At 63.3% G+C, this 56,132-nt stretch carries 47 protein-coding genes and 3 pseudogenes (1 of these 50 running past the window's edge); 21 read left to right on the top strand and 29 right to left on the bottom strand.

The window, feature by feature from the left end; translation table 11 throughout:
* Positions 1-1,005, bottom strand: the 5' portion of a protein-coding gene (locus ACSVIK_RS16155; protein ID WP_442445275.1) for a sodium-dependent transporter. 399 nt of this gene lie to the left of the window's left edge; only the first 1,005 of its 1,404 coding nucleotides appear in the window; the start codon lies at positions 1,003-1,005; its stop codon lies beyond the left edge, outside the window.
* 128 nt (positions 1,006-1,133) lie between these two features.
* On the opposite strand from ACSVIK_RS16155, the gene smpB reads away from it, so the two are divergent.
* Positions 1,134-1,616 carry an SsrA-binding protein SmpB gene (gene smpB, locus ACSVIK_RS16150; RefSeq protein ID WP_442445274.1) on the top strand — a complete coding sequence of 161 codons (483 nt, stop codon included), beginning with the start codon at positions 1,134-1,136 and terminating at the stop codon, positions 1,614-1,616.
* Between the two features lie 91 nt (positions 1,617-1,707).
* Here smpB and ACSVIK_RS16145 read toward each other — a convergent pair whose 3' ends face one another.
* Positions 1,708-2,475 carry an FCD domain-containing protein gene (locus tag ACSVIK_RS16145; protein WP_442445273.1) on the bottom strand — a complete coding sequence of 256 codons (768 nt, stop codon included), beginning with the start codon at positions 2,473-2,475 and terminating at the stop codon, positions 1,708-1,710.
* Between the two features lie 296 nt (positions 2,476-2,771).
* On the opposite strand from ACSVIK_RS16145, the gene ACSVIK_RS16140 reads away from it, so the two are divergent.
* The 3 genes from ACSVIK_RS16140 (at position 2,772) to dld (ending at position 7,409) form a co-directional block, all read left to right on the top strand.
* The gene (locus ACSVIK_RS16140) at positions 2,772-4,466 is read left to right on the top strand and encodes an L-lactate permease (protein WP_442445272.1); all 1,695 of its coding nucleotides are present in this window, start codon (positions 2,772-2,774) and stop codon (positions 4,464-4,466) included.
* 83 nt (positions 4,467-4,549) lie between these two features.
* Positions 4,550-5,689: an FMN-dependent L-lactate dehydrogenase LldD gene (gene lldD, locus ACSVIK_RS16135; protein WP_442445271.1), complete on the top strand. Its 1,140-nt coding sequence runs from the start codon at positions 4,550-4,552 to the stop codon at positions 5,687-5,689.
* A 4-nt stretch (positions 5,690-5,693) separates the two neighbouring features.
* Positions 5,694-7,409 (top strand): D-lactate dehydrogenase, encoded by a 1,716-nt coding sequence (gene dld, locus ACSVIK_RS16130; protein WP_442445270.1) that lies wholly within the window; start codon positions 5,694-5,696, stop codon positions 7,407-7,409.
* A 215-nt stretch (positions 7,410-7,624) separates the two neighbouring features.
* Here the strand turns inward: dld and clpB are convergent, their stop codons facing one another.
* The 3 genes from clpB to ACSVIK_RS16115 all read right to left on the bottom strand — a co-directional run bounded on the left by clpB (position 7,625) and on the right by ACSVIK_RS16115 (position 11,489).
* The gene (gene clpB / locus ACSVIK_RS16125) at positions 7,625-10,189 is read right to left on the bottom strand and encodes an ATP-dependent chaperone ClpB (RefSeq protein WP_442445269.1); all 2,565 of its coding nucleotides are present in this window, start codon (positions 10,187-10,189) and stop codon (positions 7,625-7,627) included.
* Positions 10,190-10,367: 178 nt separating this feature from the next.
* Positions 10,368-10,853, bottom strand: coding sequence for a glutathione peroxidase (locus ACSVIK_RS16120; protein ID WP_442445268.1), 486 nt, complete (start codon positions 10,851-10,853; stop codon positions 10,368-10,370).
* A 150-nt stretch (positions 10,854-11,003) separates the two neighbouring features.
* Complete coding sequence (locus ACSVIK_RS16115; protein ID WP_442445267.1) at positions 11,004-11,489, bottom strand: FKBP-type peptidyl-prolyl cis-trans isomerase; 486 nt, start codon at positions 11,487-11,489, stop codon at positions 11,004-11,006.
* Between the two features lie 86 nt (positions 11,490-11,575).
* Between ACSVIK_RS16115 and ACSVIK_RS16110 the strand changes: the two are divergent.
* The 4 genes and pseudogenes from ACSVIK_RS16110 to ACSVIK_RS16095 all read left to right on the top strand — a co-directional run.
* Positions 11,576-11,641: pseudogene (locus tag ACSVIK_RS16110) on the top strand (DUF3565 domain-containing protein); the annotation flags it as partial.
* Between the two features lie 132 nt (positions 11,642-11,773).
* On the top strand, positions 11,774-12,958 hold the full coding sequence (locus tag ACSVIK_RS16105) for an acetate kinase (RefSeq protein ID WP_442445302.1): 1,185 nt from the start codon (positions 11,774-11,776) through the stop codon (positions 12,956-12,958).
* 8 nt (positions 12,959-12,966) lie between these two features.
* Positions 12,967-15,060: a phosphate acetyltransferase gene (gene pta / locus ACSVIK_RS16100; protein WP_442445266.1), complete on the top strand. Its 2,094-nt coding sequence runs from the start codon at positions 12,967-12,969 to the stop codon at positions 15,058-15,060.
* A 225-nt stretch (positions 15,061-15,285) separates the two neighbouring features.
* Positions 15,286-16,185: an acyltransferase gene (locus ACSVIK_RS16095; protein ID WP_442445265.1), complete on the top strand. Its 900-nt coding sequence runs from the start codon at positions 15,286-15,288 to the stop codon at positions 16,183-16,185.
* Positions 16,186-16,210: 25 nt separating this feature from the next.
* Here ACSVIK_RS16095 and ACSVIK_RS16090 read toward each other — a convergent pair whose 3' ends face one another.
* The 6 genes and pseudogenes from ACSVIK_RS16090 to ACSVIK_RS16065 form a co-directional block, all read right to left on the bottom strand.
* Positions 16,211-18,328: a putative bifunctional diguanylate cyclase/phosphodiesterase gene (locus ACSVIK_RS16090; protein ID WP_442445264.1), complete on the bottom strand. Its 2,118-nt coding sequence runs from the start codon at positions 18,326-18,328 to the stop codon at positions 16,211-16,213.
* Positions 18,329-18,558: 230 nt separating this feature from the next.
* Positions 18,559-22,257, bottom strand: a complete 3,699-nt coding sequence (locus ACSVIK_RS16085; protein WP_442445263.1) for a CHASE domain-containing protein — start codon at positions 22,255-22,257, stop codon at positions 18,559-18,561.
* 177 nt (positions 22,258-22,434) lie between these two features.
* On the bottom strand, positions 22,435-23,091 hold the full coding sequence (locus ACSVIK_RS16080) for an OmpA family protein (RefSeq protein ID WP_268181555.1): 657 nt from the start codon (positions 23,089-23,091) through the stop codon (positions 22,435-22,437).
* 96 nt (positions 23,092-23,187) lie between these two features.
* Complete coding sequence (locus ACSVIK_RS16075) at positions 23,188-23,856, bottom strand: OmpA family protein (RefSeq protein ID WP_268181553.1); 669 nt, start codon at positions 23,854-23,856, stop codon at positions 23,188-23,190.
* Between the two features lie 64 nt (positions 23,857-23,920).
* Positions 23,921-24,564: pseudogene (locus tag ACSVIK_RS16070) on the bottom strand (MBL fold metallo-hydrolase).
* Positions 24,564-25,586: an AraC family transcriptional regulator gene (locus tag ACSVIK_RS16065; RefSeq protein WP_442445262.1), complete on the bottom strand. Its 1,023-nt coding sequence runs from the start codon at positions 25,584-25,586 to the stop codon at positions 24,564-24,566. The pseudogene ACSVIK_RS16070 and the gene ACSVIK_RS16065 overlap by 1 nt, the downstream one beginning before the upstream one ends.
* A 192-nt stretch (positions 25,587-25,778) precedes the next feature.
* On the opposite strand from ACSVIK_RS16065, the gene ACSVIK_RS16060 reads away from it, so the two are divergent.
* Positions 25,779-26,624, top strand: coding sequence for a metal-dependent hydrolase (locus tag ACSVIK_RS16060; RefSeq protein ID WP_442445261.1), 846 nt, complete (start codon positions 25,779-25,781; stop codon positions 26,622-26,624).
* Positions 26,625-27,622: 998 nt separating this feature from the next.
* Here ACSVIK_RS16060 and ACSVIK_RS16055 read toward each other — a convergent pair.
* Positions 27,623-28,564 carry an alpha/beta fold hydrolase gene (locus tag ACSVIK_RS16055; protein ID WP_442445260.1) on the bottom strand — a complete coding sequence of 314 codons (942 nt, stop codon included), beginning with the start codon at positions 28,562-28,564 and terminating at the stop codon, positions 27,623-27,625.
* A 70-nt stretch (positions 28,565-28,634) separates the two neighbouring features.
* Positions 28,635-29,288 (bottom strand): TetR/AcrR family transcriptional regulator, encoded by a 654-nt coding sequence (locus ACSVIK_RS16050; protein WP_442445259.1) that lies wholly within the window; start codon positions 29,286-29,288, stop codon positions 28,635-28,637.
* A gap of 72 nt (positions 29,289-29,360) precedes the next feature.
* Here ACSVIK_RS16050 and ACSVIK_RS16045 point away from each other — a divergent pair, with 72 nt between their 5' ends.
* Complete coding sequence (locus tag ACSVIK_RS16045; protein ID WP_442445258.1) at positions 29,361-30,227, top strand: hypothetical protein; 867 nt, start codon at positions 29,361-29,363, stop codon at positions 30,225-30,227.
* On the opposite strand, the gene ACSVIK_RS16040 is transcribed toward ACSVIK_RS16045, so the two are convergent.
* The 5 genes from ACSVIK_RS16040 to ACSVIK_RS16020 all read right to left on the bottom strand — a co-directional run bounded on the left by ACSVIK_RS16040 (position 30,216) and on the right by ACSVIK_RS16020 (position 39,126).
* Positions 30,216-32,942 carry a LuxR C-terminal-related transcriptional regulator gene (locus tag ACSVIK_RS16040; RefSeq protein WP_442445257.1) on the bottom strand — a complete coding sequence of 909 codons (2,727 nt, stop codon included), beginning with the start codon at positions 32,940-32,942 and terminating at the stop codon, positions 30,216-30,218. The two genes, ACSVIK_RS16045 and ACSVIK_RS16040, sit on opposite strands and share 12 nt — an antisense overlap.
* A 146-nt stretch (positions 32,943-33,088) precedes the next feature.
* Complete coding sequence (locus ACSVIK_RS16035; protein WP_442445256.1) at positions 33,089-34,456, bottom strand: DUF1329 domain-containing protein; 1,368 nt, start codon at positions 34,454-34,456, stop codon at positions 33,089-33,091.
* Positions 34,457-34,487: 31 nt separating this feature from the next.
* Positions 34,488-36,464, bottom strand: a complete 1,977-nt coding sequence (locus tag ACSVIK_RS16030; protein WP_442445255.1) for a DUF1302 domain-containing protein — start codon at positions 36,462-36,464, stop codon at positions 34,488-34,490.
* 217 nt (positions 36,465-36,681) lie between these two features.
* Entirely contained in the window at positions 36,682-38,364 is a 1,683-nt protein-coding gene (locus tag ACSVIK_RS16025) for a fatty acid--CoA ligase (RefSeq protein ID WP_442445254.1), read from the bottom strand.
* Positions 38,365-38,496: 132 nt separating this feature from the next.
* Entirely contained in the window at positions 38,497-39,126 is a 630-nt protein-coding gene (locus ACSVIK_RS16020) for a LysE family transporter (RefSeq protein WP_442445253.1), read from the bottom strand.
* Between the two features lie 79 nt (positions 39,127-39,205).
* Here ACSVIK_RS16020 and ACSVIK_RS16015 point away from each other — a divergent pair, with 79 nt between their 5' ends.
* The 4 genes from ACSVIK_RS16015 (at position 39,206) to ACSVIK_RS16000 (ending at position 42,582) form a co-directional block, all read left to right on the top strand.
* Positions 39,206-40,171, top strand: a complete 966-nt coding sequence (locus ACSVIK_RS16015) for a 2-hydroxyacid dehydrogenase (RefSeq protein ID WP_442445252.1) — start codon at positions 39,206-39,208, stop codon at positions 40,169-40,171.
* Positions 40,172-40,200: 29 nt separating this feature from the next.
* Positions 40,201-41,196: a methyltransferase gene (locus ACSVIK_RS16010; RefSeq protein WP_442445251.1), complete on the top strand. Its 996-nt coding sequence runs from the start codon at positions 40,201-40,203 to the stop codon at positions 41,194-41,196.
* Positions 41,197-41,447: 251 nt separating this feature from the next.
* Positions 41,448-42,029, top strand: coding sequence for a TMEM165/GDT1 family protein (locus ACSVIK_RS16005; protein WP_442445301.1), 582 nt, complete (start codon positions 41,448-41,450; stop codon positions 42,027-42,029).
* 109 nt (positions 42,030-42,138) lie between these two features.
* Entirely contained in the window at positions 42,139-42,582 is a 444-nt protein-coding gene (locus ACSVIK_RS16000) for a ketosteroid isomerase-related protein (protein ID WP_442445250.1), read from the top strand.
* 24 nt (positions 42,583-42,606) lie between these two features.
* Here the strand turns inward: ACSVIK_RS16000 and ACSVIK_RS15995 are convergent, their stop codons facing one another.
* A complete protein-coding gene (locus tag ACSVIK_RS15995) occupies positions 42,607-43,428 on the bottom strand; it encodes a M48 family metallopeptidase (protein WP_442445249.1) in 822 nt (273 codons plus the stop codon).
* Positions 43,429-43,620: 192 nt separating this feature from the next.
* Here ACSVIK_RS15995 and ACSVIK_RS15990 point away from each other — a divergent pair.
* Positions 43,621-44,913, top strand: a pseudogene (locus tag ACSVIK_RS15990) (HAMP domain-containing protein); the annotation flags it as partial.
* A gap of 15 nt (positions 44,914-44,928) precedes the next feature.
* Positions 44,929-45,771, top strand: coding sequence for a methyl-accepting chemotaxis protein (locus tag ACSVIK_RS15985; RefSeq protein WP_442445300.1), 843 nt, complete (start codon positions 44,929-44,931; stop codon positions 45,769-45,771).
* A gap of 12 nt (positions 45,772-45,783) precedes the next feature.
* Here ACSVIK_RS15985 and ACSVIK_RS15980 read toward each other — a convergent pair whose 3' ends face one another.
* The 3 genes from ACSVIK_RS15980 to ACSVIK_RS15970 are packed head-to-tail and all read right to left on the bottom strand — an operon-like array spanning position 45,784 to position 46,871.
* The gene (locus ACSVIK_RS15980; protein ID WP_442445248.1) at positions 45,784-46,401 is read right to left on the bottom strand and encodes an SOS response-associated peptidase; all 618 of its coding nucleotides are present in this window, start codon (positions 46,399-46,401) and stop codon (positions 45,784-45,786) included.
* Between the two features lie 27 nt (positions 46,402-46,428).
* On the bottom strand, positions 46,429-46,689 hold the full coding sequence (locus ACSVIK_RS15975; protein WP_442445247.1) for a putative signal transducing protein: 261 nt from the start codon (positions 46,687-46,689) through the stop codon (positions 46,429-46,431).
* Entirely contained in the window at positions 46,689-46,871 is a 183-nt protein-coding gene (locus ACSVIK_RS15970; protein WP_442445246.1) for a CPXCG motif-containing cysteine-rich protein, read from the bottom strand. The genes ACSVIK_RS15975 and ACSVIK_RS15970 overlap by 1 nt, the downstream gene beginning before the upstream one ends.
* A gap of 103 nt (positions 46,872-46,974) precedes the next feature.
* On the opposite strand from ACSVIK_RS15970, the gene ACSVIK_RS15965 reads away from it, so the two are divergent.
* Positions 46,975-48,138: a 1-acyl-sn-glycerol-3-phosphate acyltransferase gene (locus ACSVIK_RS15965; protein WP_442445245.1), complete on the top strand. Its 1,164-nt coding sequence runs from the start codon at positions 46,975-46,977 to the stop codon at positions 48,136-48,138.
* Between the two features lie 61 nt (positions 48,139-48,199).
* On the opposite strand, the gene ACSVIK_RS15960 is transcribed toward ACSVIK_RS15965, so the two are convergent.
* A complete protein-coding gene (locus ACSVIK_RS15960; protein ID WP_442445244.1) occupies positions 48,200-48,478 on the bottom strand; it encodes a hypothetical protein in 279 nt (92 codons plus the stop codon).
* A gap of 288 nt (positions 48,479-48,766) precedes the next feature.
* Here ACSVIK_RS15960 and ACSVIK_RS15955 point away from each other — a divergent pair, with 288 nt between their 5' ends.
* Positions 48,767-48,973, top strand: coding sequence for a hypothetical protein (locus tag ACSVIK_RS15955; protein WP_442445299.1), 207 nt, complete (start codon positions 48,767-48,769; stop codon positions 48,971-48,973).
* A 69-nt stretch (positions 48,974-49,042) separates the two neighbouring features.
* On the opposite strand, the gene ACSVIK_RS15950 is transcribed toward ACSVIK_RS15955, so the two are convergent.
* Positions 49,043-49,627, bottom strand: coding sequence for a YajG family lipoprotein (locus tag ACSVIK_RS15950; RefSeq protein ID WP_442445243.1), 585 nt, complete (start codon positions 49,625-49,627; stop codon positions 49,043-49,045).
* A 177-nt stretch (positions 49,628-49,804) separates the two neighbouring features.
* Between ACSVIK_RS15950 and ACSVIK_RS15945 the strand changes: the two genes are divergently transcribed.
* Together ACSVIK_RS15945 and mqo are read left to right on the top strand one after the other, a co-directional pair.
* On the top strand, positions 49,805-50,038 hold the full coding sequence (locus ACSVIK_RS15945) for a hypothetical protein (protein ID WP_442445242.1): 234 nt from the start codon (positions 49,805-49,807) through the stop codon (positions 50,036-50,038).
* A gap of 459 nt (positions 50,039-50,497) precedes the next feature.
* Entirely contained in the window at positions 50,498-51,997 is a 1,500-nt protein-coding gene (gene mqo, locus ACSVIK_RS15940; RefSeq protein WP_442445241.1) for a malate dehydrogenase (quinone), read from the top strand.
* A gap of 114 nt (positions 51,998-52,111) precedes the next feature.
* Here the strand turns inward: mqo and ACSVIK_RS15935 are convergent, their stop codons facing one another.
* The 5 genes from ACSVIK_RS15935 to rplU form a co-directional block, all read right to left on the bottom strand.
* On the bottom strand, positions 52,112-52,573 hold the full coding sequence (locus tag ACSVIK_RS15935; RefSeq protein WP_442445240.1) for a CreA family protein: 462 nt from the start codon (positions 52,571-52,573) through the stop codon (positions 52,112-52,114).
* A gap of 25 nt (positions 52,574-52,598) precedes the next feature.
* The gene (proB, locus tag ACSVIK_RS15930; protein WP_442445239.1) at positions 52,599-53,717 is read right to left on the bottom strand and encodes a glutamate 5-kinase; all 1,119 of its coding nucleotides are present in this window, start codon (positions 53,715-53,717) and stop codon (positions 52,599-52,601) included.
* An 81-nt stretch (positions 53,718-53,798) separates the two neighbouring features.
* Positions 53,799-55,019, bottom strand: a complete 1,221-nt coding sequence (gene cgtA, locus ACSVIK_RS15925; RefSeq protein WP_442445238.1) for an Obg family GTPase CgtA — start codon at positions 55,017-55,019, stop codon at positions 53,799-53,801.
* Positions 55,020-55,285: 266 nt separating this feature from the next.
* On the bottom strand, positions 55,286-55,543 hold the full coding sequence (gene rpmA, locus ACSVIK_RS15920; protein WP_268181504.1) for a 50S ribosomal protein L27: 258 nt from the start codon (positions 55,541-55,543) through the stop codon (positions 55,286-55,288).
* A 37-nt stretch (positions 55,544-55,580) separates the two neighbouring features.
* Positions 55,581-55,892: a 50S ribosomal protein L21 gene (gene rplU / locus ACSVIK_RS15915; RefSeq protein ID WP_159973539.1), complete on the bottom strand. Its 312-nt coding sequence runs from the start codon at positions 55,890-55,892 to the stop codon at positions 55,581-55,583.
* Positions 55,893-55,904: 12 nt separating this feature from the next.
* On the opposite strand from rplU, the gene ACSVIK_RS15910 reads away from it, so the two are divergent.
* Positions 55,905-56,132: hypothetical protein (locus tag ACSVIK_RS15910; RefSeq protein WP_442445237.1), on the top strand; the 228-nt coding region annotated here is incomplete at its 3' end.

Raw genomic sequence — 56,132 nt, 5'->3', positions numbered from 1 at the left:
CACCGCCGGTTCGAGCATGGAGATCGAGGAACTCCAGGCGGCGACCGCCACCAGCACGAAGAAGATCAGCCCCATCACCTGGCCGAAGGCGATATTGCCGAAGGCAATCGGCAGGGTGACGAACATCAGTCCCGGCCCGCCCCCTGGCTCCAGGCCGGCAGCGAAGACGATGGGAAACAGCGCCAGGCCGGCGGTCAGCGCCACCAGGGTGTCGAGCACGCCAACGGTCAGTACCGTGGCACCGATCGACGCCTTCTTCGGCATGTAGGAGCCGTAGACCATGATCGAGCCAACCCCCACGCTCAGGGTGAAGAAGGCGTGGCCCATGGCCGCAAGAATGCCGCCTTGCACCTTGCTCGCATCGAAATGGAAGAGAAAGTCGAAACCCTCGCGGAAATGCCCGGTGGTGAAGCTGTAACCCAGCAGCACCAGCAGCAGCACGAACAGCAACGGCATCATGATGCGCAGGCTGCGCTCCAGCCCGGCCACCACGCCCTTGGCGATGACGAAGGCGGTGATCAGCATGAACAGGCTGTGCCACAGGGTCAGTCGCCAGGGATCGGCGGTCAGCCCGCCGAATGCTGCACCCGCCCCATCGGCGCTGATACCTGCGAAATCGCCACGGCCCATGGCGAGGATATAGTCCAGCGACCAGCCGGCCACCACGCTGTAGAAAGACAGGATCAACAGCGCCGCGACCAGGCCCATCAGCGCCGCCAGCGACCAGTGTTTCGAGGCGCCGGCCTCGGCAGCCAGATGCTTCATCGAATTGACCGGGCTCTGCCGCCCGCGCCGCCCGATCAGGGTTTCCGCCAGCATGATCGGCAGCCCGACCAGGGCGATGCAGAACAGATACATGACGACGAAGGCTCCGCCACCGTACATCCCCGTCATGTAGGGAAACTTCCAGATATTGCCGAGCCCGACCGCCGAGCCCGTGGCGGCCAGGATGAACACCCAGCGACTGGCCCAGGCACCGTGGATCGAGACTTTGTCATTCGCCATTGAAGAGGCCACACCCATGCTGCGGGAAAAAAGATCGCGCATTGTCGAAGATTCACCGCATGGGCTCAAGCTTGCTTCGGTACGGCCCCATGGCGCAGGCGCGGGCGACTCCCTATAATGCGCGCCCTATGGCTAAGCAAAAGAAACATCCTCAAGGCACCATCGCGCTGAACAAGAAGGCGCTGCATGATTATTTCGTCGAACAGAAGTTCGAGGCGGGCCTGGCCCTGGCCGGCTGGGAAGTGAAAAGCCTGCGCGCCGGCAAGGGTCAGCTGGTCGACAGCTACGTGCTGCTCAAGGATGACGAAGCCTGGCTGATGGGGGCGCATATCGCCCCATTGAAAACCGCCAGCACTCACGTCATCGCCGACCCGACCCGCACCCGCAAGCTGCTGCTGAACAAGCGCGAGCTGGAGAAGCTGTTCGGCTCCGTGCAACAGAAAGGCTACACCGCCGTCGCGCTGTCGCTGTACTGGAAGCAGCACCTGGTCAAATGCGAAATCGCCCTGGCCAAGGGCAAGAAGGACTTCGACAAGCGCCACGTCGAGAAAGAACGCGACGCCGACCGCGAAGTCCAGCGCGCCATGCGCAGCAAGGGCAAGGAAGACTAAGCAGCAGCTTCAAGCTGCAAGCCACAAGCTTCAAGCCAAAAGCAACGCAGGCTCTTACTTGCAACTTGTGGCTTGCAGCTTGCCGCTCGCCTTACATCCCCAACCGCCTCTGCGCCCGCGCCACGCGCTGGGCTTCGAGCTGCACTTCCGAGAGCACTTCCTGCACGTAGTCGATATGTCGATTCGACAGCTCGCGTGCGTCCTCCGCGCGGCCTTCGAGGATGGCTTCGTAGAGCGCGCGGTGCTGGGCGATCAGCATGTCACGGGTTTCCTCGCGCTGGGCGTACATGCCGCCGATGTTGGTCACCACGTTGCGTTTGAGCAGGTCGAACAGGCCCCGAATGGTGTGCAGCAGCACGGCATTGTGACTGGCCTCGGCAATCGCCAGGTGAAAACGGGCATCGGCAGCCCCTTCTTCGGCGCGCGTCACCTTGCCCTTGCGGTTATAGCAATCCTGCAACGCCTCGAAGGCATCGCTCAGGCGCTGCCGGTCGAGGTCGGTGGCCCGCCTGGCAGCGTAATAGGCGCAAGAGCCTTCCAGAGTGTGGCGAAACTCCAGCAGGTCGCGCTGGGCATCTTCCTTGCTTTCCAGCAGTTGCAGCAGCGGGTCGCTGAAGGTCGCGCCGATGCTTTCCGCCACATAGTTGCCACCGCCCTGGCGGCTGACCAGCAACCCCTTGGCCACCAGCTTCTGGATCGCCTCGCGCAGCGACGGGCGAGATACGCCGAACTGCTCGGCCAGGGCACGCTCGGCCGGCAAGCGCTCGCCGGCACGCAGCGTGCCTTCGAGAATCATGGTTTCCAGTTGCGCGACGATGTCATCCGATAGACGCCGCTGGCGCACCTGCCCTACTTCCATCCCAAGCCTCTCCAATGGTTTGACCAGGCCCCAAGGCCCTGTCGCGCAAGCCTATAGCGCAGCTCTCCGGCGAACAAGTCAGCGTCCTACGACCAAAGTCTTAACTTCTCGATTTGACAGAAAATTGGCCAACTTTTAACCTGACCCCGCTACTTTGTAAATTGGTCTTACCAATTTAACCGACAAGAACAACAATCCATCGAGGTCACGCCATGACAGCCCAAGACGCTGCAAGCCTGTTCGATCACGCCTCATCCCTGCCGCGCCAGCCGCGCGCTCGTGCGGAGTAAAGCCCAATGTCCAATGGAATTCTCGCCCTGCTGGCGTTCTCGCCGATCCTGCTGGCCGCCATTCTGCTAATCGGTCTGCGTTGGCCGGCCAAGCGCGCCATGCCCCTGGTTTACCTGGTCACCGCAGCCGTCGGTCTGTTCGCCTGGGACATGACTCTCAACCGCGTTCTGGCCTCGACTCTGCAAGGCTTGCTGATTACCCTCGGCCTGCTGTGGATCATCTTCGGCGCCATTCTGCTGCTGAACACCCTCAAGCACTCCGGTGGCATCACCGCCATCCGCGCCGGCTTCACCACCATCAGCCCGGATCGCCGTATCCAGGCCATCATCATCGCCTGGCTGTTCGGCTGCTTCATCGAAGGCGCCTCGGGCTTCGGCACGCCGGCGGCCATCGCCGCACCGCTGCTGGTGGCCATCGGTTTCCCGGCCATGGCAGCGGTGCTGATGGGCATGCTGGTACAGAGCACGCCGGTGTCCTTCGGCGCCGTCGGCACACCGATCATCGTCGGCATCAATACCGGCCTGGACACCGCCACCATCGGCCAGCATCTGCTCGAGCAAGGTTCGTCCTGGGCGCAGTTCCTGCAACTGATCACCAGTGAAGTGGCGATCATCCACGCCACCGTCGGCGTGGTCATGCCGACCCTCATGGCGATGATGCTGACCCGTTTCTTCGGTCAGGAGAAAAGCTGGAAGGCCGGCCTGGAAGTGCTGCCGTTCGCGATTTTCGCTGGCCTGGCCTTCGTCGTGCCCTATGTGCTCACCGGCGTGTTCCTCGGCCCGGAGTTTCCCTCGCTGCTGGGCGGCCTGATCGGCCTGGCCATCGTCACCAGTGCCGCTCGTATCGGTTTTCTGGTGCCGAAGAAGACCTGGGACTTCGCCCCGGCCAACCAATGGCCGAGCGAGTGGTTGGGCAGCGTCGAGATGAAGCTGGACGAACTCACCGCCAAGCCGATGAGCGCCCTGCGCGCCTGGCTGCCCTACGTGCTGGTCGGCGCGCTGTTGGTGATCAGCCGTGTGTTCCCGGACGTGGGTAACGCGCTGAAGGCCGTGGTGGTGAACTTCCCCGACCTGCTGGGCGAAACCGGCGTCAGCGCCAACTTCCAACCGTTGTACCTGCCGGGCGGTATCCTGGTCGCCGTGGTGCTGGCCACCTTCTTCCTGCATGGCATGAAGGCGCGCGACCTGGGCAAGGCGGTGAAGGAGTCCTCGGGTGTATTGCTCAGCGCCGGTTTCGTGTTGCTGTTCACCGTGCCGATGGTGCGTATCCTGATCAACTCCGGGGTCAACGGCGCCGAGCTGGCCAGCATGCCGATCCTCATGGCGCGTTGGGTGGCCGACAGCGTCGGTGGCATCTACCCGCTGCTGGCCCCCAGTATCGGTGCCCTGGGCGCCTTCATCGCCGGTTCCAACACCGTCAGCAACATGATGTTCAGCCAGTTCCAGTTCGGCGTGGCCAGCAGCCTGGGGATTTCCAGCGCGCTGATCGTCGCGGTGCAGGCCGTGGGCGCTGCCGCTGGCAACATGGTGGCGATCCACAACGTGGTGGCGGCTTCGGCCACCGTTGGCCTGCTCGGTCGCGAAGGCAGCACGTTGCGCAAGACCATCTGGCCGACCCTCTACTATGTGCTGTTCACCGGCATCATCGCCATGATCGCGATCTATGTACTGGGTATCAGTGATCCGCTGATGGCCCGCTGATCGCCTGGTAATGCCCGCCCCGACTCCGTCGGGGCGTCTGTCGTCAGGCTAGGCTTTCTCTTTTCAAGCAACAGGATGACTCCATGATCATTTCTGCCTCCACCGACTACCGTGCCGCCGCCCAGCGCAAGCTGCCGCCGTTCCTGTTCCACTACGCCGACGGCGGCGCCTACGCCGAGCACACCCTGCGCCGCAACGTCGCCGACCTATCGAACATCGAGCTGCGCCAGCGGGTGCTGAAGAACATGTCCGAGCTGGATCTCTCTACCGAGCTGTTCGGCGAGAAGATGTCCATGCCCGTGGGCCTGGCCCCGGTGGGCCTGACCGGCATGTACGCGCGCCGTGGTGAGGTGCAGGCAGCCAAGGCCGCAACGGCCAAGGGCATCCCCTTCACCCTGTCCACCGTCTCGGTGTGCCCCATCGAGGAAGTGGCGCCGGCCATCGACCGGCCGATGTGGTTCCAGCTCTATGTGCTGAAAGATCGCGGCTTCATGAAAAACGCTCTGGAGCGCGCCAAGGCCGCCGGCTGCTCAACCCTGGTGTTCACCGTGGACATGCCGGTGCCCGGCGCGCGCTACCGCGATGCCCACTCCGGCATGAGCGGCCCGAACGGGCCGCTGCGTCGCGTGCTGCAGGCCATGACCCACCCGCAGTGGGCCTGGGACGTCGGCGTGATGGGCAAGCCGCATGATCTGGGCAACATCTCTGCCTATCGCGGTAACCCCACCGGCCTGGCCGATTACATCGGCTGGCTGGGCGAGAACTTCGACCCGTCGATTTCCTGGAAGGATCTCGAGTGGATCCGCGACTTCTGGGACGGCCCCATGGTGATCAAGGGCATCCTCGACCCGGAAGACGCCCGCGATGCGGTGAGCTTCGGCGCCGACGGCATCATCGTCTCCAACCATGGCGGCCGTCAGCTCGATGGCGTGCTGTCCAGCGCCCGTGCCCTGCCGGCCATCGCCGACGCGGTCAAGGGCGAGCTGAAGATTCTCGCCGACTCCGGCATCCGCACCGGCCTGGACGTGGTGCGCATGCTCGCCCTGGGCGCCGACACCGTGCTGCTCGGCCGTGCCTTCATCTACGCCCTGGCCACTGCCGGTGGTGCTGGCGTGAGCAACCTGCTGGATCTGATCGAGAAGGAAATGCGCGTGGCCATGGTGCTGACCGGCGCCAAGTCCATCGGCGAAATCACCTCGGATCTGCTGGTCAAGGAGCGTTGATCTCATGAATGCTGCAGCCACTCCCGTTAGCCGTGACGCCCTGCTGGCGCAGATGCGCCAGATCGTCGGCGCCAGCCATGTGCTGACCGACGAGCAAGCCACGCGGCGCTTTCGCAAGGGCCACCGCACGGGCGAAGGCAAGGTGTTGGCGGTGGTACGCCCCGGCTCGCTGCTGGAACAGTGGCGCATCCTGCAGGCAGCGGTAGCAGCCGACCGTATCGTCATCATGCAGGCGGCCAATACCGGCCTGACCGGCGGCTCGACGCCCGATGGCGAGGACTATGACCGCGAGATCGTGCTGATCAGCACCCTGCGCATCACCGGCGTGCAACTGATCAACGACGGCCAGCAGGTGGTGTGCCTGCCCGGCGCAACCCTGGATCGCCTGGAACAGGCGCTGGCCCCCTTGAACCGCGAGCCGCATTCGGTAATCGGCTCGTCCTGCATTGGCGCCTCGGTGCTCGGCGGCATCTGCAACAACTCCGGCGGCGCCCTGGTGCGCCGTGGCCCGGCCTATACCGAGCTGGCGCTGTACGCGCAGGTGAAGGACGACGGCTCGCTGCAGTTGGTCAATCACCTGGGGATAGACCTGGGTGACAGTCCGGAGGAAATCCTCACCCGCCTGCAGAAAGGCGATTACTCGCCACAACAGGTGCGTAACGAGGACAGCGCCAAGGCCTCCGACGCGCGTTACGGCGAGCACGTTCGCGACGTCGACGCCGACACCCCGGCGCGCTTCAATGCCGACCCATCGCGCCTGTTCGAGGCGTCCGGCTCGGCCGGCAAGCTGTGCCTGTTCGCCGTGCGTCTGGACACCTTCCCCAAGGAGCCGAGCACGGTGTTCTACATCGGCAGCAATGACCCGCACGACCTCACCGAAGTGCGCCGTCACCTGCTGGCCGAGCTGCCGCGCCTGCCGATTGCCGGGGAATACATCCACCGCACCGCCTTCGACATCGGCGAGAAGTACGGCAAGGACACCTTCCTGGTGATCGACAGGTTCGGCACGTCCAAGGTGCCGGCTGCCTTCGCCATGAAGAGCCGGGTCGACGGCTTCTTCGAGCGTTTCGGCCTGCGCGGGGTGACCGACAAGGTGATCCAGGCGCTGATGAACCTGTTGCCCAGCCACCTGCCAGCGCGCATGCGCGAGTACCGTGATCGCTTCGAGCATCATCTGCTGGTGCGGGTCTCCAACGACACCCTGGAGCAGACCCGTGCCTTCCTCACCGAGTATTTCACTGACAGCACCAGCGGCGCCTACTTCGAGTGCGACGCTGAGGAAGGGCGCAAGGCATTTCTGCATCGCTTCGCCGTGGCCGGCGCGGCGATCCGCTATCGCGAGGCGCACCGCAGCAGCGTCGAGGACATTCTCGCCCTGGACATCGCCCTGCGCCGCAACGACCGCGACTGGGTCGAGACGCTGCCGAACGAGATGGAAGAGCAGATCATCCACAAGCTCTACTACGGGCACTTCTTCTGCCATGTGTTCCACCAGGACTACATCGTCAAGAAGGGCAATGACCCCATCGCGATGGAGCACCGTATGTGGAAGCTGCTGGACGCGCGCCGCGCCGAGTACCCGGCCGAGCACAACGTCGGTCATCTCTATGTGGCCAAGCCGGCGCTGGCCGGTTTCTACCGCGAGCTGGATCCGACCAACAGCTTCAACCCCGGTATCGGCCATACCTCGAAGAAGAAGCACTGGGGTGGTTGCTGCTGAGGAGACTGGGGAGAGGGTCTATCCGCTAACGCCGAGTCGCCTGAACCACCCTCTCCCCAACCCTCTCCCATAAATGGGAGAGGGAGCAGGCCGTGCATATCCCTTAGCCCGGATGCAATCCGGGAAAACCTGACGCCGATGTCCCGGATTTCATCCGGGCTACAAAAGACAAGGCCCGCCGAATTGGCGGGCCTTGTCTTTGATGCAGCACGCGATCAGGCGAAGACGATCTCGTCGTCCGCCACCTTGGCCTTGACCTGCGCACCGGGCGCGAAGTCGCCGGCCAGGATGCGCTGCGCCAGCGGGTTCTCGATCCAGCGCTGGATCGCACGCTTGAGCGGGCGTGCGCCGTACACCGGGTCGTAACCCACGGCGATCAGCTTGTCGAGCGCCTCCGGGGTCAGCTCCAGGCTCAGCTCGCGCTCGGCCAGGCGGCCACGCAGGCGTTGCAGCTGGATCTCGGCGATGCCGGCAATCTGCTCGCGGCCCAGCGGCTCGAACACCACCACTTCGTCGATACGGTTGATGAACTCGGGGCGGAAGTGACTGCCCACTGCATCCATTACCGCCGCGCGCTGCGCTTCCTTGTCGCCGACCAATTCCTGAATCTGCGCCGAGCCGAGGTTGGACGTCATCACGATCACGGTGTTCTTGAAGTCCACGGTGCGGCCATGGCTGTCGGTCAGACGACCGTCTTCAAGCACCTGCAGCAAGACGTTGAACACGTCCGGATGTGCCTTCTCCACCTCGTCCATCAGCACCACCGAATACGGCTTGCGACGCACCGCCTCGGTCAGGTAGCCGCCTTCTTCATACCCCACATAGCCGGGCGGCGCACCGATCAGACGGGCGACGCTGTGCTTCTCCATGAACTCGGACATGTCGATGCGCACCAGCGCCTCTTCGGTGTCGAAGAGGAACTCGGCCAACGCCTTGCACAGCTCGGTCTTGCCCACCCCGGTGGGGCCGAGGAAGAGGAAGGAGCCGCTAGGCCGATTGGGGTCGGCCAGGCCGGCACGGGAACGGCGCACGGCGTTGGCAACGGCCACCACCGCTTCATCCTGGCCGATCACCCGCTGGTGCAGCAGACCTTCCATCTTCAACAGTTTTTCGCGCTCGCCTTCGAGCATCTTGCTCACCGGGATGCCCGTCCACTTGGAGACGACCTCGGCGATTTCCTCGTCGGTGACGCGGTTGCGCAGCAACTGGTTCTCGCTCTTGCCGTGCTGGTCGACCATCTGCAGGCTGCGCTCCAGATCCGGGATGATACCGTACTGCAACTCGGCCATGCGGTTGAGGTCGCCCTTGCGGCGCGCCGCCTCCAGCTCGGTCTTGGCCTGCTCGATGCGTTGCTGGATCTGCGCCGAACCCTGCACCTCGGCCTTCTCCGACTTCCAGATTTCGTCGAGGTCGGCGTATTCCTTCTCCAGCTTGGCGATGTCTTCTTCCAGCTTGACCAGGCGTTTCTTGGTCGCCTCGTCATCCTCCTTCTTCAGCGCCTCGCGCTCGATCTTCAGTTGGATCAGGCGGCGATCCAGGCGATCCAGCTCCTCCGGCTTGGAGTCGATCTCCATGCGGATGCGGCTGGCCGCCTCGTCGATCAGGTCGATGGCCTTGTCCGGCAACTGGCGATCGGTGATGTAGCGATGGCTGAGCTTGGCTGCGGCGATGATCGCGCCGTCGGTGATGGTCACGCCGTGGTGCACCTCGTAGCGCTCCTTCAGGCCACGCAGGATGGCGATGGTGTCTTCCTCGCTCGGCTCGTCCACCAGCACCTTCTGGAAGCGGCGCTCCAGCGCGGCGTCCTTCTCGATGAACTGGCGGTACTCGTCCAGCGTGGTGGCGCCGACGCAGTGCAGCTCGCCACGGGCCAGGGCCGGTTTGAGCATGTTGCCGGCGTCCATGGCGCCTTCGCCCTTGCCGGCGCCGACCATGGTGTGCAGCTCGTCGATGAACAGGATGATGCGCCCTTCCTGCTTGGACAGCTCGTTGAGCACGGCTTTCAGGCGCTCCTCGAACTCACCACGGAACTTGGCGCCGGCGATCAGCGAGCCCATGTCCAGCGACAGCAGACGCTTGTCTTTCAGGCCATCGGGCACTTCGCCGTTGACGATGCGCTGAGCCAGGCCTTCGGCGATGGCGGTCTTGCCGACACCGGGCTCGCCGATCAGCACCGGGTTGTTCTTGGTGCGGCGTTGCAGCACCTGGATGGTGCGGCGGATCTCGTCGTCACGGCCGATCACCGGGTCGAGCTTGCCGTCCTCGGCACGCTTGGTCAGGTCGACGGTGTACTTGTCCAGGGCCTGGCGTGACTCCTCGACGTTGGGGTCATTCACCGCCTGGCCACCACGCAGGTTGGCAATGGCGTTTTCCAGAGCCTTCTTCGACACGCCCTGGCCAAGCAGGAGCTTGCCCAGTTTGGTGTTCTCGTCCATGGCGGCGAGCAGCACCAGCTCGCTGGAAATGAACTGGTCGCCCTTCTGCTGCGCCAGGCGGTCGGCCTGGTTGAGCAGGCGCGCCAGATCCTGCGACAGGTTGATGTCACCAGTGGGGTTCTGCAGTTTGCCGAGCTGATCCAGCTCGCGGGTCAGGCCCTGGCGCAGGCTGTTGATGTCAAAGCCCACCTGCATCAGCAGCGGCTTGATCGAGCCACCCTGCTGTTCCAGCAGCGCCTGCATCAGGTGCAGCGGTTCGATGGCGGCGTGGTCCATGCCCACGGCCAGGGATTGGGCATCGGAAAGTGCAAGTTGCAACTTGCTGGTCAAACGGTCGATACGCATAAATGTCCTTCCTCCAGGAGAGCGAGCCGGGACAACTTCCCCGAAAAAAGATGCTCGCTGAGATGCAAACTAGATAAGGACGATTACGCCGTATTCAAGCTATGGCGATTTGATCCAGGTCAGTAACGCGCCTACCTGGTCAACCGCCCGGCCAACTGACCAAGCGGCTGACCCGCGTTCAGAGGCCGAGGGCTTTCTCGATGGCCTGGATCAGCGCCGGGTCGTCCGGCGTGGTGCGTGGCGAGAAGCGCGCCAGCACGCGACCGTCCTGGCCGACCAGGAACTTCTCGAAATTCCAGGTGATGTCACCCGGGAATTCGGCGCCTTCACCGGCCAGCAGGCGATACAGCGGATGACGCCCCGGGCCGTTGACTTCCAGCTTGCTGCCCAGGGGAAAAGTCACGCCGTAGTTGAGGCTGCAGAAGGAGCGGATCTCGTCCTCGCTGCCTGGCTCCTGACCCGCGAACTGGTTACAGGGCAGGCCCAGCACGGTAAAACCGTTGCCCTTGTACTGTTGATAGAGCTTCTCCAGCCCGGCGTACTGGGGGGTCAGGCCGCATTTGGAGGCGACATTGACCACCAGCACCACCTGGCCCTTGTATGGCGCCAGCGGCAGATCCTGGCCGTCCAGCGCACGCAGATTGAGATCGTGAAAGGCACTCATGACGAACGTCCTCGGCGAATCCAGTGCAACAGGGCAAACTACCCTACCAGTTGCGATGCATGAAAAAGGCGCCCTGAGGCGCCTTGATCGCATGATTGAGCTTAGCAGCGGTTTCCTCGCAAAGGACGACCGCAAGTCGCTTCGGCTCGATCAGTGGTGGTGACCACCTTCACCATGGATGTGGCCATGAGCCACTTCTTCCTCGCTGGCGTCACGTACATTGACGACCTTGACCTGGAAGTTCAGACGCTGGCCAGCGAGCGGGTGGTTGCCGTCGACGGTGACGTCGTCGCCATCGATGTCGCGGATGGTGACGATCTGCATGCTGCCGTCCGGGCCGGAGGCATGGAACTGCATGCCGACTTCCAGCTCGTCGACACCCTCGAACATGGCGCGGCTCAGGGTCGCGACCAGCTCGGCGCTGTATTCGCCGTAGGCTTCTTCGGGTTCGACGGAGACCTGCACTTCGTCACCGGCCTGTTTGCCGACCAGGGCCTTCTCCAGGCCGACGATGATGTTGCCGGCACCATGCAGGTAAACCAGCGGTGCGCCGCCAGCGGAGCTGTCGATCACCTCGCCGGCATCGTTGGTCAGGGTGTAATCGATGGAGACGGCCTTGTTGGCGGCGATCAGCATGGGGAGACCTTTTGCGAAAGATGAATGAATGATCAAGTCTAACCAAGGCCGGCCGTGATTGCGACCCGAGCCCTGACAAATGGACTGTGTGTATCGTTGATTTTCGTCAGGGCGAGCATGGCGGCTGGCTGGCAGTCTTATCTTGTGGCCATATTCAGTCTGTACGCCACCGACCACCCTGGCAGAATCGACCCTGGCTACGCATTCCCAGTTGCTCCATGCCCTCATTCGCCCATGGCCGATGCGCCAGGGATCGGTCGCACGAAGAATCCAAGGAAGCTTACATGTCGGCACGCAATATTCTGGTCATCAACTGCGGCAGTTCCTCGATCAAGTTCGCGCTGGTCAACGAAGCGCAAGAAGCCTTCATCCTCAGCGGCCTGGCCGAACGCCTGGGCAGCCCCGAAGCCGTCCTGCACTGGCAGCGGGGCGAACACCAGGACAGCCTGGTACTGCCTGGCGCCGATCATCGCCTGGCGCTGTCGCATCTGCTGCCCATCGTGCAGCAAGCGGCTGCCGGTGAGTTGCACGGCATCGGCCACCGGGTGGTACATGGCGGCGAACATTTCGCCAGCGCCAGTCGCCTGGATGCCGCCAGCCTGCAGGCCATTCGCCAGGTCGCGCCCCTGGCGCCGCTGCACAACCCGGCCAACCTGCAGGGCATCGAAGCGGCGATGAAGCTGTTCCCGACGCTTACGCAGGTCGCCGTGTTCGATACCGCCTTCCACCAGAGCCTGCCCGAACACGCCTATCGCTACGCCGTACCCGAAGCGCTGTACCGCGAGCATGGCGTGCGACGCTATGGCTTCCACGGCACCAGCCATCGCTATGTCAGCCAGAAGGCCGCGCAGATGAGCGGCCTGGCGCTCGAGACCAGCAGTTGGCTGGTGGCGCACCTGGGTAATGGCAGTTCCACCTGCGCGGTGGAGAATGGCCAGAGCCGCGATACCAGCATGGGCCTGACGCCACTGGAAGGCCTGGTGATGGGCACGCGCAGCGGCGACGTCGACCCCAACCTGCACAGCCATCTGGCGCGCAACCTGGGCTGGAGCCTGGAGCGCATCGACAGCATGCTCAACAAGGACAGCGGCCTGCTCGGCCTGTCCGGCCTGTCCAACGACATGCGCACGCTGGAGCAGGCCCGCGAGCGAGGCCACGCCGGCGCCACCCTGGCCATCGAGGTGTTCTGCTACCGCCTGGCCAAGTCACTGGCGGCCATGAGTTGCGCGTTGCGCCGTCTGGATGGCCTGGTCTTCACCGGCGGCATCGGCGAGAACTCGGCGCTGGTTCGCAGCAAGACACTCGATCATCTCGGCCTGCTCGGCCTGCAACTCGACGCCGAGGCCAATGCACGCTGCGTACGCGGCGCCGCCGGTGCCATCCATTGCGCCGGTTCCCCGCGCGTGCTGGTGGTGCCCACCAACGAAGAGCGGCAGATCGCCCTCGACACCCTTGCCCTGCTCGACTGAGGTTTTTCATGCATACCTTCTTCATCGCCCCCACCGGCTTCGGTGTCGGCCTTACCTCCATCAGCCTCGGCCTGGTCGGTGCGCTGGAACGCAGCGGCCTCAAGGTCGGCTTCCTCAAGCCCATTGCCCAGCCGCATGCCGGCGACCTCGGCCCGGAACGTTCCAGCGAACTGATCTCGCGCACCCACGGCCTCAACTCGCCCAGGCCACTGCCACTGAGCCATGTCGAACGCATGCTCGGTGACGGCCATCTGGATGAACTGCTGGAAGAGATCATCAGCCTCTATCAGCAGGCCGCAGCGGACAAGGACGTGGTGATAGTCGAAGGCATGGTGCCGACCCGCCACGCCAGCTACGCCGCACGGGTCAACTTCCACCTGGCCAAGAGCCTGGATGCCGACGTGATCCTGGTCAGCGCCCCGGAGGACGAGAGCCTCAGCGAACTGTGCGACCGCATCGAGATCCAGGCCCAGCAGTTCGGCGGCCCCAAGGATCCCAAGATGCTCGGCGTGATCCTCAACAAGGTGCGCAGCCAGGATGGCATCGATGCCTTCACCGAACGCTTGGAGGAAACTTCCCCCCTGCTCAACAGCGAGAGCTTCCGCCTGCTCGGCTGCATCCCCTGGCAGGACGAGCTCAACGCGCCGCGCACCAAGGACGTCGCCGAACTGCTCGGCGCACGCATCCTCAACGCCGGCGATTACGAACAGCGACGCATGATGAAGATCGTGCTGTGCGCCCGCGCCGTGGCCAACAGCGTGCAACTGCTCAAGCCGGGCACCTTGGTGGTAACGCCGGGTGACCGTGACGACATCATCCTCTCCGCCTGCCTGGCGGCGATGAACGGCGTGCCCCTGGCCGGCCTTCTGCTGTGCAGCGACTTCGCCCCGGATCCGCGCATCATGGAACTGTGTCAGGGCGCCCTGGCCAACGGCCTGCCGGTGATGACGGTGAGCACCGGCTCCTACGACACCGCCACCAACCTCAACCGCATGAACAAGGAAATCCCGGTGGATGACCGCGAGCGGGCGGAGAAGGTTTCCGACTTCGTTGCCAGCCATATCGACCATGACTGGCTCAGCGCCCGCTGCGGCACGCCGCATGATCTGCGCCTGTCGCCGCCGGCCTTCCGCTATCAACTGGTGCAGCGGGCCAAGGCCGCGGCCAAACGTATCGTCCTGCCCGAGGGCAGCGAACCGCGCACCGTGCAGGCCGCCGCCATCTGCCAGGCGCGTGGCATCGCCCGCTGCGTGCTGCTGGCCAAGCCGGAAGAGGTGCAGGCCGTGGCCCGTGCGCAAGGCATCGAGCTGCCCGAAGGCCTGGAGATTCTGGACCCGGATCTGATCCGTGGCCGCTATGTCGAGCCCATGGTGGAACTGCGCAAGGGCAAGGGCCTCAATGCGCCGATGGCCGAAGCGCAACTGGAAGACACCGTGGTGCTGGGCACCATGATGCTGGCCCTGGACGAGGTGGACGGCCTGGTGTCCGGTGCCATCCACACCACCGCCAACACCATCCGCCCGGCCCTGCAACTGATCAAGACCGCGCCGGGCTACAACCTGGTGTCCTCGGTGTTCTTCATGCTGTTGCCGGATCAGGTGCTGGTCTATGGCGACTGCGCGGTGAACCCGGATCCGAGCGCCGAGCAACTGGCGGAAATCGCCCTGCAGAGCGCCGACTCGGCGCTGGCCTTCGGCATCGAGCCACGGGTGGCCATGCTCAGCTATTCCACCGGCGATTCCGGCAGCGGTGAAGAAGTGGAAAAGGTGCGCGCGGCGACCCGCCTGGCCCGGCAGAAACGCCCGGAGTTGCTGCTCGATGGCCCGCTGCAATACGACGCCGCGGCGATCGACAGCGTCGGTCGGCAGAAGGCACCGAACAGCCCGGTGGCCGGGCGCGCCACGGTGTTCGTGTTCCCCGACCTGAACACCGGCAACACCACCTACAAGGCGGTGCAGCGCAGCGCCGACTGCATCAGCGTCGGCCCCATGCTGCAGGGGCTGCGCAAGCCGGTGAACGACCTGTCGCGCGGGGCACTGGTGGACGACATCGTCTTCACCATCGCCCTGACCGCGATCCAGGCGGCCAATCCGCCGGCCTGAATAGGGTGCGCCGTGCGCACCGGGAAACGATGCGTTTTCTCTGGTGCGCACAGCGCACCCTACGGCGCGATACCGGCTGGTCATAACTGGCACTTGCAGGTCAGTGCACAATCGTTAACCTTGCCGCTCGAAACGGCTCGCAGCAGGGACTGCCGCAGCGTCTGAAACCCTCGGGGGTAGTCTGGAACACCCCCAGCATGCGCCACCCTTGGAGACATTCGTCCGATGCTGCACTTCCTGCCTGCCCCGCTGCGCGGCCTGATCGCCGGCCTGATGCTGGCCCTCAACACCCTGTTCTGGTGCTGGCCGCTGTTCTTCATCGCCCTGCTCAAACTGCTGTTGCCCTTCGCGCCGGTGCAGCGTGCGCTGCGTTTCGTGATGCATGGCATCGCCGAGAGCTGGATCGGCGTGAACAAGTTCTGGATGCGCCTGGTCGGTCGTATCGAGTGGCAGGTAAAAGGCCTGGAGCGTTTCGACACGCAACACTCCTACCTGGTCACCAGCAACCACCAGAGCTGGGTGGACATTCTGGTGCTGCAATACCTACTCAACCGACGCATGCCGCTGCTCAAGTTCTTCCTCAAGCAGGAGCTGATCTGGGTGCCGGTAATCGGCCTGTGCTGGTGGGCGCTGGAGTTTCCTTTCATGAAGCGCTTCAGCAAGGAATACCTGGCCAAGCATCCGGAAAAGCGCGGCCAGGATCTGGCCACCACACGCAAGGCCTGCGCGCGCTACAAGACCAACCCGGTGGCGGTGTTCAACTTCCTCGAAGGCACCCGCCTGACCCCGGCCAAGCATGCCCAACAGCAGTCGCCGTTCAAGCATCTGCTCAAGCCCAAGGCTGGCGGCATCGCCTTCGTCCTCGATGCCATGGGCGAGCAACTGCATGCCATCGTCAACGTCACCATCCACTACCCGCACGGCGTGCCCGGCTTTTGGGATCTGCTCTGCGGCCGCCTGGACGCGGTGCGGGTCAACTTCAGGCAGGTGGACATTCCACGCGAGTTCATCGGCCATAACTACGATCAGGACGAGGAATACCGCCAGCGCTTCCAGCTATGGGTCAACCAACTGTGGCAAGAAAAGGACGCGGAGCTGGACGCGCTCAAGCGGCAACAGGGATAGGCGACAGGCCCGGAAGGCTGCGGCCTCAATCGGGCCGCGGCAAAGGCAGCCGCGCCCAGTCCAGTTGCGCCGGCACCTGCAGTGCGGCATCGGCGGCAATGCCGGGTGCCACCAGAAACCCCTGCATGACAGCGCAATGATGGGCAACCAACCAATCACGCTGCTCCTGGGTCTCCACCCCTTCGGCAATCACCTCCAAACCGAGGTTCTGCCCGAGGTCTATGATGGTGCTGACCACCGCCGCATCGCGGGGTGAATCGAGCATGTTGGCGATGAACAGACGGTCGATCTTCAGCGTATCCAGCTCGAAGTGGCGCAGATAGGCCAGGGACGAATAGCCGGTACCGAAGTCGTCGATGGCGATTCTCACGCCCAGTTCGCGCAGGTGGCGCAGTTGCGCCTGGGTGCGCTCCAGATCCTGCATCAACGCACTCTCGGTGACTTCCACCTCCAGTTGGCTGGGATGCAGGCAATGGGTCTCGAGCACCTGCTGCAGATCGCTGACCAGATGCGGCATGCCGAACTGCACCGGGCTGACGTTGATGCTCAGCACCAGCTCCTCGCCGAAGCGCTGCCTGAAACCGGCGAGCTGCCTGGCGCCCTCGCGGAAGATCCACGGCCCCAGACGATTGATCAGCTGGGTCTCCTCCAATAGCGGGATGAAGACATTCGGCGCCACCGTGCCGGCCACCCGGTGCTGCCAGCGCAACAGCGCCTCGAAACCACGCAGCCGACCTGTCGCCATGTGGTACTGGGGCTGATAGACCAGCCTGAAATCATCGTTCTCGATGGCATGCCGCAGGCTTTCCTCGAGCAACAGGCGCGAACGCGCACGACCGTTCATCTCCGGCGAGAAGAAGCGATACTGCTGGCGCCCGGCGCGCTTGGCCTCGTACATGGCCATGTCGGCAGCGCGCAGCAGGCCCTCGACGCTCTGCCCGCACTCGGGGAAGCAGGCGATGCCGACACTGGCGCCCAGGGTGAAATCCACCCCCTCCATGCGATGCCTGACGGAAATCATCTCGATCAGTTTCTCTGCCACCTTGGCGGCGTCCTCGGGGTGGCTGAGGTTGTCCAGCAAGGCGGTGAACTCGTCACCGCCGATGCGCGCCAGGCTGTCGTAAGGGCGCAAGCAGGACTTGAGCTGCTCGCCGACACGCCGCAATAGCTGGTCGCCGGCCGCATGCCCCAGGGAGTCGTTGATGCGTTTGAAACCGTCCAGATCCAGATAGAGTACGGCCACCCGTTGACCACTGCGTTCGATCCGCGCCAAGGCCGACTCCAGGGCCTGGTGAAAGCCTCGGCGGTTGAGCAGGCCGGTCAGCGAGTCGGTCACCGCCTGCGACTCGAGCTGCGCGTGCAGATTGCGCACCACCGACATGTCCAGGGCGATGATCACCATGGCGTGCTGTGAGCGTGGCAGCGGCGAACAGGACAAGGCCACCGGCAGCAAACCGCCCTTGAAGGTACGCAGCATGGCCTCGTGCTCGCGATAGGTCTCATCACGCTGGAAGTGCTGGTAGAACTCCGAGTGCAGCCATCCCCCGCTGGTCGAGGGCGCTCTCAGGAAGGACATGAAATCACTGCCCTCGAGATCCCCCACCTCGCCGTCGAGCATCTGCGCCATGGCGGGATTGGCGAACTGGATGCGCCCATCCTGGCCCACCACCATGATGCCTTCGGCGGCATTGTCCAATACCGAGGCGTTGAAGGCGCGGGCACGGTCGAGCTGCTGGGTCAGTTGCAGCAGATCGCTGCGATTGCGTTCGTGCTCCAGCAAGCTGTGGATCTTGTGCCGCAGCATGGTCGGGTCGAAGGGTTTGAGCAGAAAATCCACCGCCCCGCTGCTGTAGCCACGCAGCACGGCATCCTGCGTCTGAGCGATGGCGGAAACGAAGATGATGGGGGTCAGGCGGGTACGGGGGTTACCGCGCATCAGGCGGGCCACCTCGAAGCCATCCATGCCGGGCATCTGCACGTCGAGCAGCACGAGGCCCACCTCCTCCTCGAGCAGGCAGCGCAGCGCCTGCTCCCCCGAACTCACGCAGCGCAACTGCCACTCACCCTCCTCCAGCAGGGCCCGCATGGCCTCGAGGTTCTCCTCACGGTCGTCCACCACCAACAGGATCTGCCTGTCAGCCATGGCAGCGTTCCTGTTCATCGCCAGCGCTCCACCTCTGTCCTTATGCCCGTGCACGGCTCACTCCTAACATCAGCTTAGATCATTGCCAGAGGGCGCCCTGCAGGGCACCTCTAAAAACTACCTGCGTTGCCATCACTGCGTTAAAAACAAGCTCAAAATGCTCATTTACAACTCGTAAACTCCGCTTTTTCGCTTGTTTTCGCCTTGTGCTGGCTACCTCGCCTACGTTTTTAGAGGCGCCCTGCGGACGCCCCCAGCCAGCGCTCCAACAGCACCAGCAACTCATCACGCTTGACCGGTTTGGCCATATAGTCGTCAGCACCTGCAGCGATGCATTTCTCGCGATCGCCCTTCATGGCGTGGGCCGTGAGGGCGATGATGGGAACGCCGCATTCATGCTCCTCCTTGAGCAGGCGCGTGGCCGTGTAGCCGTCCATGTTGGGCATGGCCATGTCCATCAGGATCAGATCGAAGGGCTCCTGCTGAAAGCTGGCGATGGCCTCCAGACCGTCCTTGACCGCTGTCACGCACAGCCCCACCTCGTCCAGCAGCGCCGTCATGGCGTAGAGATTGCGCACATCGTCATCCACCAGCAGGATGCGTCGCCCCTGCAATGGGCTGTGGATCACCTGTGTCGGCTCCGGCGCACGCACATCGCCAAGAAATCCCTGCACGGCGCGGCACAGTGCCTCACTGTCGTCACCCTGTTTGCACACCACCACGGCACTGTAGCGACGCAAGCGCTGCAGGCTCTGCTGGGTGACGTCGACACCGGTATTGATCACCACCCGCGTGCCTTGCAACGGGCGTATCTGGTTGAGCCTGTCGAGCAGGACGAAGCCATCCTGCTCGGGCAGATCGAGGTCGATCACCAGGGCGGCGAAGCTGCCTTGTGCATAGCAAGCACAGGCTTGCTCGGCATCCGCGCAGGCGGTGACCTGCAAGCCCAGTTGCGCCAGTTGCTCGCGATAATGCTCGCGCTCGGCCTCGACATCCTCCACCAGCAACAGGCTGCGCTCCTGTAGAGAGCCATGGCGCAGTTCGACGAACACCTGCTCCAGCTCATCACGGCCGATGGGTTTGACCAGATAGCGCGTACCGTCGTCATTCCAGCCCGCCGGTTGCGGCACGCAGGAGATGATGTGCACCGGCGTGTGGCGGTGGCTCGGCTGGGCACGCAGGCGACGAAAGAGCTGCCAGCCACTGAGGTCGGGCAAGAGAATGTCGAGAATCACCGCCGCGAAGGTCTCGTGCTGCAACAGCGTCAGGGCCTGCAACCCAGTGCGGCACTGCACGCTGGAAAAGCCATGGGCATGGGCCTCTTCGGCGATCACCGCGGCGAAATTGACGTCGTCCTCGACGATCAGCAGCGGCGGCCCCTCACCGGCCCGCTGGGGCGCCTCGTACTGCGCCTCGGGGACGCTGGCAGGCACCGTCTGTACCGGCAACCGCACGGTAAAGGCAGAGCCTTGCCCCGGTGTGCTCTGCAAGCTGATGTCGCCGTCGAGGGCCATCACCAGTTGCCGAGTGATGGCCAGACCCAAGCCGGTGCCACCGAAGCGACGACTGGTGGAACCGTCGATCTGCTGGAAGGCCTGGAACACCTGCTCGTGCTGCGCGGGATCGATGCCGATGCCGGTATCCTGAACGCAGAAACACAGCAACTCGCGCTCGTCGGCCTGGCGCCCCTCGCTGCTCACGGTCAGCGTCACTTCACCTCTGTCGGTGAACTTGAGCGCGTTGGACAGCAGGTTGCGCAGAATCTGATGCAGGCGCACACGGTCGGTATGCACCACGCGCGGCACACCGGCATCGAGCTGGGTATGCAGGCGCAGGCCCTTGACCTCGGCCATCGGACGCAAGCTGGCATCCAGTTCCACCAGCACGTCCTGCATGTTGATCGGCTCCAGCTTGATCTGGATGCGCCCTGCTTCGACCTTGGCCAGATCGAGCACGTCGTTGATCAATTGCAGCAGATCGCTGCCGGCGCGATAGACGATATCGGCATGCTTGGTCTGCTTCTCGGTGAGGTTGCCCGCTACGTTCTGACGGAGCTGGTCGCTGAGAATCAGGATACTGTTGAGCGGCGTGCGCAGCTCATGGGACATGTTGGCGAGAAACTCGGATTTGTAGCGGTTGGCCAACAACAGTTGCTCGGCCTGCTCGCGCAACTTGTGTTCGGCCGCCTTGCGCTCGCTGATGTCGATGATCACCGCCTGCACCAGGTTCTCCTCGCCATTGCGGATCGGCGACAGCCCCACCTCCAGCGGGATCATGCGACCCTCCCGATGCTGCCCGAACAGCTCGCGGTTGCCACCCATGCGGCGCTGCTCGGGCATGGCCTGATAACCCCGGCGCAGCGCCACGTGATTGCCTCGCTGCGCGGTGGGCAGGAGCATTTCCACCGGTTCACCGAGCAGCGCCTTGCGTTCATAGCCGAAGAGCAGTTCGGTCTGGCGATTGACCATGGCGATCCGCCCCATGTCATCGACCAGCAGGATGGCATTGGGCGAGGCCTCCACCACCAGGCGAAAGCGCTCTTCAGCCACCTTGCGTGCACGCAGGTCGACTAGGTTGAGCAGATATCCGCTGCCTTCGTAGAGGCTGTTCAAACTGATGCTGACCGGAATCGAATCGCCGCGCAGCGTGCGCAACGTGCGCTCGTCGGAATCGGCCAGTTGAGCCGGCAAGTCATGAGGCGATTCGAGATTGGGGATCACCCGCAGCACGGACTCGCCAATCAGCTCTGGCACCTTGCAATCGAGCAACTCGGCTGCGCTACGGTTGGCAATCTCGATGCGGCCTGAGTCGCTGCACAGCAGCGTCGCCACCGGCAGGCGCTCGATCAGCAGGCGAAAGCGCTCCTCGCGCTCCTTCAGCTTGGCGGTGGCCAGCGCGTTCGTGTACTGCTTGCGGTCACGCTGATAAAGATAACTGCCGACCAACAGAGCCAGCAACACGGCTACCGCCAACCCCGCCCAGAGATTGAACTGGCGAGTTTCGGCATTGACCGCACGCTCGTACTCGGCGGTGCCGAACACCTTCAGTGACCAGGTACGCCCATACAGCTCCAGATCCTGCTGGCTGCCGAACAGCGGCGGCTGCGACGCTCCAGGGCGCGCCATGCTGAGCAAGGGGCTGTCGCTCGCCTGCCGATCAGCCAGAACGATATCGAAGCGGCGGCTCTGCAGCCCGAGAATGCCCTCGATCAGGTCATGGATGCGAAAGGCCCCATGCACCAGTCCCAGCAGCGCAGCACGGCGCTCCTGCGGGGTGTTCAGAGCCTTGCCAGCCTGAAAGACCGGCAGAAACAACAGCACCCCCGGCTGCTGGTTGACTTCGGTCTCCTGGCGCAATACCACGGGCCCGCTGAGACTGGCCTCCCCCGTCTCGATGGCCCGCTCTATGGCGGCTTGCCGCACCGCCTCACTGAGCATGTCGAACCCCAGCGCACGCCGATTGCGCCAGTCCAGCGGGCTGACGTAGTCGATGGGCAGATAGTGCTCGCGTTCTCCTTCGGGAAATATCTGATAGTCCAGACGCCCTTGTGCTCGCTGCCTGGCAAGAAATTCCCCGAGTTGCTCGGCACTGATGAAGCGTGACCAGGCCACTGCCTGGATACCGGGGTAATGATCCTGCAGTTGCAACTGATCGAGGGCACGATCCCATTCCCCCTGCGAGACGTCAGCGCTGCCGATCAGCAGCCCGGAGACACCCCGCAGCACCATCTCGTAGCTCTGCATGCGCGCCAGCACCTGCTGACCTATCTCCTGCGCCTCGAGCTGAAAACGCTGCTGATACCCTTCGGCCTGCCGATCCTGATAGGCCTGCCACTGCCACAACAACAACCCGACAAGCACCGACAGCAGCAGTAGCGCCAACAGTACGGGACGCCACGGCTTGGGTGGTGCAACGACGCTGCCCTCCATTGATTTTCCCCCGGCTCATCCAATAGCAACCGCGCAGCATTCGTGTACGAACGTTCCGCATTCATTGAGGGTAGTCTAGACAGACTTTTCGAGGATGGCCTTGTGCCAGGAAATAACCGACAGACAGTCAAGCAAGCCCCTGCATGACAGGGGCTGGAAGGGAGGGAAATTGCCGTATCAGAGCGGTTGCAGGTTGATCTCGACGCGGCGGTTCTGCGCCCGTCCGGCTTCGCTGGCATTGCTGGCGATCGGCTGGCTGGAGCCGGCACCATAGGCCGAGATACGTTGCGCCGGCACGCCATTGGCCGTCAGGTAGCTGGCCACGCTCTGCGCGCGGCGCTGCGACAGGCTCTGGTTGAGAGACTGCGAGCCGGTGCTGTCGGTATGGCCAACGATGTTCACGCCGTTCTTGTCGAACTCCTTGAAAACCAGCACCAGGGAGTTGAGGGTCGGATAGAAGCTGCTGGAGATATCGGCGGAGTTGCTGGCGAAGGTGATGTTGCCAGGCATGATCAGCTTCAGGTCATTGCCATTGCGCTGCACCTGCACGCCAGTGCCTTGCAGCGTCTGGCGCAGCTTGGCCTCCTGGGTGTCGACATAGTAGCCGTAACCGCCGCCCGCCGCGCCGCCGACGGCCGCACCGATCAAGGCGCCCTTGGCACGGTCCTTCTTGCTCGAAGTGGCAGCGCCGATCACCGCCCCAGTGGCCGCACCGATGCCGCCATAGATGCCGGCCTTGCCCGCCTGACGCTCACCGGTATAGGGATTGGTGGTACAGCCGGCCAGCACGGCCATGACTGCGGTTGCGGCAGCCAGATTTCGCCAGATTTTCATGAGATATCCTTAAAACACTTGAGAATTCAGCTAATTAGCCGAGTACTTCGAGCCCGTTGAAAGGCTCGAAGTTCCCTCGTGTTTTTCGGGGCGACCTCACTGCACGCCGGGCAAGGGCCGCAACGTCACCTCGACACGGCGGTTCTGCGCCCGGCCGTCAGGCGTATCGTTGCTCGCAATCGGATTATCCGGCCCCATGCCGCGCGTGCTCAGACGGCTCGAGTCGACACCCTGCGCCAGCAGGTAGTCGGCCACGCTCTGGGCACGGCGTTGCGACAAATCCATGTTGTGGCTGCGCGAACCGGTGCTGTCGGTGTAACCGACGATCTCGATGCTGTTCTGGTTGTACTGACGGAAGGAGTTGGCCAGGTTGTTCAGCGGCTGATAGAAGCTGCTGGAAATCTGCGCCGAGTCGGTGGCGAAGGTGATGTTGCCAGGCATGACCAACTGGATCACATCACCCTGGCGCTGCACCTCGACGCCGGTGCCCTGCATGCTGCGGCGCAGTTCGGCCTCCTGGCGGTCGGCGTAATAGCCGTAACCGGCAGCGGCAGCACCGGCTACCGCCGCGCCGATCAGGGCGCCCTTGCCACGGTTGTCATGGTTGATCAGGGCGCCAGCAGCGGCACCCGCCAGGGCACCGAGACCGCCATAGGTCGCGGTACGGTTGGAGCTCGGTGCGCTCTGGTCGTAGGGATTTTGCGAGGCACAGCCAGACAGCAGCAGAGCGCCGGAGCACAGGGCGATGAGAGGCAAGCGGAACATAGGGCATCTCCAGAAGTGACGCGGTGATGGCCTTTTGAACACGAACATTGCCATTAGTGCCCTGTCAGGCGCGAATAAAGGGATTCTCGCGCATCTCCTCACCGAGGCGCGTGTCGGGGCCATGCCCGGTGACCACGGTGGCGTCCTCGTCCAGGGCGTAAAGGCGCTGCTTGATCGAGCGTTCGATCGTGGCGTAGTCCCCGCCCCACAGATCGGTACGGCCGATACCGCGACGGAACAAGGTATCCCCGGCGATCAACAGCTTGGCCTCGGCGAACCAGAAGCTCATCGAGCCCGGCGTATGCCCAGGGGTGTGCAAGGCCACGCCACAGCCGCAGGCCAGCTCATCGTCATCGGCCAACCAGCGATCCGGCGCCGGTACGGGCGTATAGGGCACACCGAACATGCGGCACTGCATCTCCAGGTTGTCCCAGAGGAACTGATCGTCCTTGTGCAGATGCAAGGTTGCGCCGGTCTTTTCCTTCATTTGCCGGAGGCGAGGAAATGATCGAGGTGGGCGTGGGTGTGGATGATGCTCACCACCTTGAGCCCATGCGCGTCGAGCCGCGCCATGATCAGATCGGGATTGCCGCCCGGGTCGACCACGATGGCCTTCTTCGTGAGCGGGTCACCGATGATAGTGCAGTTGCACTGCAATGGGCCGACGGGGAAGGTTTCGCGGATCAGGGCGGGTGCTGCGGGGTTCATCAGACGTCCTCGTGACGGTATTCACTCGGCAGTTTACCCGTCCACTTGCGGAACGCACGGCGGAAATTCGAGGGGTCACTGTAACCCAGCAGATGGGCGATCTCGAACAGCGGCAGGTGGGTGGTGCTGAGGTATTGCAGAGCCAGACGACGGCGCACGTCGTCGAGTACCTGCTGGTAGCTGGTGCCCAGTTGTGCCAGGTGCCTACGCAGGCTGCGCGCGCTGGTATGCAGCGCCTGCGCGGCGCCATCGAGGTCGGGAAAGTCACCAGGGTGCGCCAGCAGCAAGCGGCGAACTCGCGTGAGCAGCTCGTCCTGCACGTCGAGACTGGCCAGCAGGGCTTCGCACTGGCGTTCGCACATTTGCACCGTGGCAGGGTTGGCAAGGGCCATGGGGCGCTGCAGGTAGTGGCTGGGCAAGCGCATCCAGTGATAGGCCTGCTCGAACTGCACGGGCACGCCGAACACCTCCTTGTAACGCGCTGCATGAGGCGGCGGAGCATGGGCGAAGCCGATGGCAAGGCCATGCAGGTCGTCCGCCAGCAGGAAGCGAACGATGGTGTGCATGCTGCTCAGCAAGCCTTCGGCGGCGAAGCAGGACTGCATCCCCATGGGCAGGGTTTCCACCGCGCGCAACTCGGTATAGCCGCCCTGCTCGACCAGTTCCAGATCGAATGCCAGGCCCAGCACCCGGTAGTAGCGCAAGGCGAACTGCAGCGCCTTGCCCAGGTTGGCACTGGCCAGCACGGCATAGCCAAGAATGCCATGGGTGGACACGTTGAGCCGTTGCCCCAGGATCAGCCCCAGTGCCGGCTCCTGGCAAAGCTCGAGCGCAGCCTGGGTGAGTTGATGAAAGTCGATGAAGGACAGGCGCTCTGCGGGATTGCCCAGTATCTCGGGCCTGACACGAGCAGCGCCAAGCAGGCTGGCACGGGGCACGCCCAGTTCCTCGGCAAGGCTCAGCAGCGCCTCGGCATAGGCAACAGGCACCCGTTCGGCAGCTAGGAGAAAACTCTGATTCATCGGCAGTCTGGCCATATATGACCCATGGGCGATTCGACCTTAATCGCCCACACGCGCCACAGCGCCCAACTTTCTAATGGCGATGAAAAAAGTGGCCGGATATGACCTGAACTATGGCTGCTAAGAACCTGTGCACTGTCGTGCAACCTGCGCATAGTGGACTAGGACTCATAACAAGCAATTGGAGGCCATATGGCCAGCACCACTCCGGCCGGGCTGCAGATTCGTCCCCGGCATATGGATTTCGACCTGCCCAATCCGCTGCCGCGCCACTGGCATGGCGGCGATGCCTTCAAGAGCCACCTGTTCGATGCCATGTCGGCGCTGTTTCCAGATGGCGAGCGCTTCTTCATCGACTCGGTACGCCATTTCCGCGAGCAAATCGAAGACCCGCTGCTCAAGGAGCAAATTCGCGGTTTCATCGGCCAGGAAGGTCACCACAGCCGCGAACATCTGGAGTACAGCCAACGCCTGCGCGACCTGGGTTACGACATCGGGCGCATCGAGAAACGTGCCCGCCTGCGCATCCGCTTCATCCAGAAGCGCTTCTCGCCCGAACGCCTGCTGGCCACCACCGCCGCACTGGAGCACATCACCGCGATCATGGCCGACGGCCTGCTGCGCAACCCGCATTACATGGACGGCGCCCACCCTGCCCTGGCGCGCCTGTGGCGCTGGCACGCCCTGGAGGAAACCGAACACAAGGCGGTGGCATTCGATGTCTACAACCAGGTGTGTGGCAACCGCTTCATGCTGCGCCGCGCCATGATCATGGGCACCTTCTTCTTCGTGAAGGACACCCTGTACGGCCTGGCACACATGCTCAAGGTCGATGGGCTGCTGTGGAACTGGCGCGTCTGGCGCGACGGGCTGCGCTGGATGTGGGGCAAGGACGGCGTGTTCCGCCCCCTGCTCGGCACCTATCGGGACTTCTTCAAGGGTGGCTTCCATCCCTGGCATCATGACAACCTCGACCTGCTGTACAGCGCTCGCGAAGAGTTCGACGGTGCCGCACAGGGCCAGGCTAACGCCGCCTGATCCTCTGACAGAATCCGGGCCAGGCTAGCGGCCTGACAGGGTGCTGGCATCTCGGCTCGGCCAAGGAGGCATGCGACGCAGCCTTTTTCTTGGTTCTTCATGGAATCTTGGGAAGTCAGCCCTGATACCGGACTGGCTAGTTTGTGTGTAGCTCGTTGGTTGTTCGGGTGCTTGTTCCGGTTTGCCGCGTTTTTGTTGATGTTTTTGGTTTCGCCCTCCCGGGCGAGTCACTTTTGGGGCAAAAGTAACCAAAACCTCCGCCCTTTCATCCGGCCCTGGCTGCGCCAGGGTTCGCTCACTCCATCGCCGTTCCAGAGGCCCGCCGCGGTGGGCCATCCCTGGCCCATCGCGGCTTTCGCGACATCCATGTCGCTCAACCTCTTCCACGACGATTCCGTTCGCCCTCCTGGGCGGGCTCTGCACGCGCCTGAACCCGAGGTAACCCAGAAGTAGCGTGGAGTGCTTGAACATAGGGTCAGCCTTAGGGCTGACCGAGATGCCGGTCGCAGGCCGACAAGCTGAAACTACGCGAATGAAACTATCGGTTTAATTCGGCGACTACATCGTGACTTCACAGCAGGCAGAGCACGCAGGGCTACCCTGGCATACCTGTCCGCTCAGGCGCGCGAATGGCCCCTTCAGGAGGGTGAGTGGAATCGTTGCGTAGAGGGTTGAGCGGCATGGATGCCGCGAGAGCTGCGATGGGCCAGGGATGGCCCTTCGCAGCGTGCCCTCGGAGCAACGATGGAGCGAACGAACCCCGGCGCAGCCGGGGCCGGATGGCGGGGCCAAGCCTTTTTGCCTTCTTTTGTGGCGTTTGACAAAAGAAGGTCGCCGGGAGGCGAAACGGGAGATATCAGCAGAACGCGATAAACAGCTTTACACCGAAAGCAAAAAACCACTCACATAAACTTGCCAGTCCGATATCAACCAAGCATTCCCGAAGAACCTTTTCCTAGCCACCTGGCCCGACAACTACCGAGCCAGGTAACTCGTCTTCAACCCAGCAGAAATTTCATCGCGTCGGCTGCGCTCTGCTCGGGAATCTCCTCCATGGGGATATGCCCGACACCGGGATAGACCTTGACCTGGATACCCGGCAGGTCTCGCTGCCAGAGCGGCACGTGCTTGGGCGAGATCCAGCGATCACGCTCACCCCACATCAGCAGCGTGGGCGTCTGGATCTGCGCCACCCGCTGCGGCGTACCCTGCAGCTCCGTCTTGTTCACCTTGAGCAGCACGCGGAAGATATCCATCATCGCCCGACGATTGCCAGGGCGCCGCGACAGGTCGTAATAGCGATCGACCACACCGGGTTTGATTCGCCCCGGCTCGCCGTAGACCTCACGGATGCCCTGGGCAATCAGCGCATGCGGCATCCACAGCGGCATGGCGATGGTGGCACCAGGCAAGGCCGCGGAGGCGATCATCCACGGCACCTTTTTCATGTGGTAGCCAGCCGGGTCGATCAGCACCAGCTTGCTGACCCGCTGCGGTTGTGCCAGGGCAAAGTTCCAGGCGATGTAACCGCCCAGGGAATTGCCGGCGAGCACGGCGCGCTCCACCTGCAGGTAATCGAGCAACTGCTCCATCACCCGCAACATGCGCTCGGCCGAATACTCACCGTCGCGGGCAGGCCCAGTGAGGCCGAAGCCCGGTACGTCGAAACGGATGATGCGGTAATGCGGGGCGAAGGCCTGCACCCAGCCATCCCAGGTGTGCAAGGAAGCGACCACGCCATGGATCAGCACCAGCGCCGGCTTGTCACGACTGCCTTCGTCACGGTAGTGGACGTTGAACCCGTCGATCTCGACATAGCGCGAGCCTTGATCAGGGTTGCCATAACGCGCCTTCAGACGCTCGAGCGGCAAGGCGCCAAAACCCAGACGGGCAAAACCGGCAGCCAACGGCGGTTGCAGGGGCAGGCTATGGGCGGACATGCAGAGCACCTCGATTCTTGTTATGGAAAAGCACGATCAGACCACGATTGCCCGGCGAACACCGCCCAACCTAGGTTGAGCCGGGACAGAGCGAGGCGATCAGCAGATCCCCGAGCACGGCCTTGGCGCGCTCGATCTCTTCACGACTGGCGTTGCGTCCGAGCAGGTCGAGGGAGGTGGACTCCAACGCCCAGATCAGCGCCCGATAAACCAGCGGATCACGCGGTTGCAGCTCCGGTTCCAGGCGCTCGACCAGTAGCCGCAGCATTTCCTCGTGGGCATGGCGACGATGCGCGGCTAGCGGGGAACCGGCACGCAGCGCCTCCTCCTGCATCATGCGGATGATCGGCCCAACCGCCAGGTGGTAGTCGAAGAAACGTTCGACCATGGCGCGCAGCCAGGCCGCGGGGCTGCCGGCCACGCTTTGCATTTCGCGAAAGCGCGCCAGCAGCAGTTGCACGGCGGTCTGGTAGATGCCCTCGAGCACCTCCATCTTGTTGGCGAAATACTTGTAGAAGGTACGCCGGGAAACCTGGCCGGCCTCGAGCAGGTCACCGACGGTGACATCCTCCAGTCCCTTGCGGGTAAATACCGGAATGGCCGCCAACTGGATGTTGGTGCGTTGCAGGTGCCCCACCAGCGGGCCGTCACTGCCCTGCCGCGCCAGCGCCCCATAACCGCCGAGATCCTCGAAAACGGCGCGTACCGCCCCATGCTCGTCCATCGCTCCTCCCAACCAAGGCGCGGGTGACGAAGCGCGACGAGCTAGGTACTCTGAGGCTGCCTTCAACCGCGGATGATCACTGTGCCGAACACCCTAGCACGCCGCCTGCTCTGGCCGCTGGCCATCCTTTTGCTGGTCTGCACCCACGCGCATGCCGCTGAACTGTTCTACCTCGGCCAGCGCATTCCCGATACGCAGAAGCCCTGGCGCAGCAGCGACTACCAGCAATTGCTGGAGGCCTTGCGCAAGGTGGACGAGACTCAGGCCAACGCCCTGCCCCGGCGCAGCGGTGAATTCACCGGGCCGATCTATCAGCGCATGGTGTCGCCGGAGAATTTCCGCCCGCAATTGAACATCTACGCCCCGCTGGAGCTGCGCCAGAATGAAGCGCGGGAGATGCTGTTCCAGCTCAAGGAACTGATGCGCCTGTATTTCGACTTCCGCGCCAAGCAGCAACCCTACGCTGCCGAAGCGCTGGGCCTGATGAGTTACTCGCTGCGTCAGCAGGCGATCCTGTTCAGCCTGACCACCGAATTCTGGATGACCCTGTCGCAGAGCGAGCAAAGCAACCCGGTGCGCCTGCAGGGCCTGCAGGAAACCAAGGAAGCAGCCGCCATGCTCACCTCCGGCGCCCTCGACTACCTGAACCTGACCCAGGCCTTCGGTCGAGACGAGCTGCTGCTGTACAGCGCCGAGGTGAGCGAGCAACTGCCGGAGCTGTTCATCCACTTACCGGCGGACATGCAGGCCCAGCTTCTCGCCCGCATCGAACAGATCAGCAAGGAGCATCGTTACCCCCAGGTGCGCGAGAACATGGCCAGCCTGCTACCGGTACTGAGCGCCATCCATGAAGACGTCAAGCGCAAGATGGCCGAACCGGTAGCTGCGCCGGCCAAGCCCACGACGCTCGACCTGAGCCTGCCGCCCTCAGGCCAGTAAGCCCAGCACCTTGGCCCGTGCCACGGCTTGAGTGCGCCGCTCCACCCCCAGCTTGCTGTTGATGTGGCGGGCATGGGTCTTGACCGTATGCAGCGAGATGAACAACCGCTCGCTGATTTCCTGGTTGGAGCACCCCCGGGCAATCAACTGCAGCACCGCCAGCTCCCGCGTGCTGAGTTTCTCCGCTGGTGCGGCTTCTACCACCACCTCCTCGGCCACGGGCGCGGGCAGCCGCGCGAGCAAGTCTTCGCGCAAGGGTTCGTCTGGGCACTCAGCCAGGTGTGCAGCCAGCCAATGCGGCTGGTGCTGCAACAACTCGTCGAAAGCTAGCAGCACGCCACTCCGCGCAGCTTCCAGGCAGGCATCGAGCAACTGCCGCGCCTCGTGCGTATTGCCCGCCTGGTGCAACAGCTGCGCCAGTTGCGCCTGCGCCATCACCGCCACCAGATGCCCACCCAAGGCTTGCGCCTGTTGCACCAGGGCACGCAAACGCCGCTCCGCCGTGTTCATGTCGCCCTGCAAACGGATCAAAGCGGCCATCTGCAATTCGATGTGCAACGCCAATTGCGGATGGAATTCCGGTGCGCTGTTACGGTTGTTCTCGCCATAGGTGGCCTGCAGTTGCGGCAACCACGCCGCGGCCAGCTCGATTTGTCCCTGACGCAACCAGAGCTCACATTTGATCAGGGTGATCATGGCCAGGTAGTAGACTGCCGGCACGTCCCAGACATGCATCAGCCGCTCCGCCTCGCCGAGCAAGGCGAAGGCTTCGGCACTGCGCCCCGCACGGCCCTCCAGACTGGCCATCACGCAGTAGCCGATGAGCACGCCGACATCTCGGCAGGCCCTGGCCTCGGCCACGCCCCGCTGCAGATGCTCCAGCGCCTCCACCGGCTGCAGGCGCAGGCTATGCAGGTAGCCCTGGTAGATCTGCAAGCGCGCGCGTACCGAATAGCTACGCTGCGCGGACAGCCCCTGCAGGCAGGAGAGCCCCTGGTGCACCTCATCCTGCGCACGCAGCACTTCACCACGGGCTTGCAACACCCGCGCCCGCTCATAGTGGGCGATGGCCTCGAACAAGGGGTTGCCGACACGCTGGGCCAGTTCCAGCGCATCGCGATTGAGCCCGCGCGCGCGCCACAGGTCACCGCGCACCACGGCCAGGTTGGCCAGACAGGCCAGGCACATGAAGTGCGGCCCATAGCGCTCGCTCTTCAGGCCGGCCAGAGCTTCGCTGCACTGCCGCTCGGCCCGTTCGCCGTCGCCACGGCCACGGGCGATCACGCCATCGAGCGCCTGCCACTGGGCCAACAGGCTGCGCTGGGTGACCGGCTCGGCGGCAGGCAGAAAGCGTTCGAGCTGTTGCAGCAGCTCCTGCGCAGCATCCAGTTGGCAGGCCAGGGCCAACGCCCAGCCATAGAGCATGATCAGACGTGGCGTGCTGGCCAGCAGGCTATCGGGCAGATTGGCCTTCCAGCGCAGCAGCATGGCCACGTTCTGCTCGCCCAGTAGCTGCTCTTCGGACAGGCTCTGCACCAGGTTGGCGGCAACATCGCTGTGCCCGGCCAGCAGCGCCTGCTCGACCGCAGCATCCAGCAGGCCCTGAGCGGCGAACCAGCGACAGGCGCGCAGGTGCGTACCCTCGTGGCTGCGTCCGGAGGCTTCCTGTTGGCGAGCCTTGAGCAGGTCGGAAAACAGATGGTGATAACGGAACCAGCGCCCCTGCTCATCGAGCGGTACCAGAAATACCTGGTTGGCCTGTAGCTGACGAATGATCGCAGCACTGTCCTGGCTATCACGCACGGCATCGCACAAGGAGGCGCAGAAACGCTCCAGGCAGGCGGTTTCCAGCAGAAACCGCTGCACATCGCTCGGCTGCCGTTCGATCACTTCTTCCAGCAGGTAATCGCGAATCAACCCTTCGCTCCCCTGCAGAACCATGGGTTCACAGCGCTCAACGACGTCGTTTTCATGTGCCAGCAGCCACAGGCGCAGCCCCGCGATCCAGCCTTCGCTACGCTGCAGAATGACTTCCGTCTGGCGTGGCCCCAGGTGCGCCCCCTGATTGGCCAGCAGCACATCCAGCTCTTCGGCCGTCAGGCGCAGATCCTGCTCGCTCAGCTCGAGTAGTTGCCGCGACAGGCGCAAGCGCGCCAGGTGCCAGTCCGGACGTTGGCGACTGGTCACCAGCAGCAGCACGCTGGGCGGCAGATGGTTGAGCAAGAATTGCAGGCAACGATCCAGCACGGCGCCCTGGGCCAAGTGGTAATCGTCCAGCACCAGCAACAGTGGCCGAGCCTCGTCCTGCATTTGGGTCAGCTCATCGAGTAGCCCGTCGAGCCATTGCTCGAAGGCGAAGGGCTGATGTCGCTGACGCATTTTCAGCAGCGCCAGTGCCTCACCGCCAAGCCTTGGATGGTACTGCTGCAAGCCCAGGAGCAAACGCTCCAGAAAGCGCCCGGGATCGGCGTCGCGCTCGCTCAGGCCGAGCCACAGGCTGTGCCAGTGCGCAGGCAGACGCTCACAGAACTCGATGGCCAGCGAACTCTTGCCGAACCCTGCTGGCGCGCACACCAACAGCAGGTGGCCCTGCAGACCGCTGCGCAAACGCTCGCACAAGCGTGGTCTGGGCACATAACCCGCCGGTAACGGCGGTCGATAGAAGCGCGCCTCCATCGCGGTGGACAATCCTGACAAGCGTGAGAGATCGGTCATCGGCCGGTCCTTGGGAGCATCGGTCAGCGGGGGCTGATCTGCCTCAGACTAGCGGCTTGCACAGGGCATTTGAAGGCTCCGCTACAGACGGTAACGAAAAAGCCGGCACTGGGCCGGCTCATTCGTCTTGCGTGCTGCAATGGTGCTTAGCGCACACCCGCCTGGCGCAGAGCCGCTGGGGTGTAGTCGCTGCTGGAGGCCTTGTAGTTGAAGTCGTAGGCCTGCTTCTCCTCGTTCTTCATGCCCAGGGCCAGGTAGCGACCGGACAGCAGGTCATACAGGGCTTCCAAGGTGTACCAGGGTACTTGCTTGTTGTAGTAGTACTGGGACTGCGCCTCAGCCACGCGCCACAGGGTGCCACGACCATCGTAGTGGTCGATCAGCGCGGCTTGCCAGGTGTCTTCGTCGATGTAGAAGTCACGCTTGGCGTAGATGTGGCGCTCGCCCGGTTTCAGGGTCGCAACCACGTGCCAGACACGGTGCAGCTCGTAACGAGTCAGATCCTGGTTGATGTGCCCAGCCTTGATGATGTCATCGTACTTGAGGTTCGGCGAATCGAGCTTGTAGGCGTTGTAGGGGATATAGATCTCCTTCTTGCCTTCGAGCTTCCAGTCGTAACGATCCGGTGCACCGTTGTACATGTCGAAGTTGTCCGAGGTACGCAGACCGTCAGCCGCAGTACCCGGGCCGTCATAAGACACCTGCGGAGCACGACGCACGCGACGCTGACCGGCGTTGTACAGCCAGGCCAGACGCGGCTCCTTGACCTGGTTGAGGGTCTCGTGCACCAGCAGCACGTTACCGGCCAGACGCGACGGCGCGGTCACACGCTGCTTGAAGTAGAAGAGCACGTTGCTCTCCTTGCTCGGGTCGTAGTCGGTCAGCGCATCACGGAAGGTGAACTCGTCCTGGAAGTACACCAGCGAGTAGGAGCCGTTGGCCTGCGGAGTCGCCTGAGTCACCACACGGCTCACACTGCCACCACGGTAACGGGTGATGTGGTTCCAGATCACTTCCAGGCCGTTCTGCGGAATCGGGAAGGGGTTGGCGGTCTGGAAGTTCTCCAGACCGTTACCGCCTTCAACCAGCTTGGTGTTGACCGCGTTCTGCTTGGCGGCCTCGGCCACTGCCGCCGGCACGTTGGCCGAGCGGTGGGTCGGGTAGACCGGCATCTTGTAGCTGTCCGGATAGCGCTTGAACATCGCCAGTTGCCCAGGGGTCAGCTTGTCCTTGTACTGGTCGACGTTCTGCGCGGTGATGGTGAACAGCGGTTGCTCGTTGGCGAACGGGTCGGACAAAAAGCCTTTGCTGTCCACGGTGCCGGCGTTGACCGGCAGACCACCGGTCCAGGCCGGGATCGAACCATCGGCATTACCGGCCATCTCGGCGCCCAGCGGCGTCAGGGTATTACCCAACTTGGCCGCCTCCTCCGGCGACACGGCAGCCATCACGCTGGTCGCCAGAAGAGACAGTGCCAGAGCGCCGCTTTGCCACAGAGTTTTTGTTGTTTTCATGTGCATGCTCATTCCTCGAATTCCTGGCAGCTTAGAAGTTCATGCCGAAGCTGAGAGCGACGAAGTCACGATCGCGTTGGGTGTTGAAGTCGCCACCACCGAAGAAGGTGGTGTACGACAGGTCAGCGGTGTAGGTGTTCTGGTACTCGGCGTTGAGGCCCAGGCTGACGGCCTTGCGACCTTCCTCGAAGTTCGCACCCGGGCCTGGAGAGTAACCGTCCACGTCATGCGACCAGGCCACGCTCGGGCGCAGGTTCACACCGGCGAAGGCGCTGGGGTAATCCCAGATGGCGCGTGCGCGATAACCCCAGGATGTGCTGGTGGTGAAGCCATCATTGTTACAGTGCTTGTCGACGTTGCTGTAGTCAGGCTGCGGCGCGCGATCCAGAGTGGCACGGTTCAGCGTGGCACAGGCACCGCCTGGCAACTCGCCCGGGCCGAAGACCGGGTCGCGGCCATAGCGAGCCTTGGAAGTGCTTTCCAGCCCACCGACGTAGGTAACGCCCAATTCACCCACCAGAGTCAGACGGCTGGCGCCCATGACCTGATCGAAGAAGTGGGTCAGCGTGGTCTGGAACTGGGTGATTTCCTTGCGGCGGTAACCATTGAGTTCCTGACCCGGAGCACCGGTCAGCAAGGAGGCATTGGTGTAAGGATTCACAACGATGTTACCAGCCCCCAGGTTCACCCCGGTGTTGATTGAGAGATCCTTGATGCCAGCATAGAGAATGTCGGTGCTGTTGAGTTGTACCGGGGCATTGGGCCGGTAGCTCAGTTCACCACTCCAGGCCGTACCAGTGGGCAGCGTGGTGGAGAAGCTGATGCCGTACAGGCGGATGTCTTCCGGATACTCGACGAAGTAGCTGCTGCTACCGGCAAAGCCGGAGGCGCCGGCACCGGCCAACGCTGTCACTACCGGGCTGATTGCTGCTGGGTTACCTGCAATCTGCGCCTGCGCGATGGCACTGAGGGTCTGGTTGATCCGGGCGGTCTGCGCGGCCGAAGCACCCTTGCCGCTGAAGATCGGCAGGCGGCTGTGATAGTTCATCGCGTAGAAGCCGAACTCGGTGTCCAGCGGTTCGGAGAAGTAGCGGAACGCTACACCCCACTGGCCGCTATCACGGGCGTCCTTGTCGCCAGCACGGGGCACGATGACGCCCTCGTTGGTCACGTTGGTGGCCCCTAGCTGGGAGAACAGCGCAAGCTGTTGCGCGGTCAGCGCCGGGCGGCCAGCCAGCACAGCCAGGTTCTGGTCGCAGCCATCGGCGATAATGTCGGGCTGCGAGAAGAAGGTGCTGCAGTTATCAACGACCGTCTGATCCCACTCGAGCTGGTAGAAGGCTTCCATCGACAGGTTATCGGTCAAGCTCTGGGACACGTAGAACATGTTGACCGGGATCAGGCCTTCCTTGATCTCCGCGCCCGGACGGCGGAACGCCGAGACATCGATCGGGTTGACCGCATTGATGCCACCGCCGATGAAGGTGCTCTCGCCCCAGTTCACCACCTGCTTGCCGAAGCGAACGCTGCCGGGCAGATCGGCAATGGTGTAGTTGTGATAGATGAAGGCGTCGAGGATTTGACCACCGGAGGACTGTGCGCCCTCCTTGCGGTTGTGGTCGCTGATGTCCTTGAACGGACGGCTTTCGTCCTTGAGCTCGAAGTCGTACCAGTACTTGCCACGCACGAACACACCGGTATCGCCGTACTTCAGCTCGAGGTCATGGATACCCTTGAAGATCTTGGAGAAGGTTTCGCCACGCTTGAAGTTCAGGTGACTGTCATCGGAGGTCATCGACAGGCCACGCCCGCCATTGTTGTAGCCGATCAGATCCTTGTCGGCCTTCTCGGTCGACCAACTGGCACCCACCGACAGTTGCGAGTCGAACTGCCCTTCGATCTCGCCGATGTTGAAGGTGACGCCGAATGCCGGGGCGGCAAGGGTGGATGCGAGGCTGACGGCCAGCGGCAGTTTCGCCAGACGCCAGTAGGGTTGGTTCTTTGTCATCGACGCTACTCCATGTGTTTTTTGTTATGGATGCTTTGACTATAGCCAGCAGGCTGTACCGTTTGATCCCTCGAAAGAGTGATTTGCAGCCCTCAGGCACTCTGGCCCGCAGGTTTCAGCCCCTGCGTTCAGTCAAGCATGGACGCTAAACAGCAATTAGCAAGCCAAACGCTTGTTTGACTGGGTAGTCACTTCGGCTACCCAGCCCCCATGCCCACTAGAGAGTGGACAAAAAAGCACTCCCGGCTTGCTGCCAGTCGGTGATGTCCAGGCGAATGCGCTTCTTGTCCAGTTTTCCGACACTGGTCTTGGGAATTTCAGTAACAAGGGCAATCTGGGTGGGAATGGCCCACTTGTTGATATGGCCCTGTTCGACGAAAGGCTTGAGATGCTCCTTGAGCCCCTTGGCATCCAGCGTCTGGCCCTCGTGCAGGATCAGCAGGGCGAAAGGCCGCTCACCCCACTGCGGATCCGCCACCCCTACCACGGCGACTTCGCGCACGGCCGAATGACGGCTGATCAGGTCTTCCAGCTCCAGCGAGGAGATCCACTCGCCGCCGGTCTTGATCACGTCCTTGATGCGGTCACGGATATCGATGACCCCCATCGCATCGAGCGTGGCCACATCCCCGGTGTGCAGCCAGCCATGCGCCCAAAGCTCCTCGCCCTTCTCCGGTTCACGGAAATACCCTTGAGTCAGCCAGGGTGCGCGCAATACCAACTCGCCCTGGGTTTCGCCGTCGCTGGGCAACAGCCGGCCCTCACCATCCATGATGGCCGCCTCCACCAGGGGCACCGGGACACCCGCCTTGATGCGGTAGGTGATGCACTCATCCTCGCTGCCGGCGCGCAGCTCCTCGTTGAGGTAGGCGCAGGAAATCAGCGGGCAGGTTTCCGACATGCCATAGGCCGCCGTGAGCTGGATGCCACGCGCCTTGGCGGCCTCGTACAGCGAGCGGTTGAGCGCACTACCGCCGATGATCATGCGCATGCCGCCGAAATTGTGCCCCTGTGCCGAGGGGGCATTGAGCAGCATCTGCAGGATGGTGGGGACACAGTGGGTGAAGTTGACCTTCTCCTGCTTGATCAGGTGGCAGAGCATGTCCGGCTCGTAGCGCCCCGGATAGACCTGCTTCACACCGAGCATGGTGGCCACGTAAGGCACGCCCCAGGCATGCACGTGGAACATGGGCGTGATCGGCATGTAGACATCGTCGTTGCCGAGCAGGCGGATGCTGTCCAGGGCACTGACAGTGGCAGCCATGGCCAGGGTATGCAGCACCAGTTGCCGGTGGGTGAAGTAGACCCCCTTGGGGTTGCCGGTGGTGCCGGTGGTATAGAAGGTGGTGGCCACCGAGTTCTCGTCGAAATCGGCGAAGTCGTAGCTCGGGCTCGCCGCTGCCAGCAGGCGTTCGTATTCACCGATCAGGTTCGGCAGCTCGCAGCTCTTGTCCTCGCCATCGGTGAGCAGCAGAGTCTTCTCCACCGTGGTCAGTTGCCCGGCGATGCCCTGATACAGCGGCACGAACTCGCTGTTGACCAGCACGAAGCGATCTTCGGCGTGGTTCATGGTGTAGAGGATCTGATCCGGCGACAGGCGGATGTTGATGGTGTGCAGCACGGCGCCGAGCATGGGGATGGCGAACATGCATTCGAGGTAGCGGTGGCTGTCCCAGTCCATCACCGCCACGGTGTCACCGGCCTTGACCCCGGCCTCGCTGAGCACGTTGGCCAGGCGCGCCACGCGTTCGTTGAAGGTGGCGTAGCTGTAGCGCAGCTTGTCGCGGTAGACGATCTCGCGGGTCTTCTCGTAGCGACTGCCGGACAACAGCAGACGCTTGATCAGCAAGGGGTATTCATGGGCATTGGCAGCCGCGGGGATGATACGAGTCTGCAGCATGGAATCACCTTCTTGTGCACGAAAGGAATCACGGTCTGCTGCGACTTTAGAGCGCTACGCTTGCGACAGAATCATCCCAAAGAATGATTTGCACCCCCAGCGCTCACTTTTTTCCACACCTGCGAACCTGGCTCAACGCATTTCGCTGAAGGCCAGCTTGACCCCGATGCCCACCAGCACCACGCCCATCAGCCGATCGAACCAATGGCCCATGCGGGCGAAACCGGCGCGCACACGCGGCTGACTGAACAGCCAGGCCACCAGGCAGAACCAGGTCGCCGTGGCCAGCGCCAGGTAGAGGCCGTAGCCAGCCTGGATCGACAGCGGCGTGTGCGGGTCGATCACCACGGTGAACAACGACAGGAAGAACAGCGTGGCCTTGGGGTTCAGGCCATTGGTGACGAAGCCGGTGACGAAGGCACCGCGCCTGCTGCGCGTCGCACCGGCCAGAGCCAGCTCGGCAGCGGCCGGATCGGCGGGCCGCGCGCGCAAGGCCTTGATGCCGATATACAGCAGATAGGCGGCCGCCAGCCATTTCAGAACATTGAACAGCATGATCGACTGCGACACGATCAGACCGATGCCCAACAGCGAATAGGCCACGTGCACGAGAATGCCAGTGCCTACCCCCAGCGCGGTGAACACGCCGGTGCGCCGCCCATGGGCCACGCTTTCACGCACGACGATGGCGAAATCCGGGCCGGGGCTGGCCACTGCCAGCAGGTGAATCAGGGCAACGGTGAGAAATTCGCTCCAGTACATGGCGGCTCCGCAGTGGCATCGAAGGTCTGATAGGCTCGCCAATCTACTCCCGTGCCCTCGCTGCGAAAAGGTATAGCTGATGAGCAACAGCCCACGCGCCGTCTTTCTCGACCACGCCTCCCTCGACCTCGGCGACCTGGACATGCAGCCACTGCGGCAGGCCTTCGCCGAGCTGACCCTGCATGCCCAGACGCAGCCGGATCAGGTCGCCGAACGCCTGCAGGGCGCCCAGGTCGCCATCAGCAACAAGGTGCCGCTGAACGCCGCCACCTTCGCCGCCTGCTCGGAACTGCAACTGGTGCTGGTCACCGCCACCGGCACCAACAACATCGACCTGCAGGCTGCCCGTGCGCATGGCGTGACCGTCTGCAACTGCCAGGGCTACGGCACCCCTTCCGTGGCCCAGCACACCCTGCTGCTGCTGCTCGCACTGGCCACGCGCCTGCCCGATTACCAGCGCGATATCGCTGCCGGCCGCTGGCAGCAGGCCAGCCAGTTCTGCCTGCTCGCCCATCCCATCGTCGAACTGCAAGGCAAGACCCTCGGCCTGCTCGGCCATGGCGAACTGGGCGGTGCCGTCGCGCGCCTGGCCGAAGCCTTCGGCATGCGCGTGCTGCTCGGCCAGTTGCCCGGCCGCCCCGCACGCGCAGACCGCCTGCCGCTGCACGAACTGCTGCCGCAGGTCGATGCGCTGACCCTGCATTGCCCGCTCAACGAACAGACCCGTAACCTGATCGGCGCCAACGAGCTGGCCCTGATGAAACCGCGCGCCTTTCTGATCAATACCGCACGCGGCGGCCTGGTGGACGAGCAGGCCCTGGCCGATGCCCTGCGCCGTGGCCATCTGGGCGGCGCGGCCTGCGACGTGCTGCTGCACGAGCCGCCGAAAGACGGCAATCCGCTGCTGGCCGCCGACATACCTAGGCTGATCATCACCCCGCATAGCGCCTGGGGCAGCCAGGAAGCGCGCCAGCGCATCGTCACCCAGGTCGTGGAAAATGCCGCCGGTTTCTTCGCCGGTGCACCGCTGCGCGTGGTCGGTTAAGCTGCGCAGCTTTTCAGGCAGGTACTCCCATGGATCCGCGAAGCGAAGTTCTCCTGCGCCAGGCCGAGCTATTCGATGGCGAACTGTTGCTGGCAGGCCTGCCAGCCGACGACCTGCTCGGCGCCCTACCGCAGGCGCACGGCTGGACCTGGCATGCCGGCGATCAGGCGCTCCTGGCCGCGCGCTTTCCCGGTCGCTGCCAGTTCGACGCGCAACTGCCCCCAGGCGACTACCGCGCGGCCGTGCTGTTCCTGCCCAAGTCACGCGAACTGAGCGATTACCTGCTGCAGGCATTGGCCTCGCGCCTGGCCGGGCAACCGCTGTACCTGGTTGGCGAGAAGCGCGGCGGCATCGAACGCGCAGCCAAGCAGCTCGCCGCCTACGGCAAGCCACGCAAGCTGGACAGTGCCCGGCATTGCCAACTGTGGTGCGTGGAGGTCGAGCAGGCGCCGGCACAACCCGATCTGCAGAGCCTGGCCCAAACCTACACCCTGCCCCTGGCCGAAGGCCCACTGGAAGTCGTCACCCTGCCCGGCGTCTTCGCCCATGGTCGCCTGGATCGTGGCAGCGCCCTACTGCTGGAACATCTGCAGCACATACCCAGCGGGCATTTACTGGATTTCGGCTGTGGCGCCGGCGTACTCGGCGCGGTGCTCAAGCGCCGCTATCCAGGCAGCCAGGTGACCTTGCTGGATGTCGATGCCTTTGCCATCGCCAGCAGCCGCCTGACCCTGGCGCGCAACGGCCTGGAAGCCGACGTGATAGCGGGTAGCGGTATCGAATCGGCGCCCGTGGAACTGAGCGCGATCATCAGCAACCCGCCGTTCCACCAGGGCGTGCATACCGACTACCAGGCCAGCGAAAACCTGTTGACCCAGGCCAAACGGCACCTACGCGAGGGCGGCGAACTGCGCCTGGTGGCCAACAGCTTCCTAAAATACTCGCCCCTGATCGAGCGCCACCTCGGCCCCTGCCACACCCTGGCCGAGGCCGAGGGCTTCCGTATCTACAGCGCGCGTCGCTGAATTGGGCTTGCCCCCCACGAGGCGCTTGGGCACAATGGCGCCCGTCCTAGGGGAGTAGTCTCCCGCGAGCGCCCTGCTCGCATGGCATGCGTCAACACACTTGCTCGGCAGAGCATGGCGCCTGCGACCCAAGGTCTCCTCAGAGAGACCTGCGGTTTGACAAGACCTATGACACGCACAACCTCACCCGGGGCGGGAAGGTCGTTCGTGTCATAAGCCGTGTCGACCCGCCCCCTGTAGGAACCCTGATGCTGGAATCCCTGTTCGTCCCCACCGCCATCGTTGCCCTGGCCGAAATCGGCGACAAGACGCAACTGCTCGCATTGCTGCTCGCTGCCCGCTTCCGCCGCCCCTGGCCGATCATCTGGGGCATGGTCGCCGCCACCCTGGCCAACCATTTCGCCGCCGGCGCCATCGGTAACTGGGTCGCCAGTTTCTTCGCCCCTGCCACCCTGAGCTGGATTCTCGCCGCCAGCTTCATCGCCGTGGCCATCTGGACGCTGATTCCGGACAAGCTCGACGATGACGAAGCCTCCAACCTGAAGAAATACGGCCCCTTCCTCACCACCCTGATCGCCTTCTTCCTCGCCGAGATGGGCGACAAGACTCAAGTGGCCACGGTGATGCTGGCCGCGCAGTACCCCCATTTCATCCTGGTGGTGATCGGCACCACGCTGGGCATGCTGCTGGCCAACGTGCCAGTGGTACTGGCCGGCAACTTCGCCGCCGACCGTCTGCCGCTGGCCCTCATCCGTCGCCTGGCAGCCTGCGCCTTCGCCGCCCTGGCGCTGTATGCCGGCTATCAGGCCATGAAACTCAGCGGCCTGATATGACGTCTCGCTGACGTCACTCGACCGTCATTTCGGCCAATTTCCGCCAGCCTCCACGAGATTAAAGTGCCAGCACTTCTACAAGGCTGGCACGCATGGTTCGGGAGATTGCATGTCATCGGAAGACAAGAAAAAAATCGTGCGCCAGCACATCGAGCTTTCATGGAATCGCGGCCATCTGGCCCTCACCGAGCAACTGCACAGCAGCGACTTCATCTACAAGAGCTCCTTCACCGGCCAGGCCCTCGACAGCGCCGGCTTCAGCAAACTGGTGCAGGAAATCCGCCAGGCCATGCCGGACTTGCAGGTCGTGGTCGAGGAATGCATCGGTGAGGGCAACAAGGTCTGCACCTGGTGCACGCTGATTGGCACCATCAGCCGCCCGGCACTGGGTTACCCAGCCAGCGACAGGGTGTTGAGCATTTCCGCCATGGCCTTCTGGACGCTCAACCATGGCAACGAGATCCAGGAAATCTGCACCATGTTCGACATGGAAACCTTCCGCGCCCAACTCGGCCTGAACAACCGCCCGCTGGCGGAAAAAGCGCTGCCCTGAGGCGGCGCCTTTCCCCTCACTCAGTTAGCGTCCGGCTTTGGCTTGCTCGTAAAGCGGCATGACCTTGGGAATCGCCGCCTGCAGCGAAGCGATACGACTGCTGGAGGCCGGGTGCGTGCTCATGAACTCCGGCGGCGCGCTACCGCCGGCCGCTTCCATCTTCCTCCACAGCGAGATCGCGGCATTGGGGTCGTAGCCTGCACGCGCCGCCAGCTCCAGGCCGATCAGATCCGCCTCGTTCTCGTTGGCGCGGCTATTGGGCAGGGTCAGGCTGTATTGCACTACGGTGTCGGCGAGCGCCAGGCTGTCCTCGCCGAGCCCGAGCAAGGCGCTAGCACCCTGCTTGGCCATGGCGATGCCGTAGGCCTTGGACATCGCCTCGCGACTGTGCTCACGCAGGGCATGGGCCATCTCGTGGCCCATGATCGCGGCAATCTCGTCGTCGCTCAGCTTGAGCTTGTCGATGATGCCGGAATAGAAAATGATCTTGCCGCCCGGCCCGCAGTTGGCATTGAGCTCGGGGCTCTTGATCAGGTTGACCTGCCAGTCCCAGTTGGCCGCGTCCGGACGAAAACGCGGCGCTTGCGGAATCAGGCGGTTGGCCACGGCCTGCAGGCGCTTGGCATCCTGACTGGTCTTGTCGAGCAAGCCCTTGCTCGACGCCTCGCTGAGGGTCTGCTGATAGGACTGCGCGTACATCTGGTTGACCTCGTCGGCCGACAGCATGCTGAACATGTATTGCTTGCGCTCGACACCCACCGCACCACCGCTGGTGGTATTGACCGCCTGACAACCCGCCAGCAACAGCGCAGCGGCCAATCCAGTCAAGCTAAGGGACTTGTTCATCCGGGACTCTCCATAAGACCGAGCCCGTATGCTAGGTCGCGTCCTCGGCATGGGCAACCGCAGGATGGTCGAAGGCGATACCGATTCAGCGATAGCCAGTGCAAGGAAATGGATGCTAGATAGCAACAGGCGCTCAGGATTGCTTCTGTGCGGCCGATCTTTGCATAGGCACTATTCGCGTCAGGAGCACTCATGAAATTCAAGTCGATCAAGTTCGCCATCGCTCTGCTCGCAGGCGCCAGCGTGTTGGCTGTCGTTGCGGCTCTGGTGCTCTACTCACTGTTCGCCAGCAACCGTAGCAAGGCCCTGGTCGAGCAACGCACCCACGCCTTGCTGGAGCAAATGATCGAACAACGCCTGGATGCAATGGCCAGGGCGCAGGTCAATGCGATTCAACGCGAACTGGAAGTGCCCCTGCAGATCACCGCCGACCTGGCCCGCGTCAACGCCATGCTGGGCATGAGCGATCGCAACGGCGCGCCACTGCTCAGCATCAGCCGCGAAGAGCTGGCCCACCTGGTGCATGAAACCATGGCACAGAATCCCAAGCTGCTGGGTAGCTATATCGGCTGGGAACCCAATGCCTTCGACGCCAGCGACGACCTCTATGCTGGCAGCAAGGAAAACGGCTATGACGGCACAGGGCGCTTTCTGCCCTGGTGGTTTCGCAATGCCGATGGCAGCCTGGGCCTCGATGCCCTCAACTCCATGGAAAACCAGGATCTACTGCCCACAGGCGTACGCGCAGGTGAGTTCTACCTCTGCCCCAAGGAACGCAAGCGCCCCTGCGTGATCGACCCAGCGCCCTATGAAGTAGGAGGCAGGATGATGATGCTGGCCTCGTTCACCAACCCCATCTTGGTCAATGGCGAGTTCCGTGGCATTGCCGGGGCGGATCTGGCGCTCGATTTCATTCAGGATCTGCTCAAGCAGGCCGATGCCGAACTCTATGACGGTGCCGGCGAGTTAGCGCTGATTGCCAGCAATGGTCGACTGATCGCCTCGACCCAGGCTCCCGACAAACTCGGCGAACCGGCCAGCGTACTGCTCGATGCCAACGAGCTGAGCAATCTCGACAAGCTGCAGCCCGGCCAGCCGCTCTATTCGGTGGATGCCGCAGATGACCCGGAGCATAGCCATATCGAGTTGCTGCTCAGCTTCGGCATCGGCCAGAGCGACGCGCGCTGGGTATTGATGCTGGTGCTACCGATGAACAAGGTGATGGCCGACCTCAACAAGATGCAGGCCGAGCTGGCACAGCAGCGTGATACCGATGCCATGGGCATGACCCTGGTCGGCCTGCTGATCGCCGCCGCCGGCCTGCTGGCGATCTGGCTGGTGGCCCTCGGCATCAGCCGCCCGCTGCGGCAGATGGTGGGCATGCTGGATGACATCGCCAAGGGTGAGGGTGACCTCACCGTGCGCCTGCAGGTGAACCGCGCCGACGAGCTGGGGCAGATCGCCCAGGGCTTCAACGCCTTCCTGAGCAAACTGCAGAGCATGATCGCCCAGGTGGTGACCTCGGTACAGAAAGTCAGCGACTCCTCCGAACACACCGCCGATATCGCCATCCGCACCAATCAGGGCATTCAGAAGCAACTGGCGGAAATCGAGCTGGTGGCCACCGCCGTGCATGAAATGACCGCCACCGCCCAGGATGTGGCGCGCAACGCCAACCAGGCAGCGGAAGCGGCCAATCACGCCGACCAGGCCGCCAGCCAGGGTAAGCAGGTGGTGCAGCAGACCTCGGCGGCCATCGCCGCCCTGGCCGGCGAGATCGGCCGCGCCGTCGGAGTGGTGCAGAACCTGGCCAAGGACAGCGAGAACATCAACGCCATCCTCGTTGCCATCCGTGGCATCGCCGAACAGACCAACCTGCTGGCTCTCAATGCCGCCATCGAAGCCGCCCGTGCCGGCGAACAGGGCCGTGGCTTCGCCGTGGTCGCCGACGAGGTGCGCAACCTGGCGCAGAAAACCCAGCAGGCCACCGAAGAAATCCAGAGCATGATCCAGCAGCTCCAGCAGGGCACCCGTGAAGTGGTCAAGGTCATGGAGCAGAGCCAGGATAGAACCGACGACAGCGTCGAGCGCGCCAACCAGGCCGCCACCTCGCTTGAAGCCATCACCCAGGCCGTGTCGGTGATCAACGACATGAACAACCAGATCGCCAGCGCCGCCGAGGAACAAAGCGCCGTGGCCGAAGACATCAACCGCAACGTGAGCAATATCGGCCAGGTCGCCAACGAGGTGGCCTGCGGCGCCGACGAAGCCAGCCAGGCCAGCAGCGAGCTGACCAAGCTAGCCGAACAGCAGCGCCGCCTGATCAACCAGTTCAGGGTCTAGCTCGCCGCGGGTTCAGGCGGGCGTCAGGCACTCCGGCGCATCCAGCTTGGGGTCGTTGACCAGGGTGGCCAGGGCGCGCTCGCGCAGCACGCCTGGCGGCCTGTTCAACAGCGCTTGCAGCGCCTGTGGCGAAGCCTGCGGATCCAGCCACAGCGCCTGCTCCTCGTTGCTGAGGATCAGCGGGCGGCGTTGCGAAGCCGCCGCACAGGTGACCAGCGCCAGGCTCAGGTATTCGTGCCCGGTCACCGGGTAACGTTCCCACAGCCCAGCGAAATACAGGATCGACGCCTCGCTGGTGACCCAGTAAGGCCGCTTGCGCCCCGCCCCGCGCCACTCGTAGAAACCATTGGCCGGAATCAGGCAACGGCGCTCGCGAAACGCTTCGCGGAACATCGGCTGGCTGGCCAGGCTCTCGGCCCGCGCATGTGCCGGGCTCTTCGACAGATCCTCGAGCCAGGCCGGCGTCAGCCCCCAACGCCCGCGCGCCACTTCCTGCCCATCCTTGCCGGCACGCAGCATCAGCACCTGACTGCCAGGCGCCAGATTCCAGTGCGGTTGCTGATCATCGGGAAAGCCGGGCAGCGCGGCGAAGGCCGGCGACCAGCGAAACAGGGCGTAACGTCCACACATGAGAGGGCTCGACAGACAGAGGGCGTATCAGCACAGCAACACGCCCTGGAACGACTCCGGCTCGTCGCCGGGCAAAGGCTGCGCGGCATTGTACTCGGCGATCAGCGCACGCGCCCGCTCGGCCTCGGCATCAGCGACCATCAACCCCAGCAGCCCACAGGCCGGCAACTCCCCGACCGCCCCAGCCAGGTGCTCGCCGAGCAGATGCGCGGCCACGCCCTCGCTGGCCAGCATGTCCACCAGCAGTTGGGCTTCCAGCAGATTTTCCGGCTCGTAGATTCGCTGCATCAGTCATTCTCCGCGCGCACGTCCAGCGTCCAGTATTCACCGTCGGTACGCAACTCGAACTCGATGGGCCGGCAGCACACCGGGCAATCCTCGATGTAGGCCTGATCACCGGCAGACAGGTCGAGCACCGTCTCCACCGGCTCCCCACAGTAAGGGCAGGTATAGGCCTCGGTTTCCAGCATCGCGGCCTCCTTGTGACTTGGCGCTATAATCGCCGGTCTATTGCTGATCCTGCCTGGCAGGCTTGCACACCTTCTAACCATAGCCGTTCCAGAACAAGAGAGCATGATGGGCGTATTCGATGCCATCCGACCTTATGCCGATGACGAAGTGCGCCCCGTACTGGCGCGCCTGCTCGCCGACCCGGCGTTTCTCGGTACCCTCACCCGTTTCCGTTTCCCCCGCCTGGCCGGGCCGCTGGGCTGGCTGCTCAAGCCGCTGATCGCCGCACGCCTGCGCACCGAGCTGGCCGGGATCGACTCGGTGCGCAAGCTGCAGGAGAAGATCGAGCCCTACCTCGACCGCAGCATCGAGCAGGCCACCGACGGCATCACCTATTCCGGGCTGGACGGCCTGCAGGCAGGCAAGCCCTATCTGTACCTGGCCAACCACCGTGACATCGTCATGGATCCGGCCTTCGTCAACTACGCCGTCTACCATGCCGGCCTGCAGACACCCCGCATCGCCATCGGCGACAACCTGCTGCAGCGCCCCTTCGTCAGTGACCTGATGCGCCTGAACAAGAGCTTCATCGTGCATCGCTCGATCAGCAACCGCCGCGAGAAGCTGGCGGCGTACCAGTTGCTCTCGGCCTATATCAATCACTCGATTCTCGAAGATGGCGAGTCGATCTGGATCGCCCAGGCCGAAGGCCGTGCCAAGGACGGTGACGACCGCACCGACTCGGCCATCCTCAAGATGTTCCATATGAGCCGCAAGGAGGCGCCGTTCGCCGAGGTCATCGACTCGCTCAACCTGATCCCGGTTTCGATCAGCTACGAGTACGACCCCTGCGACCAGGCCAAGGCGCGTGAGCTGTGCATCCGTGCCGCCACCGGCAGCTACACCAAGGCTCCGGGCGAGGACGACGCCAGCATCGCCCTCGGCATCACCGGCTACAAGGGCCGTGTGCACCTGCACTTCGGCGCGCCGGTGACAGGCTTCGAGGACAGCAAGCAACTGGCCCAGGAGATGGATCGGCGGATTCTCGGCCACTACCGCCTGTTCCCGGTGCACTACCTGGCCTACGCCATGTGGCAGGAGCGCGACCCCGCGCTGAACGTACCCGAGGCCCGCGAGCTGTTCGGCGCCGCCGAACTGGCCGAAGCAGAGGCCGAATGGCGCAAGCGCCTGGCCGCCTGCAGCGCAGAGGAAAAACCCTACCTGATCCTGCAGTACGCCAATCCGGTGCGTAATCAGTACCGGATCAAGGCCGGCCTGCCTCTCTGACGACTGGCGCAAACGCAGAACGGCAGCCCGAGGGCTGCCGTTCTTCGTCAGGCTCGCCGGATCACAAGCGCGTGCTGTACCACGACAGCAACAGCGCGCCCGCCAGGCACGACGCACCGAACTGGTAGAAGAAGCGATTGATGCGCTGGGTGCGCGCATCGAAGCCATCACCCACCTCCTGCTCGTCACCCTCGGTCAGCAGGCGCGCCAGACTGCGTTGTTCGCGCAGGCGGGTCATCATCCACAGCCAGCCGCCGGCCACTGCGAAGAACAGCGCCAGGCCATTGATTGCCATGGCGGGATAAGCGAGCAACAACGCCCAGAAGGCCTGTAGAGACATGCCACTAAACCTCGATGACTACATCGGTGCAACCACGGCTCAGGCGCACCAAAACGGGGAAATTCCGCATGCAACGGGCACCAAGGCCCCTTCCGTACAGCGGCGCAAAACGTCACGCAGTCTACTGAAAAGCCGCTTTTAGATAGATCCTTTCCGACGAACGTAAGCGGCTATCACCAATTCGTCTGAAAACCGTCATGAGACTGGCCTAGGGTTTGAATCACTTGAAGTGACTCAACAGTCATGACCGTGCCCAAGCGCACCTCAACGTCCCAGGAGGACACCACCATGCTCAACCCGCAACCTATGGATCGTGATTACCTGATCGACTCGCTGGATGAAGTGGAAGCCGTGGTCGACGAACTGTCTTTCAACGTACAAGACCAGCACTGGCTGGTGTATTGCGCCCTGGGCGGTCATGAACACTATGACCTGCCGGACATCGACAACCGCACCGGCATGAGCCTGCCTGAGATGTATCAGGAAGCGGCCTGATAGCCCTGCCCGCAAAACGCGCAAATGAAAACGCCCCGCGATGCGGGGCGTTTGCGTTTCTGCGCGCTGTTATTGAGACAGAATCTGCCCGATGGTCGGATCCTTGAAGGCGCGGGTCAGCGCATCGCTGAGCACGTCGCTGACCAGCTTGGTGTTGGTCTGCTGGTTCGGCGCCGTACCGAAACGCTGGTTGAGCGACGCCCCGTAACGGCCGGTATAGCGACGGGTGGCGTTCTGTACGTCAGCACGGATGGAGGCAGAGATATCGGCCTCGGTCACGTACAACCCCTCCTTGGGCGACTGGTACTTGAGATCGGCCAGGGTGATGGTCAGTTGCGGGGCGTTGTAGGCATTGGGCGATGGGGTGAAGCCAAGCAGACGTACCGCTGCCTCGGCCTCGGCCTGCAGTTTCGGCAGCACGTGCTCGCTACTGACGCTGATGGCACTGGTTTCCGGATACAGGCCGCCACGGGTGCCGAGCACCGGCGAGGAACGACCATCGACCACCCGTACCACCACCGGCTGCCCTTGACCGACCGGGGTCAGCGAACTGGTGAGCTTGGGTTGCGGGGTGAGTTGCTGAGGGCTGAGGGCACAACCGGCCAGGGTCAGGCTGGCGGCGGCAAGCAGGGCGAACAACGCACGATGCAGCATGCTCGATCTCTCCGAGAGGGGTGGCAAGAAAGTGGCAGGCAGTATACCCACAGGGGGCGGGTGCCAACAGCCATGCGCGCAGCATCCGACCACCCAGCGCACATGGCGGTTCCTGTCATCAGGCTGTCACCCACCTCCGGCATAAAATGCGGACAGCCATTATTCAGGATGTTCGCCATGCTGTCCCTGCGCCGCCTGTTCAACCCACGCAAGCCCCTGCGCCACTTCGCCCTGCTGGATGCGCAAGGCATCTGCCGCGCCTTGCGTCAGTGCGAGCAATCGCCAGAAGGCGGTCGCTGGGTGGAAGTCAGCGAATCACGCATGTCCTGGCTCGGCAGCACGCTGCCTGCCAGCGCTCGCCTGATGCCCGCCAGCCGGCAGGCGCGAGCCGCCAGCCCGCTGGCCGCCTGACCGAATCGAGAATAAAAGTCACGCTGGACGCTCAATTTCGCTTCATTCATCGCTATAATCACGCCCCGATTATAAGGACGCCTCCTGATCGGGCCGCAGCATCCCGCCGATGCAACATTCTCGGCTTCCCCTCTCAGAGAGTCGCCCACTTCGAGCTGCCATCCGGTAGCCGCTCTCAGCCCCCCACCTATAGCGCCTGCACCTGTGCGAACTCAGGATGCGCAGGCTGAAACAGGCCGGAGCTGACGAGCTTTTGAGGTTCGCCGTTCCAAAAGAACGCGATAAAACGGGTTTAACAACTTCACAAGAGTGTGGCGAAGACATGAACGAACGTGCGTCTGTTGAAATGAGCCTTGACCCTCCCCATCACTTGGCCAGGCCTAGCGCCTGAGCCCACGGCATGCCACGGCAGGCCAGTAGGCCGGCCCATCTGGTGCAGTATTTCTTGGAGAGAGGTTAATGGCGCATAACGATTACCAAAGCGTAGATGTGGTGCTGGTTGGCGCCGGCATCATGAGTGCGACCCTGGGCGTGCTGCTCAAGGAGCTCGATCCCGGTCTCACCCTGGAGGTGCTGGAGCTGCGCGAGTCTGGCGCGGTGGAAAGCTCCAACCCCTGGAACAACGCAGGTACCGGTCATGCCGCCCTGTGCGAACTGAACTACACCCCGGAAGGCGCCGATGGCAGCATCGACATCAAGAAGTCGGTGACCATCAACACCCAGTTCGAGGAATCCAAGCAGTTCTGGGCCTACCTGGTGGAGAAAGGCGCGATCCACTCGCCGAAATCCTTCATCAACCCAGTGCCGCACATGAGCTTCGTGCGTGGCAACAAGGGTATCGCCTTCCTCAAGAAGCGCTTCGAGGCACTGCGTCAGCACCATGCCTTCGAGCACATGGAATACACCGAGGATCGCGCCACCATCGACGCCTGGACGCCGCTGCTGCTGCCTGGCCGCGACCCCAGCGAGCCGCTGGCCATGACTCGCGTGGAAGCCGGCACCGACGTCAACTTCGGCGCAGTCACCGAGCAGATGCTCGACTACCTGACCACCCTGCCCAATGCCAAGGTCACCTGCAATCAGAAGGTCACCGACCTCGAGCGTGACGGCGACGGCTGGCTGGTGGACATCAAGGACACCCGCTCCGGCGCCACGCGCAAGCTCAAGAGCCGCTTCGTCTTCCTCGGCGCTGGTGGCGGTGCGCTGCCGTTGCTGCAGCTCTCCGGTATTCCGGAAGGCAAGGGCTTCGGCGGCTTCCCGGTGAGCGGCCAATGGCTGCGCTGCGACAACCCGGAAATCGTCAAGCAGCACCAGGCCAAGGTCTACAGCCAGGCCGCCGTGGGCTCGCCGCCCATGTCCGTGCCGCACCTCGACACCCGCGTGGTCGACGGCAAGAAATCCCTGCTGTTCGGCCCCTACGCCGGCTTCACCACCAAGTTCCTCAAGCACGGTTCGTTCATGGATCTGCCGCTGTCGGTACGCCCCAACAACCTCGGCCCGATGCTGGCGGTGGCGCGCGACAACATGGACTTGACCCGCTACCTGATCAAGGAAGTGATGCAGTCCGAAGCCAAGCGCCTGGAAACCCTGCGCGGCTTCTACCCCGAGGCCAAGGCCGAGGACTGGCGTCTGGAAGTGGCCGGTCAGCGCGTGCAGATCATCAAGAAGGATCCGAAGAAAGGCGGCATCCTGCAGTTCGGCACCGAGCTGGTGGCCGCCGCGGACGGCAGCATCGCTGCCCTGCTCGGCGCCTCACCGGGTGCCTCGGTGACCGTGTCGATCATGCTCGACCTGATCCATCGCTGCTTCCCGCAGCAGGCCAAGAGCGAAAGCTGGACGAGCAAGCTGGACGAGATCTTCCCGGCCCTGGCCGACGTCCTGGCCAAGGACGCCGAGCGTTACCGTGAAGTGCAGGCACAATCGAACCAGCGCCTGCAGTTGGACGTGCCCAGCGCCTGATCGGCCCGCATGAAAAAACCGCCCTTCGGGGCGGTTTTTTATTTAGACGTAGAGTGCGCCCGTCCCATGCCCGCACTGGTGCGCACAGCGCACCCTACGGCTACTACAAGCGCATCAGGGCTTGCCCCAAGGCAGGATCGGGATGGCGGTCACCGCGTTCTGCGGGCTGCCTTCGATCACCCGGTCGCTGTAGACCAGATACACCAGGGTATTGCGTTTCTGATCGAAGAAGCGCACCACCTGCATGGTCTTGAACACCAGCGAGGTGCGCTCCTTGAACACCTCTTCGCCATCCTCAAGCTTGCCCTTGAAGGCGATGGGGCCAACCTGGCGGCAGGCGATGGAAGCCTCGGCGCGATCTTCGGCCAGGCCCAAGCCGCCCTTCACCCCGCCGGTCTTGGCCCGCGACAGGTAGCAGGTCACGCCCTCGACCTTGGGATCGTCGAAGGCCTCGACGACGATCTTGTCGTTCGGCCCCAGCCACTTGAATACCGTCGACACCTCGCCGATGGTCTCGGCCAGCGCCAGGCTGGGCAGCACCAGCAGGCTCAGCACACATCCCTTGAACAGACGCATCTCAGGCTCCTCCGCTTGAAAATAATCAGACCAGGATCAGGTTATCCCGATGCACCAGCTCGGGCTCATCCACATAGCCCAGCAATTTCTCGATGGCATCGGACGATTGACCGATGATCTTCTGCGACTCCAGTGCGCTGTAGTTGGCCAGGCCACGGGCGATCTCACGGCCCTGCTGATCGACGCAGACCACCATCTCGCCACGGCGGAAGCTGCCCTGCACGGCTTTCACACCCACCGGCAGCAGGCTCTTGTGATCCTGCTTGAGCGCCTTGACCGCACCGGCGTCCAGCACCAGGGTGCCACGGGTCTGCAGATGGCCGGCCAGCCACTGTTTGCGCGCCGCCAGCAGGCCACGCTCGGGCGCCAGCAAGGTGCCCAGGCGCTCGCCAGCCTTGAGCCGCGCCAGCACCTGTTCGATGGCACCGCCGACTATCACCGTATGCGCACCGGAGCGTGCCGCCAAGCGTGAGGCGCGCAGCTTGGTCTGCATGCCGCCACGGCCCAGGGCACCACCCACGCCTCCGGCCACGGCGTCCAGCGCCGGGTCGTCGGCGCGCGCTTCGGAAATCAGCTCGGCATCGGGATGGTGGCGCGGGTCGGCGTTGTACATGCCGTCGCGGTCGGTAAGGATCACCAGCAGGTCGGCTTCCACCAGGTTGGCCACCAGTGCGGCCAGGGTATCGTTGTCGCCGAAACGGATTTCGTCGGTGACCACGGTGTCGTTCTCGTTGATCACCGGGATCACGTCGAGATTGACCAGGGTGCGCAAGGTGCTGCGCGCGTTGAGGTAGCGCTTGCGGTCGGACAGGTCATCGTGAGTCAGGAGAATCTGCGCGGTACGCCGGTTGTGCTCGGCGAAGCTCGATTCCCAGGCCTGCACCAGAGCCATCTGGCCGATGGCGGCAGCGGCCTGCAGCTCGTGCATTGCACTCGGTCGGTTAGTCCAGCCCAGGCGGCTCATGCCGGCCGCCACCGCGCCGGAGGACACCAGCACCAGCTCCACGCCCTGCTCGCGCAGTGCGACCATCTGCCTGACCCACACCGCCATGGCGGCACGATCCAGGCCACGCCCATCGGCGGTCAGCAGCGCACTGCCGATCTTCACCACCCAGCGCTTCGCGCCGGTCACCTTGTCACGCATGATCTTCCAACCTTAGCCAGAAAACGATGGGTTCCAACCCACCTACAAAAACGCCGCAATTAAGCGGCGTTGGAAATTTGCTTAATCCCGGACGTAGATGATTTCCGGGCCGTCGTCGTCTTCATCATCGAAGAAGTCGTCGTCCTCGTCGATATCATCGACACTGCGCACACCCGATTTACGCAACGCTCGCTGATCATCCATGGCCTGCAGACGGGCCCGTGCCTCGTCCTCAATGCGCTGATCCAGCTCGGCCAACTGCTCGGCGAAGAGCGGATCCTCGGCGATGCGCTCACCGCGCACTTCCAGGTAATGCATGATGTCGCGGCAGATACGCTCGGTGCCGTCGCGGCTGATGGCCGACACCACGTACACCGGACCTTGCCAATTCAAGCGGGCGACGATATCGGCCTTGCGCGCCTCGCGCTCTTCTTCGGGAATCTGATCCATCTTGTTCAGCACCAGCCAGCGATCCCGCTCGGCCAGCGCCGGGCTGAAACGCGCCAGCTCTTCGATGATCACCTGTGCGGCTTCGGCCGGATCGCTCTCGTCCAGCGGCGCCATGTCCACCAGGTGCAGCAGCAGGCGGGTACGCGCCAGGTGCTTGAGGAAGCGAATACCCAGGCCAGCACCTTCCGATGCGCCTTCGATCAGGCCGGGAATGTCGGCGACGACGAAGCTCTTGAAGCGGTCGACGCTGACCACGCCCAGGTTCGGCACCAGGGTGGTGAAGGGGTAATCGGCCACCTTCGGCTTGGCCGCCGACACAGCACGGATGAAGGTGCTCTTGCCAGCATTGGGCAAGCCCAGCAGGCCGACGTCGGCCAGCACCTTCAGCTCCAGCTTGAGATCACGCTGATCCCCCGGCTTGCCCGGCGTGGTCTGCCGTGGCGCGCGGTTGGTGCTGGACTTGAAGCGGGTGTTGCCCAGGCCGTGCCAGCCGCCCTGGGCGACCATCAGACGCTGACCGGGCTTGACCAGATCACCGATGACCTCCTGGGTGGCGACGTCGATCACCGTGGTGCCCACCGGCACCGGCAGGATCAGATCCTCACCCTTGGCCCCAGTGCAATCGGTGCTGCCGCCTTTCTCGCCGTTCTGGGCGAAGAATTTGCGGGTGTAGCGGTAGTCGATCAGGGTGTTGAGGTTCTCGTCGGCCTCGAGAAACACCGAGCCGCCGTCGCCACCATCGCCCCCGTTGGGGCCACCCTTCTCGATGAACTTCTCGCGGCGGAAGCTCATCATGCCGTTACCGCCGTCACCGGCTTTTACAAATATCGATACTTCGTCGACGAATTTCATCAGTCTGCCTCCCGCGTCATCAGCGGGCTGGGGGAACGCTTGCCGAATCATCCAGAACTAGCGGATTGGGCAAGCGCACCAAAGATACACAAACGAAAAAAACGCCTGGAGCGTTTTTTAACGTCGCCTGCGACGGCCCGCAGGGTTGCCGCCAAGGCCGGTTTTTGCTCCTGCAAAACCGGCATTTCCGCCATCCCTGGCGGTCAGATGGCGGGCCAATAAAAAAGCCCCGTCCTACGGACAGGGCTTTTCCAGCGCGTAGGCGATTAGGCCTGAACGACGCTCACGTAGCGACGGCCGAAAGCGCCCTTCACTTCGAACTTGATCACGCCTTCGACTTTGGCGAAGAGGGTGTGATCCTTGCCCATGCCCACGCCGACGCCGGCATGGAACTGGGTGCCGCGCTGACGCACGATGATGTTGCCGGCCTTGATGACCTGACCACCGTACATCTTCACGCCAAGGCGTTTACTTTCGGAATCGCGGCCGTTACGGGTAGAACCGCCAGCTTTTTTGTGTGCCATGAGTCAATACTCCTATAAAGGGATCGGGGCCGACGAATCAGGCCTGGATGCCGGTGATTTTGATCTCAGTGAACCACTGACGGTGGCCCTGACGCTTCATGTGGTGCTTACGACGGCGGAACTTGATGATGCGAACCTTGTCGTGACGGCCTTGCGAAACGACTTCGGCGACCACTTTGGCACCGTCTACGACCGGGGCGCCGATCTTGACGTCGTCGCCATTGGCAACCAGCAGAACGCGATCGAAGGTGATGGCTTCACCGGTGGCGACTTCGAGTTTCTCGACTTTCAGGAACTCGCCTTCGGCAACCTTGTATTGCTTGCCACCGGTAACAATTACTGCGTACATGGTAAATCTCCGTTGATCCTGCTCACCCAGCGCTTTAGAAGCATGATTATTGGCTGGCATGGCTGCTCGGGGCCGGAAGTGACACCCTTGCAATTGCGTAAGGCAGGGAAATGCCCAGGGGGAAGTTCAGGGTGCGCGATTGTACGCAAGCGGCAGGCAAGCTGCAAGCTGCAAGCTGCAAGCTGCAAGCTGCAAGCTGCAAGCTGCAAGCTGCAAGCTGCAAGCTGCAAGCTGCAAGCT

The organism is Pseudomonas sp. NCHU5216, assembly GCF_052156495.1.
Taxonomy (GTDB): Bacteria; Pseudomonadota; Gammaproteobacteria; order Pseudomonadales; family Pseudomonadaceae; genus Aquipseudomonas.
The sequence above is the reverse complement of the archived record's forward strand: the minus strand, read 5'-3'. Positions and strand labels throughout refer to the sequence as shown.

Bases quoted from the DNA above. Each gene is read 5' to 3' on its own strand.
- smpB (WP_442445274.1), top strand. From the start codon at position 1,134: ATGGCTAAGCAAAAGAAACATCCTCAAGGCACCATCGCGCTGAACAAG.
- ACSVIK_RS16145 (WP_442445273.1), bottom strand. From the start codon at position 2,475: ATGGAAGTAGGGCAGGTGCGCCAGCGGCGTCTATCGGATGACATCGTC.
- ACSVIK_RS16140 (WP_442445272.1), top strand. From the start codon at position 2,772: ATGTCCAATGGAATTCTCGCCCTGCTGGCGTTCTCGCCGATCCTGCTG.
- lldD (WP_442445271.1), top strand. From the start codon at position 4,550: ATGATCATTTCTGCCTCCACCGACTACCGTGCCGCCGCCCAGCGCAAG.
- dld (WP_442445270.1), top strand. From the start codon at position 5,694: ATGAATGCTGCAGCCACTCCCGTTAGCCGTGACGCCCTGCTGGCGCAG.
- clpB (WP_442445269.1), bottom strand. From the start codon at position 10,189: ATGCGTATCGACCGTTTGACCAGCAAGTTGCAACTTGCACTTTCCGAT.
- ACSVIK_RS16120 (WP_442445268.1), bottom strand. From the start codon at position 10,853: ATGAGTGCCTTTCACGATCTCAATCTGCGTGCGCTGGACGGCCAGGAT.
- ACSVIK_RS16115 (WP_442445267.1), bottom strand. From the start codon at position 11,489: ATGCTGATCGCCGCCAACAAGGCCGTCTCCATCGATTACACCCTGACC.
- ACSVIK_RS16105 (WP_442445302.1), top strand. From the start codon at position 11,774: ATGTCGGCACGCAATATTCTGGTCATCAACTGCGGCAGTTCCTCGATC.
- pta (WP_442445266.1), top strand. From the start codon at position 12,967: ATGCATACCTTCTTCATCGCCCCCACCGGCTTCGGTGTCGGCCTTACC.
- ACSVIK_RS16095 (WP_442445265.1), top strand. From the start codon at position 15,286: ATGCTGCACTTCCTGCCTGCCCCGCTGCGCGGCCTGATCGCCGGCCTG.
- ACSVIK_RS16090 (WP_442445264.1), bottom strand. From the start codon at position 18,328: ATGGCTGACAGGCAGATCCTGTTGGTGGTGGACGACCGTGAGGAGAAC.
- ACSVIK_RS16085 (WP_442445263.1), bottom strand. From the start codon at position 22,257: ATGGAGGGCAGCGTCGTTGCACCACCCAAGCCGTGGCGTCCCGTACTG.
- ACSVIK_RS16080 (WP_268181555.1), bottom strand. From the start codon at position 23,091: ATGAAAATCTGGCGAAATCTGGCTGCCGCAACCGCAGTCATGGCCGTG.
- ACSVIK_RS16075 (WP_268181553.1), bottom strand. From the start codon at position 23,856: ATGTTCCGCTTGCCTCTCATCGCCCTGTGCTCCGGCGCTCTGCTGCTG.
- ACSVIK_RS16065 (WP_442445262.1), bottom strand. From the start codon at position 25,586: ATGAATCAGAGTTTTCTCCTAGCTGCCGAACGGGTGCCTGTTGCCTAT.
- ACSVIK_RS16060 (WP_442445261.1), top strand. From the start codon at position 25,779: ATGGCCAGCACCACTCCGGCCGGGCTGCAGATTCGTCCCCGGCATATG.
- ACSVIK_RS16055 (WP_442445260.1), bottom strand. From the start codon at position 28,564: ATGTCCGCCCATAGCCTGCCCCTGCAACCGCCGTTGGCTGCCGGTTTT.
- ACSVIK_RS16050 (WP_442445259.1), bottom strand. From the start codon at position 29,288: ATGGACGAGCATGGGGCGGTACGCGCCGTTTTCGAGGATCTCGGCGGT.
- ACSVIK_RS16045 (WP_442445258.1), top strand. From the start codon at position 29,361: ATGATCACTGTGCCGAACACCCTAGCACGCCGCCTGCTCTGGCCGCTG.
- ACSVIK_RS16040 (WP_442445257.1), bottom strand. From the start codon at position 32,942: ATGACCGATCTCTCACGCTTGTCAGGATTGTCCACCGCGATGGAGGCG.
- ACSVIK_RS16035 (WP_442445256.1), bottom strand. From the start codon at position 34,456: ATGAAAACAACAAAAACTCTGTGGCAAAGCGGCGCTCTGGCACTGTCT.
- ACSVIK_RS16030 (WP_442445255.1), bottom strand. From the start codon at position 36,464: ATGACAAAGAACCAACCCTACTGGCGTCTGGCGAAACTGCCGCTGGCC.
- ACSVIK_RS16025 (WP_442445254.1), bottom strand. From the start codon at position 38,364: ATGCTGCAGACTCGTATCATCCCCGCGGCTGCCAATGCCCATGAATAC.
- ACSVIK_RS16020 (WP_442445253.1), bottom strand. From the start codon at position 39,126: ATGTACTGGAGCGAATTTCTCACCGTTGCCCTGATTCACCTGCTGGCA.
- ACSVIK_RS16015 (WP_442445252.1), top strand. From the start codon at position 39,206: ATGAGCAACAGCCCACGCGCCGTCTTTCTCGACCACGCCTCCCTCGAC.
- ACSVIK_RS16010 (WP_442445251.1), top strand. From the start codon at position 40,201: ATGGATCCGCGAAGCGAAGTTCTCCTGCGCCAGGCCGAGCTATTCGAT.
- ACSVIK_RS16000 (WP_442445250.1), top strand. From the start codon at position 42,139: ATGTCATCGGAAGACAAGAAAAAAATCGTGCGCCAGCACATCGAGCTT.
- ACSVIK_RS15995 (WP_442445249.1), bottom strand. From the start codon at position 43,428: ATGAACAAGTCCCTTAGCTTGACTGGATTGGCCGCTGCGCTGTTGCTG.
- ACSVIK_RS15985 (WP_442445300.1), top strand. From the start codon at position 44,929: ATGATCGCCCAGGTGGTGACCTCGGTACAGAAAGTCAGCGACTCCTCC.
- ACSVIK_RS15980 (WP_442445248.1), bottom strand. From the start codon at position 46,401: ATGTGTGGACGTTACGCCCTGTTTCGCTGGTCGCCGGCCTTCGCCGCG.
- ACSVIK_RS15975 (WP_442445247.1), bottom strand. From the start codon at position 46,689: ATGCAGCGAATCTACGAGCCGGAAAATCTGCTGGAAGCCCAACTGCTG.
- ACSVIK_RS15970 (WP_442445246.1), bottom strand. From the start codon at position 46,871: ATGCTGGAAACCGAGGCCTATACCTGCCCTTACTGTGGGGAGCCGGTG.
- ACSVIK_RS15965 (WP_442445245.1), top strand. From the start codon at position 46,975: ATGATGGGCGTATTCGATGCCATCCGACCTTATGCCGATGACGAAGTG.
- ACSVIK_RS15960 (WP_442445244.1), bottom strand. From the start codon at position 48,478: ATGTCTCTACAGGCCTTCTGGGCGTTGTTGCTCGCTTATCCCGCCATG.
- ACSVIK_RS15955 (WP_442445299.1), top strand. From the start codon at position 48,767: ATGCTCAACCCGCAACCTATGGATCGTGATTACCTGATCGACTCGCTG.
- ACSVIK_RS15950 (WP_442445243.1), bottom strand. From the start codon at position 49,627: ATGCTGCATCGTGCGTTGTTCGCCCTGCTTGCCGCCGCCAGCCTGACC.
- ACSVIK_RS15945 (WP_442445242.1), top strand. From the start codon at position 49,805: ATGCTGTCCCTGCGCCGCCTGTTCAACCCACGCAAGCCCCTGCGCCAC.
- mqo (WP_442445241.1), top strand. From the start codon at position 50,498: ATGGCGCATAACGATTACCAAAGCGTAGATGTGGTGCTGGTTGGCGCC.
- ACSVIK_RS15935 (WP_442445240.1), bottom strand. From the start codon at position 52,573: ATGCGTCTGTTCAAGGGATGTGTGCTGAGCCTGCTGGTGCTGCCCAGC.
- proB (WP_442445239.1), bottom strand. From the start codon at position 53,717: ATGCGTGACAAGGTGACCGGCGCGAAGCGCTGGGTGGTGAAGATCGGC.
- cgtA (WP_442445238.1), bottom strand. From the start codon at position 55,019: ATGAAATTCGTCGACGAAGTATCGATATTTGTAAAAGCCGGTGACGGC.
- rpmA (WP_268181504.1), bottom strand. From the start codon at position 55,543: ATGGCACACAAAAAAGCTGGCGGTTCTACCCGTAACGGCCGCGATTCC.
- rplU (WP_159973539.1), bottom strand. From the start codon at position 55,892: ATGTACGCAGTAATTGTTACCGGTGGCAAGCAATACAAGGTTGCCGAA.